The sequence below is a fragment of the Rossellomorea sp. ABR4_004 genome, assembly GCF_056159585.1.
Genome location: NZ_JBSWVM010000003.1, coordinates 288356 through 346026 on the forward strand (window position 1 = coordinate 288356; position 57671 = coordinate 346026).

Here is a 57671-nt window from a genome sequence, read left to right on the forward strand (position 1 = left end):
AAGCTTTTGATTTCATTTTCCCGGTCGATAATTAATCTTAGTGCGACGGATTGCACTCTCCCTGCACTCAGACCTTTTTTCACTTTCTTCCAAAGGAGCGGGCTGATGTTATAACCCACTAATCGATCTAAAATCCTGCGTGCCTGCTGAGCATCGACTAAATCCATGTTGATCGCGCGTGGATGCTTAAAAGACTCTTTAATCGCATCCTTCGTAATCTCATTGAATACCACACGACAGTCGGAAGTGGTGTCCATGTCAAGGCTGTGAGCCAAATGCCAGGCAATGGCTTCTCCTTCTCTGTCGGGGTCAGCCGCGAGGAAGATTTTTTTAACTTTTTTTGCTGCGGTTTTCAATTCTTTTAATACAGGTCCTTTACCCCGTATCGTTATATACTTGGGTTCAAATTCGTTTTCTACATTTACGCCCATTTGACTCTTCGGTAAGTCTCTGACGTGGCCCATTGAAGCCCTGACCTTATATTTTTTTCCTAAATAACGCTCAATTGTTTTCGCCTTTGCCGGCGACTCTACAATTACTAAATAATCTGCCATCCAATATGCCTCCTTAAAGAGGGAAATAATCACTGTTTATAGCACCTTGGAATGTTTATGATCCAAGTGAAACGGAAACGTTTACACTTTCATTCACATAGGTATAGAATTGATATCAGTGTAGATAATCACTACTTTTAACGATTTATTTCTCTTATATATAGTTTTAGATACCTGTTGCAAAATGTATAACAGTTTCACAATAAATGCAACCATTTTGTATAAATAACTTGTAATTATTCATTCAAACATGGAAAAAACCCCTACGTTATTAAAAGATTTTATATCATATTTTCATAATTTATACTCCCAGTTCTGAAAAAATATCTTCTATTGATAAGACCATCCTTGCACCTTCCTGGATTAAACTGTTGGTTCCTTCTGCTAAAGGCTCATATATGGATCCTGGTATACACAATACTTCTCTTCCTTCATTTAATGCATAATCAGCCGTGATGAATGTTCCGCTCTTTTTTCTTGCTTCTGTAACAAGAACTGCATCGGAAAGACCGCTGATGATCCTATTTCTAAAAGGAAATTGCCATTTTTTTGGTTTAATATAAGGGGGATATTCAGATAGGAGAAGCTGATGTTTCATCATATGACGGGCAAGTCCTTCATTTTGCTTAGGATAAATGTGGTTAAAACCTCCACCAAGGACACCTATCGTTTGGCCACCTGATTGAATCGATTCATTATGAGCCACCGTATCGGCACCTTGCGCCAGGCCACTTACAATGATTATCTTTTTCTTCACCAGCTGTGGAATCATATCGCGAAGAATTTCATCCGTATAAGTGGTGGCATTTCTCGAACCGATAATGGCCAATTTCTTTGGACCATGAAGGAGATTCCTGTTTCCTTTTAAGAAGAGAAGAAAGGGGGGATCATATACGTTTCTTAGTAGAGCAGGGTAGTCTTCGTCCATAAGTGTGATCCAGTCTATATCATTTTCCGAATAAAGCTTTTTGTATCGGTCTGAATTGAATGAATGAAGATCTCTATAGAAGAGTTCTGAATTGGCAGGGGTAGAAAGCGTTATCTGTTGAAGCGTGGAAGGTGATAATTCAAAGATAGAGTGTAATTTCGGGAGGGATTCTAGTATTCTTTTTGTTCCTTTCAATCCAATTCCCCGACAATGATGAAGATGAAATAGAATATGACGACGTTCTTTCATTTATTACCTCCTGAATATATTTAATAGAGAATATAAAACTGAGACTGATAGCTTGAATGCCATCAGTCTCAATACATCATTAATGAGTTTTACACTTATCTAAGATTCCTTCTTCTTTAAGGACTTTTATTAATGTTTCACCCATATCTGAAGGAGTTGGAGCAACTTGAATTCCGCAATCATTCATAACGCGAATCTTCTCATCAGCTGTTCCTTTACCACCTGAAATGATCGCACCTGCATGGCCCATACGTTTTCCTGGAGGAGCTGTACGTCCACCAATGAATCCTACTACAGGCTTAGTCATGTTGGCTTTAACCCATTCTGCAGCTTCTTCTTCAGCAGTACCGCCGATTTCACCAATCATGATGACGGCATACGTATCTTCATCTTCATTGAATGCTTTCAATACATCGATAAAGTCTGTTCCGTTCACAGGATCTCCACCGATACCGACAGCCGTTGATTGACCGATTCCCGCTTGTGAAAGCTGGTGAACTGCTTCATACGTAAGTGTACCAGAACGTGAAACAACCCCTACATGACCTTTCGTATGGATGTAACCAGGCATGATCCCGATTTTACACTCTTCAGGAGTGATGACTCCTGGACAGTTCGGTCCTACAAGGCGTGTTTTCTTGCCTTCCATATAACGCTTAACCTTCACCATATCCAATACCGGGATATGTTCAGTAATACAGATTGCCAAATCAAGCTCGGCATCTACCGCTTCCATGATTGCATCTGCTGCAAACGGAGCAGGAACATAAATGACGGATGCATTTACGCCAGTTGCCTTCTTTGCTTCTTCAACTGTATTGAAAACAGGTACGCCTTCAACCTCAGTTCCGCCTTTTCCAGGTGTTACACCTGCCACGATTTGTGTACCGTATTCAAGCATTTGCTTCGTATGGAAAAGAGCTGTTGATCCTGTAATCCCTTGTACAACAACCTTGGTATCTTTATTAATAAATACGCTCATTAGTCCCCCGCCTTTCTCAGCCTACTTGCTCAACGATTTTTTGTGCGCCGTCCGCCATAGATTCGGCTGCAATGATATTCAATCCTGATTTATTAAGGATTTCTTTTCCTAAGTCAACATTTGTACCTTCAAGACGAACCACAAGTGGAACTTGAAGACCGATTTGCTTAGCTGCTTCTACAACACCTGTTGCAATAACATCACATTTCATGATTCCACCGAAGATATTAACAAAAATACCTTTAACGTTTTCATCAGAAAGAATGATTTTAAATGCTTCTGTTACCTTTTCTGCTGTCGCACCGCCCCCAACATCAAGGAAGTTAGCGGGATCTCCGCCGTAATGCTTTACGATGTCCATCGTTGCCATGGCAAGACCGGCTCCGTTAACCATGCAACCGATATTTCCATCCAGGGAAATATAACTTAGGTCATATTTAGAAGCTTCGATTTCTTTTGCATCTTCTTCTTCAAGATCTCGTAATTCAATCACATCTTTTTGACGGTATAACGCATTTGAATCGAAGTTGAACTTCGCATCCAATGCCATTACGTCTCCATCACCTGTTACAACTAAAGGATTGATTTCAACAATAGAAGCATCCTTTTGAACGTACACGTTGTATAGACCCATCATGAACTTAGCTGCTTTTCCAACAAGTTTTTGAGGAATATTGATATTGAATGCAATACGTCTCGCTTGGAAACCTGTTAATCCAACAACTGGATCAATATACTCTTTAAAGATTTTTTCCGGTGTTTTTTCTGCTACTTCTTCGATTTCTGTTCCGCCTTCTTCAGAAGCCATCAGAACAACTTGGGAAGTTGCGCGGTCAAGTACCAGACCTACGTAATATTCTTTCTTAATATCACAGCCTTCTTCAATAAGTAAGCGCTTTACTTCCTTACCTTCAGGACCTGTTTGGTGAGTTACTAAAGTTTTACCGATTAACTCATCTGCATATGTACGCACTTCGTCCAGGCTTTTAGCGATTTTAACTCCGCCAGCTTTACCTCGACCACCTGCATGGATTTGGGCTTTCACTACATACACGCTGGAATCTAATGTCTTCGCCGCTTCTACTGCCTCTTCAGCTGTAAATGCCACTTTACCATTTGGTACGGATACCCCGTAATTTCTGAGGATTTCTTTACCTTGATATTCATGGATATTCATTTTCCATCCTCCTATCAAACTCTTCAAAAAATAGACTGCGCTTTCATTGTATAAAATGACAGTATATCTGTCTACCATTATGCTAAAAATATTATATTAATTTTAAAATTCTGAACTTAAAATAGTAGTATTACTCCATATGTTCCATTGTTCTTGAAGAAGTTATCTTTGAAAATATTATTCTTAAAAAATATAATTCCGATTGGAGACATGAGTAAATCAGATTGGCCAAAGAAATTATCCCTTCCTCGCTATATCCCTGTCTAATCGATAGATAAAAGCAAAAACCTCCGCTACAGCACCATATAATTCTTCAGGTATTGACTCTCCTACATCCAGGTTTCCAAGAAGAGAAAGTAAGCTCTTGTCTTCTTGTACCGGTATTTGATGGTCTTTTGCTTGAGCCAAGATGTTTTCAGCAATGATTCCCTTCCCCTTAGCAAGGACCTTTGGAGCTGATTCACTACTTTGATTGTAGCCTAAAGCAATCGCTTCTTTTCTCTCATGAGGGTTTTTCATATATTTAAATCAACTCCCGAAAACGTTTTTAAGCGTTCTGCAATGATCTTATCAGAAAGCTCAACCTGCTTATCCGGAGCTTTCACCTTTATCATGGATAGTTGATAGTCCAGCTTCTCAAGACCTTCTTTTAATCCAGGAACAAATGATCTGGACATTTTCTCTGCGTTTGGGTGGTCATTCCAAATAGTCAGGGAGACCACTCGGTTTTGAACCTGCATATCGATTAATGTCTCTTTCAAGATATCCAGCTCTAAATAAAATAAAACCCGGCAGTAGTCTCCATCAATCACACCTTTTTCTTTCTCTTTCCCTGTCCACTGAAGGGTGATATCGGTGCTCTGTCCAAATAGAGAAAAAGGGAATTGTTGTACGATTGTTAGAAAAGGAGAACTCTCCTGTGATTGAAGCACTTGGTGGTTCATCTTGAGAACAAGATCATCGGCTAGCATCCGAATATCTGCGAGTGGGTGATTTTGACTTAATCCAATGAGATGCTGCTTGATTGTTGGATGATGCTGAAGCTCTTGTCCGTTTTTTTGTAACTGAGCTTCAAAGTTAATCCCAAACGTTCCAATTACTTTCTTCAACACCCTTGCCAGTTCTTCTCCGCGTATCGTCTGAGTGAGTTCTTGTTCTATCTGTAGGTGAAGTTTGTGAAATAGCCGTTCCATGTTCGATGCAGGTGCACCTCTTCCATAAGATTGCAAGAGCCTCACATAGTTCATCTCAATGGACCGCCACTTTCCCTCCCCAACTACTCCCATGAGCTCTTTAGCTGCCAGGAAGGAAGGTTTGTCCGTTCTTTCATTTAGGACGGTCTCTGAATTCAATAAAATAGTAATCCATTTATCGATTTGAGTACCAGATAGTTTAGGAGGTTCCTGACCCTTGCTGATATTAGGAGATAGAAGATGACCCAGATCATTTCGAAGCTGTCCCGGTGCTGCACCTGGAATGTCCGCCAATCTGGTTCTTAGAAGCTCTATCTTTCTTTCCCATTGCCCTTGTGAAGACTGTTTCAGCTCTTCTAAAACCGTTGTCTTTAACCCTTCCCTCCATTGATACATGGGAATTTCTTTCGGAATGACGCCTAGTGATTTCAATAGATCGAAATGACCTAAACGATTTGAGAAGATTTGGGAAGAATCAACTAAACTGGATAGTGCATTTATCACAAGCTTTTCTGACCCCAGCCTATTCAACGGCTTCTGGATCCCAGTAAGTAAATGAAGCGTGGCCGTGTCCCTTCCAGTTCCCCTTAACTTTGAAGCTAGCTCAGTTAACATGGATAAAATGCTGCCTGTTGATGTTCCCGCTCTCATCGAGAGAAAGACCCTGTCAGAAAGCGGCATGTCCCTCTTAGCCATTTCAACCAGGGTTTTCACATTTTCTGATGAATCTTTTCCTTTCAAATGTTTCTCTCCGAATAATAGCAGCTCTTTATGAATGGGAATGTTTTTTTTCATGAGCTCCATAACAAAGTCGTTCATTTCTTTCCTACTTGTTGATATGGAAAAATGCTGTAATAGATCTGATGATGCATGTTTACCTATTACTACTCCAGTTTGCCCACGGTTCGGGATTAGATGTAGACTTACCCTACTTTCCGATTGTTTCACTTCTACCCAATAACGTTCTCCAGCTTCCATCGGCGCCTCAATTTTTGCAATAAACCGTTGTCCATTTGCTGACACCACTGCATTGCCCTCTCCTAACAGCTTATGGACGCTGATAGATAGAACTTTTCCACTTTGAATGGAATAGGGCTTTTGGTCAATGGGATGGTTACTGTTAATACCATGAATATGGGTCATATCCGTGTCTCCCGTTCATTGTGAATCATAATCGATTCATTTTGTTTATACAGTCCAACAGGCTGCTAATCTAAAGCAGCTCCTTCACAGGTGCAAAGCTCTTTCGATGAATCGGCGTCACTCCTAATTTCTCCAGCCCGCCTAAGTGATCCTTTGTTCCATATCCCGCATTCTTCTCAAACGCATACCCAGGATAGGTGGTTGCATACTCCTTCATCAGTCGGTCACGTGTCACCTTGGCGATGATGGATGCTGCGGCGATGGATATACTTTTCGAATCTCCTTTAATGATCGACTGACTCGGGAATGGCGATTGAATTTTCATCGCATCGATCAGTAAATACTCAGGTTGAACCGGCAAGCTGACGATCGCTTCACTCATAGCCTTTTTTGTAGCCTGATAAATATTTATGGAATCAATTTCATCCGCATGTATCATTCCTACTCCAATAGATATTGCGTGCTCCATGATGTATTCATAGAAATCTTCTCTTCTTGCTTCTGTTATCTTCTTACTATCATTTAATCCCGCCAAATAGAAGTCATGGGGCAGAATGACGGCAGCCGCTACCACAGGACCTGCTAAAGGACCTCTACCCACTTCATCGATTCCTGCAATGTGGGTAAACCCTTGCTGGTGAAGTTCACTTTCATATTGAGTAAGGAGGGCAAATTCTTCTCTTTCTTTCTTTCGTTTTATCTGCTCGCGTTCAAACTGTTTTAATAGTTTTTGAACACCCATTCTTTCGTCCTTTTTCAATTCCTCAAGAATCGGATCATGAGCAGAAGCAGACTTGATGAATTCTCTTATTTCTTTAATGGTCATATGTACTGTATTCACATTGCTCCTCCTCTATATATCGGATGTACTTCACATAAATAAAGAGGCTGCGCAAAAGAGATCCCCTCTTTTTACAGCCTCTTTTTTTATTCGCTCTCCCGCTCAGTCTCACCAATGATGTCAAACGTCATGGGTCCTAATTGTACATTTCGGATGTCACGTACGATAATTTCAGATGTCTTGTCATAGTTCACTTCTCCACCAGCCATCAGACAGCCTCTTTTAGCTCCAATTTTATCGAAGCTATCCACTACTTCTTCAGGTATTTCTTCGAGGCCGTAGCGCTCTTCTAATCGCTCTGGATAGTGCTCTTCAAGAAATCGCAAACCATAAACGGCGATATCCTGTAAATTTAGGATGGTATCTTTAATGGCACCGGTCAATGCCAGCTTATATCCAACTTGCGGATCTTCAAACTTGGGCCATAATATTCCCGGCGTGTCGAGCAGTTCAAGCTCTTTCCCTACTTTGATCCATTGCTGGGCTTTTGTCACCCCAGGAGTATTTCCAGTTTTCGCTATATTTTTCTTAGCCAGGCGATTGATTAATGTGGATTTTCCTACGTTAGGAATGCCGACAATCATGGCTCTTATGGCACGGGGTCTCATTCCTCGTGATTTCATGCGGTCGAACTTTTCTTTTAATATTTCTTTAGCGGCTTGAACTATGACTTGAAGTCCTTTGCCAGCCTGTGCATTTACAGCAAGAGCCGTTATTCCTTGCTCTTTAAAATAAGAAATCCATTGATTCGTTCTATGTGTATCTGCCATGTCTGCTTTATTTAACAAAACAAGTCGCGGCTTTTGTCCAATAATTTCTTCAATCATTGGATTTCTTGACGATAACGGTATTCTCGCATCTACTAATTCAATCACAATGTCTACAAGTTTTAACTTCTCAGTAACTTGTCTACGAGCTTTAGCCATATGCCCTGGGAACCATTGTATTGTCATATGACCACCTCCAAACAACTTTTTTCTATTATTTCACGAAACCTATATCTTTAACAGGCCAATAGATCATTTTTGTATCACCAATGACTTCTTCCATTGGAACTGTACCGATGTGACGACTATCTTTGCTGAAACGGCGATTGTCACCCATCACAAAGATTTCTCCTTCAGGAACCGTGCCTTTTTCAATGATATCATTTAAAGTGAAATCTTCTGTTAACACACCATCATTTAATTGTTCTTTATACTCTTGTAAGTATGGTTCGGTATACGCTTTTCCATTAATATATAATGTATCATTTTTGTATTCTACTTTATCCCCCGGGAGTCCGATGACGCGTTTAATATAGTCTTTTTGTTCAGGTGCATGGAAAACGACGATATCAAATCGCTCCGGCTCCCCTAATTTACTTACAATCATTCGATCTCCATTATGTAAAGTAGGCATCATTGATAATCCATCGACAACAATGGGTGCAAATAAAAAGAATCTGATAATTGCAGCTAAACCTACTGCGATCAACAGTGCCTTCATCCACTCCCACCACTCATTTTTCTCTTTAACCACATCTCCACCACCCAATGTATTTTTCTATCTTTTTCTATTCTACTAGAAATTCTTGTATTTCTCATTAAAAAAAGGTGGCTTCATTAAAATAGACAGGACGTCTACTTCGGACGTTTCATTTATTACACAACAAATCTTGTGAAATAAGGAAAAGGAGCTTGTCTCCAAGCTCCTTTTCTTACGTTCTTATCGAATTTCTTTAATACGTGCCGCTTTACCACGTAGGTTACGCAGGTAATAAAGTTTCGCACGACGGACTTTACCGCGACGAATAACTTCTAATTTAGCGATTTTTGGTGTGTGTACTGGGAAAGTACGTTCAACACCTACACCGTAAGAAATTTTACGAACAGTAAATGTTTCGCTGATACCGCCACCGCGGCGTTTGATTACTACTCCTTCGTATACCTGAATACGTTCACGAGTACCCTCAACGATGTTAACGTGTACACGTACTGTATCACCAGGACGGAAAGATGGTAGATCAGAGCGAAGTTGTTCTTTCGTAATATCTTCGATTAATTTGTGCATCTTTTTCAACTCCTTCCAACAGATGCTCTTACAAAAGCGATTGATTGCAGCGGAACATCGGGATCAATGGCAACAGGGGATAACCCCCCAAGCCACAAAGAATATAATATCACACAGACCGGCAGGATGCAATAGCCTATTCAGACTTTCTCCATTCCTCTATCCAGGCTTTTTGTCGATCTGTGAGCGTATAGCTTTCTAATAGATCCGGTCTTCTTTCAAAGGTTCTTCTGAGACTCTCTTTCTCTCTCCATTCATCTATCAGCCGGTGATTCCCTGAGATCAGCTCCTCCGGTACCTTCATCCCCCTAAAGTCGGACGGACGGGTATAATGGGGATGTTCAAGGAGTCCCGATGAGAACGAATCCTGAATGGGTGAATCCTCATTTCCAAGCACTCCAGGAAGCAGGCGAACTACACTATCGATGACAACCATGGCGCCAAGTTCCCCACCAGTCAATACATAGTCTCCAATTGATATTTCGTCCGTTACGACATGCTCCCTGATCCGCTCATCGTACCCTTCATAATGACCGCATATAAATACGAGATGCTCTTCCTTAGCAAGTTCCTCCGCCTTTTGTTGTGTATAGCGTTCCCCTTGCGGACACATCAGGATGACCCTTGGCTTTGATTGTTGCTCATTCTTTAATGCATCGACAGCATCAAAAATAGGCTGTGGCTTTAATACCATTCCGGCTCCTCCACCGTAAGGATAATCATCAACTTGATTATGTTTATTATCAGCGTATTCCCTGAAGTTAATCACATTGTAGCTTACGGCTTCTTTTTCGTAAGCTTTCTTAAGAATCGATTCACCAAAGATCCCCTCGAACATAGATGGGAATAAAGACAGGACATCAATTCTCATCATGACAACAAACCTTCCATCGGTTCAATCGTAACGAGCTGTTCCTCTATGTCGATCGTCTTCACGATATCCTCTATGTATGGGATAAGGTATTCTTTCCCTCTTGGACCCTTCACAACCCATACGTCGTTCGCTCCCGGGCTTAGAATCTCTTTAATGGTTCCAAGCTCTTCCCCGGCAGTTGTTAAGACCTTACAGCCAACGATTTCGTGGAAATAGTATTCTCCTTCTTCCAGTTCCTGTAATTGGTCTTCCTGTACCTTCAGGATACCTTCTTTAAACTTCTCAACCTCATTGATATTTTCATACCCTTCGAAGGTCAATAAATCAAAGCTCTTATGATTTCGATGAGATTTGATCACGAGACTGATCGGTTCTTGGTTTTTACCTTGAAACAAGTAAAGTGTGTTTCCTTTTTGATATCGTTCCTCAGGAAAATCTGTCGTAGAAACGATCTTTAATTCCCCTTTAACTCCATGAGTATTGACAATCTTACCAACATTAAACCACTTTTCCATCGCTTTCACCTCTTGCATCAACGAATTTCTTTCACAATACCATCTTCAATTATAATTGTCTTAGAAAGTGCTTCTTCTTCCCAATTGTCACCAACTTGTATGTCAATCATACCCTGGACTTCCTTTTCCTTTAGCTCGCTTCCAATAGGAAGGATATTTAACTGCTCGATTTGGAAATCCAAAAGCTTGATCTTTTCAGCCCGCTCATTCAATTCTCTTTCGAAGTGCTGATTTAATTTATGGGACGGATATTTCTTACCACGTTCAATCTTTTTCATTTCAAACTGTAACTGATCGCTTTCCTTAGCTAAATGAAACTTTTGATTTTCATATCGTTTCATTAACAGATCCTTACTCTTCTCAGTTAACACCTGTTTAATCGTAATCGTATGTATCACATTCAAAGGTTCTTCTTCCTCCTTCTATTCACCCCACGCTGTCGTACTAAATCCTTAGGGTGTTCTCTCGGGGGAGTGTTGGATCGTCCAGGTCATTCCTTAGATTATGCAGCATTAGCCTATGAAAAAGGGGACTGACGTCTTAAGGCTATGTAGTAACCTTTGTGGGTCAGTCCCCTGATTCAATAGAGTCGGTGTTCAAGGTCATAGGACCCTTTCGTGTAAAGAGCCAAATGTTGGCTTCCTTACTCCACTATCTCTAAGAAGATTTTCTTCTGTTGTGAAGATCCTGCTGCAGCGTATACCACAGTTCGAATCGATTTAGCTACTCTCCCTTGTTTCCCAATGACCTTACCCATGTCTTCAGGATGAACAGATAACTTATAGGTTTTGCCGTTCGTTCCCTCATCAGTTTCGATGTGGACCGAGTCCGGATGGTCAACTAAGGGTTTCACAATCGTTAGAATAAGATCTTTCATCGATCTAATCGATTACTTGCTGTTTTTAGCATTGTGGAATTTTTCCATAATGCCTTGTTTTGAGAATAGGTTACGAACTGTGTCAGATGGTTTAGCACCATTAGATAACCATTTAAGAGCCAACTCTTCATCGATTTTCACTTCAGCTGGTTTAGCAACTGGGTTGTAAGTTCCAACTGTTTCGATTTGACGTCCATCACGTGGTGAACGAGAATCTGCAACTACGATACGATAGAAAGGAGATTTTTTTGCTCCCATACGTTTTAATCTGATTTTTACTGCCATAATTAAAGCACCTCCGAATAGTTTCACACAAGTTAGTATAATATCAAATGTGTATTTTGTTTGTAAAGTGTTTTTTCTTAACAGTTCAATTTTTCTTGTGAAAAATTGAATGAATTGCTTACATAAATGGGAATTTCATCCCTTTTTTCTTACCTTTTCCTTGCATGCCGCTCATTTGTTTCATCATTTTCTTCATGTCCTCGAATTGTTTGAGAAGTCGGTTTACCTCTTGAATGGATGTTCCGCTCCCCTTTGCAATTCTTTTCCGACGCGAAGCATTGATGGTTTCAGGATGAATTTTCTCATCACCCGTCATCGATTGAATGATTGCCTCAACATGACTGATCTGCTTGTCATCGACTTGAATCTTATCCAAGCCCTTCATTTTGTTAGCTCCAGGCATCATTTTCAGTAACTCATCAAGTGGGCCCATTTGCCTCACTTGACCTAATTGCTCCAGGAAATCATCAAAAGTGAAAGACATGGTACGCATTTTTTGTTCAAGTTCTTTGGCCTTCTCTTCATCCACATTGGCCTGAGCTTTCTCAATTAGGGAAAGAACATCTCCCATACCGAGGATTCGTGATGCCATGCGCTCAGGATGGAATGCTTCTAACGCATCCATCTTTTCACCCATCCCAACAAATTTAATCGGTTTTTCAGTGACGGAACGGATTGATAGTGCGGCCCCGCCTCGAGTATCCCCATCAAGTTTTGTCAGCACAACACCCGATATGCCAAGGTCTTCATTAAAGCTTTGCGCAACATTAACCGCATCTTGACCTGTCATGGCATCCACTACGAGGAATATCTCATCTGGATTTGAGAGTTCTTTAATTTCTTTTAACTCTCCCATCAGGTTTTCATCAATGTGAAGTCGACCTGCTGTATCAATCAGAACATAATCGTGATGTTCTTCTTTTGCCTTTTCGATGGCTTTTTTCGCAATCTCAACAGGACTCACCTGATCTCCCAGTGAAAACACAGGTAGGCTTAATTGCTTCCCGATGGTTTCAAGCTGTTTGATGGCAGCGGGACGATAAATATCAGCAGCCACTAATAGTGGTTTGCGGTTATGTTTCTTTCGAAGCAGGTTCGCAAGCTTTCCAGTGGTCGTCGTTTTCCCTGCACCTTGTAAACCAACCATCATAATGACAGTTGGAGGACGTTTAGCGACGGCAATCTGACTTTGTTCGCCACCCATCAAATTTGTAAGCTCTTCCTGAACAACCTTGATGACCTGTTGTCCCGGGGTAAGACTCTTCATGACTTCTTGTCCGACAGCCCGTTCACTTACTTTCTTGACGAATTGCTTCACCACTTTAAAATTAACGTCTGCTTCCAAAAGAGCAAGACGAACTTCACGCATCATCTCTTTAACATCCGCTTCTGAAATCTTTCCTTTTCCACGGATTTTTTGTATTGTACCTTGCAGTCGGTCGGCTAATCCTTCAAATGCCATTCATGCCGCCTCCTAATCCAATATTTCAAGATCATCAATGAGTTTTAAACAATAAGCAGAATCAATTGATGGTTCTCCTATTTTTTGCCTGAGTTGATCAAGAATCTCGTTGCGTTCTTGAAATTTTTTAAATAATAAAAGCTTTTCTTCGTACTCCTCGATCATGGCCTCTGTTCGTTTAATGTTATCATACACTGCTTGTCGACTAACATTATACTCTTCAGCAATTTCTCCTAAAGAGAAATCATCCAAATAATAAAGGGACATATAGCTTCTCTGCTTTGGAGTTAACAAAGATTGATAAAAATCGTAGAGATAATTCATTCTGGTCGTTTTCTCCAGCACGGATATCCCTCCTTGTTAAGTGAAAAACCTTTACATATGAAGAATACAGTGTTTACGGGTGTTTGTCAAGGATACTTATGGATTTTTAAAGAGAATAATCCATAACTCTCCACATAAAAGAAGAGTAACCTGCAAGAAGACTTTATAAAGTCTTCCAGCAGGCTACCTATCGATTCTCGAATCTATTCTTCTTCTTTATCAACCAGGTTAGAGAATAAGCCGTATACATACTTTTCAGCATCGAACGGCTGGAGATCGTCCATTTTTTCACCCAGACCTACATATTTCACAGGGATTTCAAGCTCGTTTCTGATCGCAAGGACAATACCACCTTTTGCTGTACCATCCAGCTTCGTCAAGACGATTCCTGAAACATTCGTTGCTTCTTTAAAGGTTTTCGCTTGGACCATGGCATTCTGACCTGTGGTTGCGTCCAGAACGAGTAGAACTTCATGAGGAGCACCTGGAATCTCTCTTTCAATCACCCTCTTCACTTTTTCAAGCTCTTTCATCAGATTCACTTTATTTTGTAATCTTCCTGCTGTATCACAAATGAGAATATCCGCTTTTTTTGCTTTTGCTGATTGAACCGCATCGAACATAACCGCTGCCGGGTCGCTTCCTGCCGCTTGTTTAATGACTGGAACTCCTACACGCTCCCCCCATACTTCAAGCTGTTCGATTGCGCCTGCACGGAATGTATCACCTGCAGCAAGTACCACGTTCTTACCTTGTTCCTTGAACATATGAGCCATCTTCCCAATGGTCGTCGTCTTCCCTACACCATTAACTCCCACAAACAGCAAAACCGTCAGCTGATCATCTTGAATGTTCAGACTGCTGTCTTCATGACGATCTCCTTGGTAGATTTCAACAAGCTTCTCTGAAATGACTGATTGCACACCTTCAGTGTCTTGAATATTCTTTCGCTTCACTTCAAGTTTTAGTTCGTCTATCAGTTCCATGACCGTGTCAAAGCCAACATCCGCTCCGATCAGGATTTCTTCCAGCTCTTCAAAGAAGTCTTCATCCACTTTGCGGTATCTCGCAACCAGGTCATTGACCTTTGTTGTAAAGTTATTTCTCGTTTTACTTAATCCATCTTTAAATTTCTCTGATACATTATCACTCGACTGTGTAAATTTATCTTTAAGCTTCTTAAAAAAACTCAACCTTCACACCCCACTCATTAAGTTTCTACTAATTCCTTTGTTTCTTGCAGTCTGACTGATACTAATTTGGACACCCCGGATTCCTGCATCGTTACACCGTACAGAACGTGGGCTTCCTCCATTGTTCCTTTACGATGAGTAATGACGATGAATTGTGTTTCGTCACTGAATTTCTTTAAATATTGACTGAACCTCTGTACATTTGCTTCATCAAGAGCTGCCTCTACCTCATCCAGAATACAGAATGGGACCGGTCTGATCTTGAGGATTGAAAAAAGCAGGGCAATGGCCGTTAAAGCTCGTTCTCCCCCGGACATCAGTCCAAGGTTCTGCAGCTTTTTCCCTGGGGGTTGGGCTACTATATCAACCCCCGTATGAAGGAGATCAGATGGATCTGTCAGCTTCAACTGCGCTCTTCCCCCTCCAAATAATGCCTTAAATACCCCTTCAAATTCCACTTGAATAGCCGTAAAGGTTTGATCAAAGCGTTTGATCATTTCTGTGTCCATTTCATTAATGACGAGGTAAAGTGTGTCCTTCGCTTCCGTCAGATCATTCTTCTGCTCCACTAAAAATTCGTATCTTTCCTTCACTCGTTCATACTCATCAATGGCACCGAGATTTACGGTTCCCAGTTCTTCCAATGCCAATTTCACAAGTTTCACTTTCTTTCTCGCTTCTTCGACCTCAATTGTTAGGGGGTAGTCTGACTTAGCCGCTTCAAACGAAAGCATATACTCATCGCGTAAATGATCAAGTCGATTTTCCAGTTCAACATCCAGGCGATTGATTTTCACTTCCTCGTCCCTTAAAGCTCCTACCAACCCTTTATGCTGACGCTTTAATTCTTTCAACTCGAGCTCCTCGTCTTCAACCGTATGTTGAAGATTTAAACGCTCTTCCCGTCGTATAGTAATCAGATTTGAAGTTTCTGATTTTTGAATGGAACACTCTTCAGCCTTCTTCCCAAGCTGCTCTTCTCCTGAAAAATTATCCTTCATTTCAGTCTGCAGCCACTCCAAATCATCTTGTAAAGTTGCTTTCCGCTTGTTTGTCTCGACGATCGTTTCCTGCACACGGATTAATTGATTACGACCGTTAACCAATTGCTGGTTTCGTGCGGCGAGATTTGCTTTTATATCACTGATTTCATTCAATAAAGCATCCTTGGACGTTCGTTCACTATTTTTTTGGAGAGTAAGCTCGCTAATCTTTTGATCGAGCCTTTTAATATCTTCTCCTATTTCATCCAGAGACGCTCTTAATTCCTTCGTTCTGGAATCATGCTTCTCTTTAACCGATGTAAAGTCTTTTTTCTCCAAGTCATATAGTGAAAGCCTTTCATCCAAATTCTGCTGGGATAATTCATTTTCACGCAGTTGGGAAAGAAGTTCTTGCTCCTTGAGTCGCAAACGCTCTCCTTTCACTCTCATTTCTTCCAGCTTCTTCTCTCTAAAGCTGCTTTCTTCTTTCAGTGATTTCACTTGAGATTGAAGCTGTTCAGTCTGGCTTTCCATCGTTGAAAGCTTTTCTTTCATATCTTCAAGCTCACCTTTTCTGGAGAGAAGCGAATTTTTCTTCTGCTTCACGGTACCACCGGACATGGACCCACCGGGATTCACCACGTCTCCGTCCAGAGTTACTAGACGGTAGCGATATTGTATAAGCTTTGCGATTTCATTTGCACCCTTTAAATCCTTCGTGATAATCACATTGCCAACCAGGTTAGAAATCACCATTTGAAAGCGCTCATCATAATTAAGAAGATCAGTTCCAACTCCTATAAAAGCAGAATGACCCTTCAGCATATTTTTTTGACTATCGGGTATCGATTTCCCTTTGATCACGTTCATCGGCAAGAAAGTAGCACGGCCGTATTGATTCTTCTTTAAGAAAGCAATGGCTTTTCGGCCATCTTCTTCAGTATCGACCACGATATGCTGCATGGAGGCTGCCAAAGCTGTCTCCATTGCCGTTTCATATGTTTTAGGTACGGTTATCAGTTCCGCAACCGCTCCTTGAACCCCGGTTAACTGACCGTCACGTTCCTTAAGGACTTCTTTGACACCCTGGAAGAAACCTGTATAGTCATCTTCCATTTCCTCAAGCATTTCTTTCCGGGATTTCGCCTGTTGCAGGAATTGGAAAGCTTGATATAGGGTTTTTTCCTGCTTTTCATATTTAGCCTTCACAGACTCAAGCTTTTGCTGTTCCTCACGATAGAAGAATATGTGTTCATCGATTACCTCTTTTTGTTGCTGCAGCTCTTTCGAAAGTTCTTTGTGACTCTGATGCAATTCATCACGCTGAATCACATACTTTTCATTTTCTGCTTCTAATCGGCCACTTCGATTGGATTGCTGCTCCAGCTGCTGCTCAAGGTACTGAATTTCATTTTTGGCTGACGCCTGCTGATTCAGTTTTTCAATGTAATCACTTTTGAAAGATTCTATTACATCTTCAATATTTTCATTGTAATGCTTGAATTGATTCTGTTTCGTAATGAGCAGCTCTTTAAGTTCCTTAACGTCTGCATCGATAGACTTGAATTCCATTTCTGCTTTTTCTTTTTCAGAAGTCATTTGTTGAATTTGTTCCTCTGCTTCATCTATCGATTGCTTTAATTGAGTTTCGTTAGTAGACGAATTTTTCTTCCGTTCCACTAATACTTGTTTTCTACCTTCAAGTTTTTCCAATTCTTCACTTGTAGCCAGGAGAACTTCCTGAAGATTTGAAATTGACTCATCCAGAGCCGCAATTTTATCACGGGTTTGGCTCAGAACGGCTTCTTTCTTCTGTATACGTGTAGAAAGTGCCAGTTCTTCTTTCCCATGTTGTTCAAATTCTTCACTAAGCTTTTCCCACTGCTTATGTAAATCCTCAATATCATAGACCGTCAATGCAACCTCGAACTTCTCCAGCTCTTCTTTTTTTTCCAAATAATCACGTGCCATCGAAGCTTGAATTTTAAGGGGTTCTACCTGCCCTTCCAATTCATGAAGAATGTCATTCACACGATTAAGATTTTCCTGTGTTTCGAATAACTTATTCTCCGCCTTTTTCTTTCGGGTTTTATACTTTAATACTCCGGCTGCCTCTTCAAAAATGGTTCTTCGTTCTTCAGGCTTACTATTTAGGATTTCCTCCACTTTCCCTTGACTGATAATAGAGAAAGCTTCTTTCCCCAAACCTGAATCCATAAATAATTCAATGATGTCTTTCAATCGACAAGGTTGTTTATTAAGTAAATACTCACTATCTCCAGAGCGATACACTCGTCTTGTTACGCTGATTTCACTGTAATCGATGGGAAGGGCACCGTCTTCATTATCCAAGACAAGGGTTACCTCTGCTATATTAAGGGCTTTTCTTGAATCACTCCCTGCAAATATAACATCTTCCATTTTTGATCCGCGAAGACTTTTCGCTGATTGCTCACCCAGTACCCAGCGAATCGCATCTATAATATTGCTCTTCCCACTGCCGTTTGGTCCCACAACGGCTGTAACGCCCGGGACAAACTCCACGGATATTCTTTCTGCAAAAGATTTAAACCCCATTACTTCTAGTTGTTTGAGGAACATCTTCTTTCCCCCTATTTAGCGTCTAGCTTTTGTTTTAGCTTTTCAAGAGCCTTCTGTGCGGCTTGTTGTTCAGCTTCCTTTTTAGATCGGCCTTTTCCTATGCCTAATTCTTTGTCATTTAAACTGACACGGGATATAAACTGCCTGTTATGGGCAGGCCCGCTCTCTTCAAGGATGCTGTATTCAATCATCCCTGCACTTCCTCTTTGGACCAGCTCTTGTAACTGACTCTTATAATCCATCACATGAGAAAAAGCACCGACGTTAATTTTTGGATAGACAACTTTTTCAAGGATTGAAATCACTGTTTCTAGCCCTTGATCCAAATATACCGCTCCGATAAACGCCTCGAAGACATCCGCGAGTAATGCTGGTCTTTCCCGACCGCCTGTCATTTCTTCACCTTTACCAAGTAAGATGAGTTCACCGAAATTCATTTCAATCGAGAACTTAACCAGGGAAGGCTCACATACTATGGCTGCCCTTAGTTTTGTAAGTTCACCCTCGCTCATCATTGGATACTTCTTGAATAAGAATTGAGAAACCGTTAATTCCAAAACGGCATCTCCAAGAAATTCTAAGCGTTCGTTGTCTTCATAAGGCTTACGACGATGCTCATTCACATAGGATGAATGAGTAAAAGCTTGTTTAAGTAGTTTTTCATCATTAAATTGAATTCCGATTTCATCTTGAAACGTTCTAAACTTACTATCATTTTTATGTCTGGATATTCCTTTGTTTCTACTTTGCTTCCGCATAAGGCACTCCACCTTGCTCTATATGTTCTCTTTTTTCTACTTATCAAGTTTATGCTAAAAAAAGCAATTACGCAAAAGTTTCTTGCACATGTTAGAACACAAATAAACTTGGTAGAAGTGAGACCTCTACCAAGTTTTAAATGGTTTTGAATGAAAGATCAGCATGAGCTTATCTTTTAATTCAATCTAACGATTAAGCTTTTGCTTTTATGTAGTTCACAGCATCACCTACTGTGCCGATTTTTTCAGCATCATCGTCAGAGATTTCCATGTCAAATTCATCTTCAAGTTCCATAACCAGCTCAACTACATCAAGGGAGTCAGCTCCTAGATCTTCTTTGAAAGAAGCTTCAAGAGTTACTTGAGATTCATCTACACCTAGACGATCAACGATAATTTTTGTTACACGATCTAATACTTCTGCCATTTTTGTCACCTCCCCTCAAGTATTATAGAGCATTTTGACCTCTAATGAAAAGAGTATCCACGAAAACAATTTATAAATTATTATTTTTTGCCGTTACATGACCATCCCGCCATCGATATGAAGAGTTTGCCCTGTCATATAAGAAGCAGACTCAGATGCAACGAACGTTACCACCTTCGCAATATCCTGAGGATCACCAAAGCGGCTTAAAGGGATTTGCTTTAACATTTCATTACGTACATCTTCCGGTAGCTGATCCGTCATATCCGTGGAAATGAAACCAGGAGCGATCGCATTCACCGTGATGCCACGGGGTGCCAACTCTTTCGCTGTTGTTTTGGTTAATCCGATTACACCCGATTTAGCAGCCACATAGTTTGCCTGACCAGGGTTTCCACTCACACCGACAATTGAAGAAATATTGATGATTCGTCCGCTTCTTTGCTTCATCATTTGGCGTGTAACTGCCTTGGTGCAAAGGAAAACGCCTTTCAGATTGATGTTGATGACATCATCCCATTCTGCTTCTTTCATTCTCATTAATAAATTATCCCTCGTGATTCCAGCATTATTAACAAGAATATCCACTGAACCGAATTGGCCAATCGTTTCCTTCACCATTGCTTGAACAGCATCACTATCTGATACATTACATTGTACGGCAATGGCTTCCCGACCTAAACCTTTAATCTCATCGATGACTTCATTAGCCTTCGCTTCACTACCAGAATAGTTGACAGCTACATTACAGCCTTCACGTGCAAGCTCAAGAGCAATCTCCCTTCCGATTCCACGGGATGCTCCCGTTACAAGGGCAACTTTTCCTTCTAAATTCATTTAGACTTCCTCCTTTAACGCTTGGATGGTCTGTTCCAACGATGCTTCGTCTTGAACAGCATACGTTTTCACCCGTCTATTCACTTTCTTCACTAAGCCTGAAAGTACTTTCCCAGGTCCAACTTCAATGAACGTATCCACGTCTAATTCAAGCAGTTTCTCGACAGTATCTTCCCATTGAACAGGTGAGTATAATTGTTCGATTAATAAACGCTTGATTTCCTCACGATTGACCACAGGTTCTGCCGTCACATTCGCAATGACCGGTACATCTGCATCTTCAATCGTAATAGAATCCAAAATTGAAACAAACTGATCTGCAGCAGGTTTCATTAATTGAGAGTGGAATGGACCACTCACTTGAAGTGGAATGACCCTTTTCGCTCCAGCTTCTTTCGCTTTCTCTGAAGCAAGTTCCACTCCTTTCACCGTACCTGAAATCACAATTTGACCAGGACAATTTAAGTTTGCGAGCCCTACCGGATGTCCGTCTTCCGTTACAAGATCGGTAATCTCCTTTAATGGCTCTCTTGCCATACCCAGAACAGCAGCCATCGTGCCTTCTCCACTTGGAACCGCTTCTTCCATGAATTCCCCTCTTTTACGAACAGCATACACCGCATCTTCAAAGCGGATGGCACCAGCAGCTACCAGGGCGGAATATTCACCTAAGCTATGTCCGGCCGTATAATCTGCTGTTATACCTTCTGTTCTTAAACGATCAAGAATCGCTATGCTCGTTGTTAATAAAGCTGGCTGAGCATTTGTCGTTTGAGTAAGCTCTTCCTGCGGTCCATCAAATATAACACTTGTTAATTTCGATTCCAATCTTTCATCCGCTTTAGTGAAATACGCTTGTACTTCAGGGTATTTGTCAGCTAATTCTTTTCCCATCCCAACAGTTTGAGAACCTTGTCCGGGAAAAATGAATGCAATTTTACTCATGTTATTCTTCACTTCCTTTTATAGCATCTTTAATCGTATTGGAGACATTGTGTTTCACCATTTCCCTGGCTTGCCTCATGGCATTATATAGGGCAACCTCATTTGACGAGCCATGGGCTTTAATCACCGGTGCCTTCAGACCAAATAAGCCTGCGCCTCCATACTCTGTATAATCAAGCATATTTTTCATTTGCTTTAAATCATTTTTCACTAATCCTGCAGCCAATTTATTCTTTGTTGAAGCTGTGAACGTCTTTTTAAGCATAGAGAAAACAGAAAGAGCCGTTCCTTCAATCGTCTTCAACACCATATTCCCGGTGAACCCATCGGTTACGACGACATCCGCAGGACCTTCAAGTAAGTCCCTGGACTCTACATTTCCAATAAAATGAATAGGAGCGTCCTTTAATAACTGGAATGTCTTCTTTGTTAGTTCATTCCCTTTTTTATCTTCCGTCCCTATGTTTAATAAACCTACGCGAGGATTGTTGATCCCCCTTCCTTTCTCGGCATATATGCTCCCCATGATGGCATATTGAAGCAGATGTTCAGGCTTGGCATCGACATTTGCACCTAAATCGAGCATAAGAAACCCCTTACCATCCAATGTTGGGAGTGTAGGTGCCAGGGCAGGACGTTCAATTCCATCAATTCTGCCTACAATGAACAATCCAGCGGTCATAAGGGCACCTGTATTCCCTGCTGAAATACACGCATCCGCTTCTCCATTTTTAACCGCTTGTGCCATCAGAACCATCGATGCATTCTTCTTGCGTTTGACGGCTCTTACAGGTTCGTCTGTTGCTTCGATCACTTCATCCGTATGAACGATTGTCAATCGTTCATCTGGTGTGATGTACTGTTTTATTTGATTTTCATCTCCATATACTATCACTTCTATATCACTGAATTCACTTAATGCCCGTTTCACACCAAGAACTATTTCTTTAGGAGCATGATCTCCGCCCATTGCATCTACGGCTAACTTCATCTACGCTTCATCCTTTGCAGATTTTTTAGAGCGATACATCTCAAATTCACCTGTGAAAACGAGTTCGCCACCGACTACACTTTGAACTTCTACAGTTGTACGATCCTTTTGATCTTTATGTAATACTTTCGCTTTCGCGACAACACGCTCACCTTCCTTTACAGGCCGGGTAAATCGGATCGTCGACTTGGCTGTTAACGCTAGATCATCATTAATAACGGCAACAGCAAGAGAGTTCGCTTGAGCAAATAAGTGATGCCCTCTCGCTATCCCATTCCGTACAAAAACATGCTCTTGTTTGACATCAAAAATGGAAATCGCACTCTGATCTAACTCTATATCAATAATTTCTCCAATAATCTCTTCAATAGGTAATGATTTCACTTCATCTTCAAAAGATTTCTCTGCGACATATTTAATCCGTTCACGAAGTTCCGGGATCGATAATTCCATACGATCCAACCTGATTGTCTGCACACTCACTCGAAAACGTTCTGCTAATTCTTCATCTGTTATGAAAGGATTTTCCTTTATCGTGTCTGTTAGGTTCCCCTGTCTTTCCTTCTTTGAAAGTCTCAATATCAACACCGTCCAGTATTAGTACTAGGTACTAATAGTAGTATATAATCAAAAAAAGCAGATTGCAAGAAATAATCTCACAATCTGCCTGTCTAGTCTAGCTTTTCACCCGCTAATATCCCCGAACCGGACAAATACTCCCTGAGCGGTTCATATTCAGGACCCTTCCAAAAATGATCGGATTTTATTAAGCCTGCAGCATCATCCCTGGCAACCTCCAACGCACGATAATCATGCACCATATCCGCAACTTTAAACTCAGGAAGACCACTCTGCTTTCTTCCAAAGAAATCCCCCGGACCCCTAAGTTCAAGGTCTTTTTCACTCAGAACAAATCCATCATTGGTTTCCGTCATGATCTTCATTCGTTCTTTGCCTACCTCGGTTTTCGGTTCCGCAAGAAGTATGCAATAAGATTGATGTTCGCCGCGTCCAACCCTTCCCCTTAACTGGTGAAGCTGAGATAAACCAAAGCGCTCAGCATCATATATAAGCATGAAAGTAGCGTTAGGAACATTCACACCCACTTCGACCACTGTGGTGGATACAAGCACTTGAAGGTTATTTGCACTAAATTCCCTCATCACTTCATCCTTTTCATCCGGGTGAAGCCTCCCATGCATCAATCCGACGTTGTAACGCCCTTCAAAGTAGCGAAGCAATTGATTGTATACGTCTATCGCGTTTTGAACATCCAGTTTGTCCGACTCTTCAATCAGCGGACATATCACATAGGCCTGCCTGCCCTGATCTAACTCCTTGTCCATAAACGAAAGCACCCTTGATAGCATATCCGCTTTAGCCCAATAAGTTTCAATCGCCTTTCTTCCTGCAGGCATTTGGTCGATTATACTTACATCCATTTCACCAAACACCGTAATGGCCAGAGTCCGTGGAATCGGAGTCGCTGTCATAAACAATACATCAGGACTTTCCCCTTTTTCCCTGAGTACACGCCTTTGATTTACCCCAAAGCGATGCTGTTCATCCGTAACAACGAGTCCCAGATGCTTAAATTGGACATCCTCCTGAATAAGTGCATGGGTTCCAATAAGAATATCGATTTCACCGTCTTCTAATTTTTCTAATAAAAGCCGTCTTCTTTTTCCTTTTACCGAACTTGTTAACAGGGCAACTGAAAGACCCACTGGTTCCAACAATTCACTCAGAGAGTTTGCGTGCTGTTCTGCCAGAATTTCTGTAGGAACCATTAAAGCCCCTTGATATCCTGCAGTCACACTGGAGTATAATGCAATTGCCGATACGACGGTCTTCCCGGAACCAACGTCACCCTGTAAAAGGCGGTTCATTCGATAGGGGGACTTCATATCCGCTGAAATTTCATTTACTACGCGCTTTTGTGCATCAGTTAAAGGAAACGGCAAAGAGTCAATAAACGCTTTGACCTTATCTAAATCATAATGCTGCTGCACGCCAGACGAATGTTCTCTTTCAAATTTTCTAAGAGCCTGCATTTTCAGTTGAAACAACAAGAACTCTTCATACACAAATCGTCTTCTTGCCTGCTTCATTTCTTCAGTCGAATCTGGAAAATGAAGATGATAAAGAGCATCCTTGCGACTTGCCAGCTTATACTTCTCCATTAGATGATGAGGCAGGTTCTCCGTCAACAAATAATTGTAGTCCTGAAAAGCCTTTTTAATGAATTTTCTAAGTGTGTTGTTTTTAATAGAGCCTTTTAATGAATAAACAGGTTCAAAGTCCCCCTGTTTCCCATGGGGTCCCGACTGAAAATACTGAACCGTTATGATTTGTCTATTCTTATCCCATTTCCCTGTCACCGTCACCGTATCGTGTAGGTTTATTTTCTTCTTTAAATACGGCTGATTAAAAAATACGGCCTGAACTAAATTTCTTCCAACCAATATTCGCAGAGTTAAACGGGATTTTTTTCTCCCATAATACATTAATGCAGGTTCTGAATGGACCTTCCCTTCCACAGTGACACGCTCATCATGAGCGACTTCCTCCAAGTCTCGAAGCCTGTAATCCTCGTACCTGTATGGCAGGTATTCTAACAAATCCAGAACAGAATAAATCCCCATTGCATTCAGCTGTACAGCTGTTTCTTCACCAATCCCCTTGATGTCCTGGATTGTTAGTCCTTCATTATGAGTCTTCACGTTTATTCAGGGAAACCCCAAAGATTTTCGCTTCAAGCTCTCTGCCTGTAGGGGTGGCAGCCAACCCTCCTTGTGCCGTTTCACGGAGAGCCACCGGCATTGTTTGACCGATTTTGTACATGGCGTCAATCACTTCATCACACGGAATACGACTCGTTATGCCTGCAAGTGCCATATCTGCTGCAACCATCGCATTGGCAGCCCCCATTGCATTCCGCTTCACACAGGGTACCTCAACGAGTCCCGCAACTGGATCACACACAAGACCTAACATATTCTTCAAGGTAATCGCCATGGCCTCAGCGGATTGGCTTGGTGTTCCCCCGGCCATTTCAACTATAGCTGCTGCAGCCATTCCACTGGCAGATCCAACTTCAGCCTGACATCCACCCGCTGCACCCGAGATGGAAGCGTTATTCGCTACAACAAACCCAAACGCTCCTGATGCAAACAAGAAGCGGATCATTTCATCTTTTGTAGGATTCAGTTTATTTTTAACAGCGAACAATGTTCCAGGAACAACACCTGCAGACCCTGCAGTTGGAGTCGCACAAATCGTCCCCATTGCAGCATTCACTTCATTGGTTGCTACCGCTTTACTTACTGCATCCAGGATGGTGTCCCCACAAAGTGAGTTGCCTTTTTCAATATACTTTTGTAAAAGCACAGCATCCCCGCCTGTTAAACCTGAATGTGATTTCACGCCTTCCAGCCCTCTGGCTACAGCCTGTTCCATCACTTCAAGGTTTCTCTCCATTTGACTGTATACTTCATCAAAGGATTTGCCTGTAAATTCTATTTCCTGTTCAATCATAATATCAGAAATTTTCTTATTTTGACTTTCAGCAAGTTCTACTAACTCTGCTACATTTCTAAACATTTAAAATGACCTCCTCGCCTGAATGTAAACGCTATCATTATAGTAGTTGTTTAATCGGAAATCCGTGTAACTTGAGTAATATTGGGCAGTGATGTTAATTCATTGATGACAGCTTCATCAATCGGCTGATCCACTTCTATTGTCATCAATGCCATCTGCCCCTTTTCTTTACGCGAAACATCCATATGCCCGATGTTCAATTGATGTTTGGCAATGACATTGGATACAGATGCAATCGCCCCAAATCGGTCGTCATGAACGACCAGAATAGCAGGGTGGTGTCCTGACAGTTTGAGTTCAAATCCGTTAAGTTCGATAATTTCAACTTTCCCTCCACCGATGGAGATACCCACTAATTCGATTTCTCCCTTGTCATCTCCCATGCGGATTCGTGCCGTATTCGGATGATCCGTGATGGCATCTTCCTCTTGAAACTTGATCTTGATTCCTTTTTGCTTTGCTACATTGATTGATTCGATAATTCGTTCATCATATGTATCATAATCGAGGATTCCACCTACAATGGCTACGTCTGTTCCATGACCCTTGTACGTTTTTGCAAATGATCCATAAAAGGATATCGTCGCCCATTTCGGTTCCCTGCGAAACAGATTTCTCGCCACTCTTCCTATTCTGGCAGCACCAGCCGTATGTGAGCTTGATGGACCAATCATAACAGGACCGATAATATCAAATACACTTTTGTATTTCATGACTTTTCCCCCTCACTTAACATCCAAACTATACATCCATTCTAACATAATTGAAGGGGACAAACTCCATTTAGAGCTGCCCCCCCTTCCTTTATTCCTTATTCAACTGAGAATATATAGGAGTAAAGTGGTTGTTTACCATTATGAACTTCCACTTCTACATCTTCATAATGCTCTTCTACATACTCTTTTAATGAATGCACGTCCTCTTCTGTTACATCTTCACCATATAGGATGGTTAAAATTTCGGAATCTTCATCCAGCATTTTCCCTAATAAGCTTTGCGCTGACTTTTGACGGTCATGATCAGAAATAACAATCTTGCCTTCTGCGATTCCCATAAAGTCATCTTTCGCAATCGCAACACCATCAATATTCGTATCTCTTACAGCAAACGTGATTTGACCCGTTTTGACCTGCTTTGAAGCTTCAGTCATTAACTGCTTGTTATCTTCAACAGAGGCTGATGGATTAAAGGCAAGTAATGCAGCCATTCCTTGAGGTACAGTCTTCGTTGGAACAACAGCTACTTCCATTTCAAGGACTTCTGCCGCTTGATCTGCTGCCATAATAATGTTTTTATTATTCGGCATGATAATGACTTTCTTCGCATTCACTTCTTCAACAGCTTTCACGATATCCTCCGTACTTGGATTCATCGTTTGACCACCTTCGATCACAGCCGTAGCGCCGATGCTTTTGAATAAGTCGGAAATCCCTTCACCCATTGCAACCGTAACAATGGCAAAGTCAACTTCTTTTGGTGCAGCCGTAGCTTTCGCTTTTACTGGCTTTGTTTCACCAACGATGCTGCTGTGCTGCTGTCTCATGTTTTCAATCTTGATATTGATGAGACTTCCGTATTTATGACCATACGTCAATACATCACCCGGTTGTTCAGAATGGATATGTACTTTTGCTAATTCATCGTCACTTATGACAAGCAGGGAATCACCGAATCCGCTTAAATCCTGACGGAAATCTTCTTCATCAAATGATTGTTTGTCCTGTTCAAATCTAACCATGAATTCAGTGCAATAGCCAAATTCAATATCCTCCGTACTCATGAAATCTTGAGCTGTTTTATGATGCTCAGCACTCACGAGATCATTCATGGACGGTAACGAAGCTTGACTTGAAACCTTTTCTCCCTTTAGCTCGGCTAAAAATCCTTCATAGACGAATAGTAGCCCTTGACCACCACTATCAACCACTCCCACTTCCTTTAGAACAGGAAGTAAATCAGGTGTACGATTTAATGAAGCCTGAGCCTCATCGACGATTGCCTGCATTAGCTTTACGAAATCATTTTCTGTTTCAGCTACAGAAACACCTTTTCTGGCAGCATCTTTCGCAACCGTTAGAATCGTTCCTTCAACAGGTTTCATAACCGCTTTATATGCTGTTTCTACTCCTGTTTGAAGTGCATTGGCAAATTCTGCACTTGATAAGGATTCTTTCCCTTCAATCGCTTTACCAAAGCCTCTGAACAATTGGGATAAGATAACACCTGAGTTACCTCTTGCTCCCATCAATAACCCTTTTGAAAGAGCAGCAGCCACATTTCCAATATGACCTTGAATATGGTTTTGAACTTCCTTCGCACCAGAAGTCATGGATAAGTTCATATTTGTTCCAGTATCACCATCAGGAACAGGAAAAACGTTCAGCGCGTCAACCAGCTGCGCATGGGCAGATAATTGGGTGGCACCTTGTATCACCATTTCAGCAAAACGTTTTCCTTCCAAAGATGTAATCGACACGAATCTTCCTCCTCACTACGGGTTCGTGACACGAACCCCCTGCACAAAAATATTTACTGAATCTACCGCCAAGCCGACGGTCTTATCAAGAGTATATTTAACCTTGGATTGTACATTATGAGCAATCTCAGAAATTTTTGTACCATAACTCACAATAATATACATATCAATATGTACTTCCTCTTCATCTTGACGAACAATCACTCCGCGAGTGAAATTTTCTTTACGTAAGATATCTGTGAAACCGTCTTTAATTTGGTTCTTTGAAGCCATTCCAACAATTCCGTAGCAATCCACCGCTGCACCTCCAGCAATCATTGCAATGACATCATTCGTAATATCAATTTGTCCGTACTGCGTTTTTAATTCGATGGACATGGAATGTTTTCCCCCTTTAATTACATGCTTGGCTAAAAACATTTTACTATAAGTATACTGTTTTTGAAAGCTAAACTATTATCTCTACGTGATTTGTTGGGTCTTACCTTCTATTTTTTCCTTAAAATGCAAAGATTAATCATTTATACTTTAGGTGAAGTGAGTGATGATAACCATGTTTACCAGAAGGGATTGGTCATATTCCAGATACTTAATCAGGATATTTCCTGATTTGCAGTATGACTGGTAGATCACCTTGCCCCGCTCCCGAAAGAAGATAGAAAAAAGACGCCTAGCAACTAGGCGTCTTCTCGTTTTAAGTATTATACGCGTTCAACTTTACCAGATTTCAACGCTCTTGCAGAAACCCATACTTTCTTAGGCTTTCCGTCTACAAGAATTCGAACTTTTTGCAGGTTTGCACCCCAAGTACGCTTGTTCGCATTCATTGCGTGAGAGCGAGCGTTACCTGAGCTAGCTTTACGGCCTGTTACTACGCATTGTTTTGCCATAATATATTCCCTCCTCACTAACAAGAAGCTGAAGTTAATTTCAGTTCCACATTTCGCTTATTATCATAAAGATACTTTAATAATTTATCACACAACTTTCTATAATGCAATACTACAATTAAAACCTTTCAAGAAAAAATACTTTACACCAAGAAAAGCGTAGGCGGCTTGGTCAGGCCCGACAAGCATAAGATGAATTGACCGGAAAGGCGCTCTTTGCCTTTTTGGTCAATTTAGCTTATGACCTCGAGGGACTAGCCGCCGGAGCTGGACATCGCAGAAAAGCGGAGGCGGCTTGCCCAGAGGCGACAAGCATAAGACGAGTAACCCCGAAAGGCGCTTTTTGCTTTTTTGGGTTACTTGGCTTATGACCTCGAGCCTCTAGCCGCCGGAGCTGGACATATCGAAAAGCGGAGGCGGCTTGGTCAGAGGCGACAAGCATAAGATGAATTGACCGGAAAGGCGCCCTTTGCCTTTTTGGGTTACTCGGCTTATGACCTCGAGCCTCTAGCCGCCGGAGCTGGACATATCGAAAAGCGGAGGCGGCTTGGTCAGGCCCGACAAGCATAAAATGAATTGACCGGAAAGGCGCCCTTTGCCTTTTTGGTCAATTTATCTTATGACCTCGAGCCTCTAGCTTAAATAGGTGGAAAAATTCCGCTTAATTCGAAATTACTGTTTAAAACTGCATAAATAGAAGTAAAGATTCCGCCTATTAATTTCAAAACACAAATAAATGGGTGATATTTCTTGCATAAGCGGAATATCTCCCCTTATTCACCCCAAAATAAGTTTTATTCTGAGTGTAACGGGAATATTTCCCCTTATTTTTTGCCCGTCTCAAAAAAGACAATAGTCCGTCTTTCATCTGTAGATCATCCGCTAAAAAAAAAAAGAAGATGGCATCAACGCCATCTTCAACAAACCATTTATTCTTTTTTAAACGTTCCTAACATCGCCCTCACAAGTCCACCCAAGAATTTTGGTAATTTAATTGTATAAAAGCGCATTTTTAGTCCCTCCCCACAATCTAAAGAACGTAATGTTTCGCTTGACAACAGTTTAGTCTATTCAAGCAGTCTCAGTTAAGTACGTCTTCTTTTCTACCTGGTTTTAGAAGCTTTTATCACTGCTTCTTATCACCATTAATATGCCATTTGAAAAGGAAAAAGTACCAGATGATTGTATAAGTTCATTACTAATACATAGTGTGGAACCTCTTGAAATATTCCGATTATTTAATGGATATTTAAAGCCGGTGAGGGTGATTCCTTCGACATTTTCGGTTACCGGGACGAAGGAAATATACTGTAAATCAGGGCTTTTATCTACGGAATGCTTTCCGGATTTGGTAAGGTATAACCGATTTTGAACGTCGATGATTTCCACTTTAATGTCCGTATCTAAAAGCCTCGGAATCATTAATAATTGAAGGTTGCCCATGAAATGATCAAGCCGTCCACCGGTCGCACCAAAAATGTTGATTTTGTCAGGATTCTGATCAATCGCCCAGTTCAGGGCAAGCTCCAGATCCGTCTCGTCCTTTTCAGGCTTAAATCGATTGACTTCCTTCACTTTTTCTTTTATCAGCTTCCACTCTTTCTCGTTCACTGAATCAAAATCTCCAAAAGCGACATGCGGTTCTATATTTTGTTCAAGTAACGTGTAAACCCCACGGTCCACACCAATCCAGTTTGACGCATGACCCGAATATGTGTTCAATTCAGGGATATATCTTTCTGGTCCGCCGGCAACGATATTGATTTCCATATTCTCCACTCCCATTTATAAAAATAGACTGACCCTATGGGATCAGCCTGTCAGCTCTTATACAAGAGATCTCTTTAATTCTTCTATTGCTGCCCCTCTATCACTGCGGTTATAGATGGCAGATCCTGCTACAAACACATCTGCTCCTGCTTCAGCACAAATGGCTGCCGTTTCAGGGTTAATGCCTCCGTCCACCTCTATTTCAAGGGTAGGATTGATTTCATTTGCCCATTCACGAATCTGTTTGATTTTCGGAACGACCGACGGGATGAATGATTGACCACCGAATCCAGGGTTCACAGTCATAAGCAGAATCATATCGACATCTTTCAAAATTGGCTTGATCATCTCTGCCGGTGTAGCAGGATTTAGGACGACTCCCGCTTTTACACCTTTACTTTTGATCATTTGAATCGTTCTGTGCAAATGGGGATCTGCTTCTACATGGATGGTAATATAGTCAGCACCCGCATCTGCAAAAGCTTCAATATATTGACTTGGATTTTCGATCATAAGGTGTACGTCCAGTGGCAACGATGTTAACGGGCGAATCGCTGTCACGATCATTGGCCCCAGCGTGATATTCGGGACGAAGTGACCATCCATCACATCAACATGGATGTAGTCGGCTCCCCCTTTTTCAACATCTATAATTTCATTGCCTAACTCTGCAAAATTTGCAGACAGAATGGAAGGTGCGATTTTCATAATTAGTACCTCGGCTTTCTTTCTTTTATTTCTTTGTGGAACGTTAAATAGTGATCATAACGGTAATTAGGGATTTCGCCTGCTTCCACGGCAGCTTTAACGGCACATTTCGGCTCATTGATATGAAGGCAGCCCCTGAATTTACAATCGTCAGATACTTCAACCATTTCAGGGAAGCATTGTGGGAGCTCCTCTATCTCAAGCTCTGAAAACTCCAATGAACTAAACCCGGGTGTATCCGCTACTAACCCCTCTTCAATATCAATCAGTTCCACATGGCGAGTCGTATGTTTCCCACGGCCTAAGTGGGATGAAATCATAGCCGTCTTTAATTCAAGTTCAGGTTTCAAGGCATTCAGCAAGGACGATTTCCCTACTCCGGATTGGCCTGCAAAGACAGAAATTTTATCACGTAAATACGGAGTTAACTCCTCTACACCATGCTCGGTTTTCGAAGACGTCATCAGGACTTCATAACCGAATGAGCGGTAATCCTTCACATATCGTTCAATCTTGTTTGTTTGATCAGATGTAAGTAAGTCCATCTTGGTTACACAAATAAGCGGTTCTATTTCTTTACTCTCAACCAACACAAGAAAGCGGTCAAGTAAAGCCGGACTGAAATCCGGTTCGATTGCCGAGAATACCAGTATCGCCTGGTCGACATTTGCAATCGGGGGACGCACTAGCTCATTCTTACGGTCATTGACCTTCAGAATGTATCCATCCGTTTTGTTCTCCGCTTGAAATTCAACATAATCACCCACCAGTGGTGTTATTTTATTTATACGGAAATTACCTCTGCCCCTACATTGTGTAACGCTTCCTTCTGAAAGCACATAGTAAAATCCACTTAATGCTTTAACGATTTTTCCTTCAGGCATTCGAAACCTCCTATTCAAAAACGTTTATTAAAATAGATTAGTCATCTATATTATGTATCATGATTCTCTATCATTATAAATGAAAACAAGAGGACTGTCCCGTTAGGTTTATTAAAAACCCGGGTACAGCCCTTTGTCAATTGTCATTTATTCTTCATTAGGATACTCGACAGTACCAGTTTTATACTCTTTTTCATCAACGAGAATTCGATATTTCCCTACAGTTCCTTCTTCTAATATGAACTTCATTGTAACGGTCGTATCCTCATAAATACTGATTAATTCGTCACTTTCTTCAATCTTTCTATTCTTGTCCTCAATAAAAATATCCACTACTTGAGGATCTCCATTGTCCTTGGTATAACGAATAGTTACTTCCTCAGTAGTCTCCCTAGTTTGTACTTCCTTCGGCGGCTCAGGACCCTTGGACATAATAACGTAAACATCCTCACCCTTACTTATCGGAGTACTTGCAACGGGCTTATGAGAAATTACCCTACCTTCTTCAACCTCATCTGAAAATTCTTCACTCTGTACAATGATATTTATCTCATTCGAAGCTTCATATTTATCGAGTGCAGTTTGATCAAAATTTTCCAAGTTTTCCAAATCAAATTTTTCTGTTCCCTTACTCACTGTAAAGGTAATCGTCGTTTCTTCTGCGACGACCTCTACTCCAGGTGAAGGATCTTGCTTGAGAATAGTTCCTGCAGGTTCCCCTTCATCGAACTCTCCTTCTTTCTCTACCATGAATCCTTTTTCTTCAAGTTCAGAGGATACTTCTTCAAAATTCTTACCTACATAGTCCTCTACTCCAACTTTTTCTTTACCTGTACTAACATAGATATCTATAGCCGATCCTTCATTCGCCATCCGTCCTGCCTTAGGGTTTGTCTTGATTACAAAACCTTCAGGAATCGATTCATGGGATTGTTTTTTTGTTTCTCCGACGACAAACCCCTCTGAAACGATGGTGGAAATGGCTTCAGTTTGATCTTTTTCAACCACATCCGGCACCTGAATTTCCTTTGGTCCAAGCAGCTCAGGAACGAAAGTAACAGCAGCTATTCCTAAAAGAATGAGCAAAAAGAACAAACTAATAATAAAGATAGGCCACTTCTTTTTCCCTTTTTTCTTAGGATCACCCTTCTTGTTTTTCTTCTTTCCCTTCTTCTTATCCTCTTGGACAGGAGGAGTCGGCTTCGTTTGAAGTTTGTCTGTGTCCGCCTGATGGTGAACAATCGTATCATCAAGGTTCGAATACGCCTTCTGATCAGTAATGACAGGTATTGCTTTTGTTGCTTCGTCATCAAGGGGCACGGCAAATTTAGGCTCATTCACCCGATCAGGGTCAAGTGCTGAAAACAGGTCTTCATCCATTTCCTCCAGGCTCTCGTACCGTCTGAATGGATCCTTGGCCGTTGCTTTTAATACGATATTTTCAACGCTCTGGGGAATATCGGGGTTCCACCTTTTTAAAGATGGTGTTTCCGATTGCAAATGCTTTAAGGCAATCGAGACCGCTGATTCTCCAGAAAAGGGCAGCCTGCCGGTTAACAATTCAAACATGACGATCCCCAGTGAATAAATATCAGATTTTTTCGTAGCCATTCCGCCCCTTGCCTGTTCAGGAGAAAGGTAGTGGACCGACCCCAGGACTGAATTGGTCTGGGTGATCGAAGTGGCACTAAGAGCCATCGCGATCCCGAAATCCGTTATCTTCACATTTCCTTCTTCATCAAGAAGGATATTATGGGGTTTAATATCCCTATGTACAATATGATTCTGATGAGCATGAGACATTGCTAGGGTTAACTGTTTCATAATATCGATCGCTTTGTCTACATGTACTGGTGAATGTTGCTGTATGTATTGCTTTAAAGTCATACCATGGACATATTCCATGACAATATAGTATAAGTCGTCTTCTTCTCCTACATCGTATATACTCACAATGTTCGGATGAGTCAAGCTGGTAGCAGATTGAGCTTCCCGTTGGAATCGTTTAATGAATTCCTCTTCATTGGCAAAATCGATCCGGAGCATTTTAATAGCCACTTCACGATCCAAAATCACATCGTGAGCTAAATAAACATTGGCCATTCCTCCGCCGCCGATTAGTTTAATGATTCTGTAACGCCCACTGATGCGCTTTCCTTCCATCATGTTATCACCCGCTTTCCGTTTCAGCGGCAAACTCTACAATTACTACGGTAATATTATCTTCACCGCCATATTGATTGGCTAAATGAACAAGCGACTCTCCTTTATTCTCCAGGGAGTGGTCCTGAACCAATATCTCTTTCATTTCTTTTTGGGAGACTTTATTGGAAAGACCGTCTGAACACAATAAAATAACGTCTTCTTCTTCAAACATTATCGTTTTAATATCCATCGTAATTGAAGCTTCCGTACCTATCGCTCTAAGTATCACATTTTTTCTTGGATGATGCTCTGCATCTTCTTTTGAAATTTCACCGCTTCTGACTAATTCATTCACAAGTGTATGGTCTTCTGTTAACTGATGAAAACCATTTTCGTTCAGAATATATCCTCTGCTGTCACCAATATTGACAATGGTTGCAAACAAGGATGTGCAAATGGCTCCGACGAGAGTCGTCCCCATTCCTTCACACTCCGAATTGGATTGAGAATAAGTATATACTTCTTTGTTTACTTCGTTAATAGTTGATTTTAACCAATTTTCGGCTTCATCAGCGGTGTGAAATTTCTCTGTTTTCTCCCATAAGTCCTTTAACATGGAGATGGTAAGCTCGCTTGCAACATCTCCAGCTCTGTGGCCGCCCATTCCATCTGCTACAACGGCTAAATGATCCCCATGATGATTCACGAATACGCCGGCACTATCTTCATTTAGTTGACGCACTTTCCCTTTGTCCGTAAAATATACAGTTTTCACTTATGTCACCTCGTCTCTTCTTCTGCACCTGTTTCAAGTAGCTCCTTATACTCATAGTAGGGTGCAACTTTAGTTCAAAAAAATGAATCCACTTTGATTATCTTCGTTAAATGCGTTCAGCTTGCCATAAGTTCTGATGGGGGCTGAACAGGTTGATAATGAAAAGAGAGAATATTTTCAGCTTTTATAACTTTTGATGAATTAAACATATGATTAAAAAGTAATGGATAACCAAAGATTCATTAAGAGCTATTGTACTTTTACGACTTTTCTGGTGAATTTTCCTGCTTTACTTTCGACATTTGAGCATTTTCGACTTATTTTTTTCTAAAGCACGAAATAAAGAATCCATCCCCTCCAAAATCCTGGGGAAATACTTGTAATTGATTTTCTTTAATAAACGGTGTGATGGAATCCGGAAACTCATCTAATGGTTGAGGATCAAATTCTGGATGATTACTTAAGAAAGCCGACACAGTACCTTCATTCTCATTTTGATCCACAGTACACGTGCTATAAACCAATAGTCCATCTTTTTTTAACAATGGTGCAACGGCTGAAAGGATGTCCAGTTGAATCTTTTGCAGTGATAGAAGATCCGATTCTTTTTTAGCATATTTTATATCCGGTTTTCTTCTTAATACACCTAATCCAGAACAAGGGGCATCCACCAGGATACGATCGAAGCTCTCTTTTTCAAACTTTTCTCCGGCATTTCGACTATCAAGAGTTGCAGTCTTTATGTTATTTAATCCGAGACGGGTTGCATTTTCATCAATTAATTTGACCTTGTGCTTGTGTAAGTCCAATGCATGAACTTCTCCGGTACCTGATAGTTTTTCGGCTATGTGAGTCGTTTTCCCCCCTGGTGCTGCGCATGCATCCAGTACTTTCATCCCGTGTTCAAGCTTTAAAGCATAGGAGACAAGCATGGAACTTTCATCCTGGATGGTGAATTGTCCGTTACGATATTCATCTGTTTTTGCAAGATTCCCTCGAAGTGACTGGATCGCTTCCGGCACAATCGGGCTTTCTTTCACTTCATTACCATTGTCCGTCAAGAGTTGGATAAGCTCTATTCGAGTGATTTTCGTTGTATTCACCCGTGCCGTTTGATTTGGTGCGATTAAATTGGTTTCACACATTTCTTTCGTTTTCTCCAGGCCAAATTGCTCTTCCCATCTCTTCACAAGCCAATAAGGATGACTCGTTTCGATGGCCACCCGCTCGATGGGATCTTTAATCGTGTCAAGGGAAGGAAGCCCTTTCCTTTGGACAGAACGCAAGACGCCATTGACCAAACCTGAAATGCCTTTATGTCCTCTCTTCTTTGCTATTTCTACAGCTTCATAGAAAACAGCACGGTCAGGAATTCGATCTAAGTACACAAGCTGATAGAGGGATAAACGCAATAGATGACGAACCCACTCATCCAGCTTCCCTTTAAGGAATGGAGCTAAATAGAAATCCAACGTCATTTTCCTTTGAATGGTTCCATATGTCAGCTCCGTTAATAGCCCAATATCCTTACTTGGCAGCTGATTTTTTTCAATCACAGAATTGAGTAATAAATTACTATACGATTGATTTTTCTCTACTGCTTCAATGACATCAAGTGCTGCTTCACGGACCGTCTTATTTCGTTTACTCATTATTTTCTCCTAACTTCATTCCTGTTTTCAGGTGAGACCCTGCTCCGCGCAGATAATCCTTTGCACTCATTCTCTTTTTCCCAGAAGGCTGTAAATCAGTTATTTTTATTGCTACTGAATTGCCTGTAGAAACAACGAAACCATCTTCTTCAATTTTCATGATTTCTCCAGGAGCAGCAGAAGTTCCGCTGACTTTTTCTCCCCACCATACTTTGATCACGGAATTCTCTAATGTGGTGTACGCAACGGGCCAAGGGTGAAGTCCTCTAATATGGTTGTAGATTTCTTCTCCATCTTTTGTCCAGTCAATTTTCTCTTGTTCGCGTTTGATGTTTCGTGCAAACGTCGCTTTTGTATCATCCTGCTTGACCGGGGCTATGTCCCCTGCCAATAATTTGGGCACCGTTTCAATAAGTAGGGTTGCACCTGCAACGCTTAATTTATCATGAAGGGTTCCGACATGGTCACGTTCTTCAATATCCACTTCCACTTGACTAATAATGTCCCCTGCATCAAGCTTTTCGACCATATACATGATGGTGATGCCCGTTTTCTCTTTTCCTTGGAGAATGGAATAATGAATGGGTGCTCCCCCTCTAAGTTCAGGAAGTATAGAGGCGTGAACATTGATGCATCCATACTGAGGGGCTTCCAATAATGCGTTCGGAAGAATTTGTCCGAAAGCGGCCGTTACGATAAGGTCTGGTTCTAATGCAAGGACTTTATTTAACTCATCTTCATCCTTGATTTTCTCTGGCTGATAGACTGGTATGCCGTTCTTTTCAGCTGCCACCTTTACAGGTGGAGGCGTTAGGATCCTTTTTCTCCCCACTGGCCGATCGGGCTGTGTCACGACCGCAATCACATCATAGTTTTCGTCTAATAAAGATTGAAGAACAGGAACGGAGAAGTCAGGTGTTCCCATAAAAATTACTTTCGTCATTACGCTTCATACCCTTCTAATTCTTCTTCTGTCACATACTTTTCTACCTTTGTGGTAAATAGAACACCTTGAAGATGATCAATTTCGTGTTGAATCGCTCGGGCTAAAAAGTCCTGGGCTTGAAATTCGATCATTCTTCCTTTTCGGTCAAACGTTCGGACCTTGATGGAATAAGGGCGGGTCACTTCCCCATATAATCCCGGGAAGCTCAGGCATCCTTCAAGGTCAGTTTGAGATCCGTCCGCCTTGATGATTTCCGGGTTGATAAGCTCGATCGTACCCGTATCATCCCCGATATCCACCACTGCCACCTGAAGGTCGACTCCTACTTGGGGAGCTGCAAGGCCTACACCATCGGCTTCAAGCATTGTGTCATACATATTTTCCAATAATTTCTTTAATTTCTTATCAAATGCCGTTACCTTTTCACATTCTTTTTCTAAGATTGGATCAGGGTGCATTACAATTGGAAGTATTGCCATAAGTCTCCTCCATTTTTCCGTAAAAAATATAGTTACATCATCATATAAGGGTTCACATCTATGGAGATTGTTAATCCTTGAGACGCATATTGTTGTTGGTATTGATCTAAAACTGTTTTCAACGTAGTACCAAGATTTGGTTCCCGCTTGTATTTTATCAAACATTGATACCGATATCTATTCTTTATCCTGGGGATCGGTGACGCCACGGGTCCAAGAATGATCGTTGTTTCGGATAGCTTTGAACGAATATATTTCGTCATCTTTTCTGCAATATCCACAACTTTCATTAAATCTTCATGACTTAGTGTGACGAGAGAAATGTAGTAAAAGGGAGGATAGGAGCCCATTTTCCTCATCATCATTTCCTGTTGATAAAACCGGTTGTAATCATGATTAGACGCTAACTCGATTGAATAGTGCTCCGGTGTATACGTTTGAATCACGACTTCTCCCGGCAGAGTGTGCCTGCCTGCACGTCCGCTTACTTGAGTGAGCAATTGAAAGGTCTTCTCTGCAGCCCTGAAGTCCGGCAGATGAAGCATCGTATCCGCACTGAGGACCCCGACGAGAGTGATATTCGGAAAATCCAGGCCCTTGGCAATCATTTGTGTACCAAGGAGTATATCTGCTTTCCCTTCTTCAAAGGCTGTCAATAGCTTTTCGTGTGACCCTTTTCGGGAGGTTGTGTCCACATCCATGCGAATGATACGAGCCTCGGGGATCAGTTTCGTCAATTCTTCCTCTACTTTTTGAGTTCCTGTCCCGAAATAACGGATATGCTCACTCGTACACTCAGGACAAGTAGTGGGAACTCCTTCTTCGTAGCCGCAGTAATGACATTTCATGCCGTTTGAAAAGCGATGATAGGTTAAAGAGATATCACAGTTAGGACATTGAAGGACAAAACCACAATCTCTACACATGATGAATGATGAATGTCCTCTTCTATTAAGAAAAAGAACGGTTTGTTCCCCTTTCTCCATTCTGTCCTGAAGCTTTTCGAAAAGTTCAGTTGAGAACATGGAACGGTTCCCCTTCCTCAGTTCCTCTCTCATATCAACAATATCAACGGAAGGAAGTGGTCCATCATTCATCCGTTTATCCAGCGTGAGGAGCCCATACACACCTTTTGATGCTCGAGCAAAGGATTCTAAAGAGGGGGTTGCGCTTCCCAAAATGACTGGGCATCGATGGTATTCCCCTCTATAAATGGCCACGTCCCTGGCATGATAACGTGGATTTTCTTCTTGCTTGTAACTTGTCTCATGCTCTTCATCAATAATGATGATCCCGATATTTTCAAAGGGAGCAAAAACAGCAGAACGGGCACCAACCACCACTTTTACTTCCTTCCGCTGAATCTTTCTCCATTCATCATACTTTTCACCAACTGACAAACCGCTATGGAGAACAGCTACATCATTTCCGAACCGGCCCTTGAACCTGTGAACCATTTGGGGGGTAAGGGAGATTTCAGGGACTAATACAATCGCTTCCTTACCTTCTTGCAAGACCCGTTGAATGGATTGAAGATAAATTTCCGTTTTACCACTGCCTGTTACTCCATAAAGAAGTAATGTGTGATGTTTTTCTTCTTCAATGGTGTTCAGTATTGGACTGATCGCCCGGTCCTGTTGAACCGTTAACGAAAGCGGCGAGGTCTTCTCGAACGTCCTGTTTTCAAAGGGATCACGATACATTTCAACATTCTTCTCTATCAAAACCCCTTTATTGACTAACGATTTAACCGTAGAGGAAGTAGTCGCCATCTCTTCAAGGAGGGTTGAGGCAAGGATCCCGTCCCCACCAGGAGCAGAGTCACTCATGTATTCTATGATTTGTTTCTGCTTACTTGCTTGAGGAGGCAGACTATTCTTCACTTCCTCTAAATCACCTTCAGTTACATTAAGATACAGTTTTCGGACCGTTTTCTTATTGCCCTTCGCTTTCACTCTGTAAATCACTTCTACCGAACCTTGTTTTACCTCCTTATGAACGAGAGGAAGCAGACCGTTTTCCTCGATTGCTTTCCAGGACACTTCCCTTGCATTCTGAAAGAAGGGTTGGAGCAAAAGGTGAAGTTCACCCGGACTCTTCCCTCCCTCGAGTTGGAAGAATTTTTCATATTTTGCTTTCATGGCTGCCGGAAGCATCGCTTGAAATGCTGAGATTTTAAAGCAGAGGGTCTTCTCAGTAAGCCAGTTCCCCAATGTTAATAGTTCTTTATTCAGGACCGGTACAAGGTCCATCGGCTCAACTATCGATTTCAGTTTAGAGACTTCTCCTTTTTCCTTTAATTCAATGACAAAGCCTTGAATTTTCCTTGGTCCAAAAGGAACGATGACTCTCATGCCGGGAACGATGCTGCCTCTCCATTCAGCCGGAATACTATAGTCGTAGGTTCGATCCGTCTGCATGGCAGGCACATCTACAATGACACTAGCTACGTTCATGTGTGGAACCCTTCTTCATCTGCCGGATCGCTTCTTTATAGATTTCTTTCGCTACCTCTACCTTTGATAATAATGGCAGCTCTAGAATGTTACCTTCGCTTGTTACAATCGATACTTTGTTCGTGTCCGTCCCAAACCCTGAACCCGACTCTTTTACATTATTTGCCACAATCATATTTGCCCGCTTTTTCTCAAGCTTTGCTTTCGCATACTCGTAAACGTTCGATGTTTCGGCCGCAAATCCGATTAGATATTGATGTTTCTTGCGCTCACCAAGACTCATTAATATATCCTTTGTACGTTCAAATTCAATCACTAGATTACCCTCTTTTTTCTTCAACTTATCCTCGAAGGTTTCTTTCGGACGATAATCAGCGACTGCAGCGCTCTTCACGACGATATCAGCTGTTGGAAACGCTTCATGCACAGCATTGTACATCTCTTCAGCACTTGTTACGGAGACAAATTCAATGCCACTTGGAACGGGTAATTGAGACGGTCCGGAAATCAAGACAACCTCTGCCCCAAAAGACACAGCCGCCTCTGCAAGGGCGTAGCCCATCTTCCCTGTTGAGCGATTGGAAAAGAAACGAACGGGATCGACCATTTCTCTTGTCGGTCCGGCAGTTATGACGACTTTTTTCCCCTGTAAAATCTTCCTTTCACTATCACGATTGGAAAAATAGCGATCAACCAGTTCCACTACTTTCTCAGGTTCTTCTAATCTTCCTTTTCCAACGTATCCACAAGCTAGATATCCTTCACTTGGTTCTACAAATCGGTATCCAAACTCATAAAGGGTCTCAATATTCCGCTTCACCGCCGGGTGATCATACATATGTACATTCATTGCTGGGGCAATCCATACTTTCGCTGTCGTTGCCAAAATGGTTGTTGAAATCATGTCATCTGCAATTCCGTTCGCAAGCTTCCCAATGATATTGGCAGTGGCTGGTGCAACCAGTACAAGATCTGCCCAGTCAGCTAAGTCGATATGAGCAATCTTCGACGAATCCTTTTCATCAAAGGTATCCCAGTATACATCTTGACGGGATAATGCCTGAAAAGTAAGTGGAGCCACAAATTTTCGTGCTGATTCTGTCATGATGACCTTCACTTCGGCACCGCTTTGGACCAGTTTGCTCGTTAAAGCAGCCGCTTTATATACAGCGATTCCACCAGATACACATAACAGTATTTTTTTCCCCTTGATCATTCTACTTTCCCCCATTACACTTTATCCTTCCTTTATTATGAAGGATATTGATAGAAAAAGAAAATAGGGTTGTCCCGAAAGATCATGTAATCTTTCGAGTCAACCCCCCTAGAGTTTTTCATTAAGCATGATGACGCTTATTCATCAGAATAAACCGCTTTGGCATCTCTTTCTTTCATAGATAATTGACCCGCCTGAATTTCTTCAAGGGCCTTTCCTACATACTTATGAGACTCATATTGGTTCAAACGGTAATCACCGGTATCTTGCAGGTTTCTTGCTCTCTTAGCAGCAATACTGACCAACGAATATTTAGAATCGATCTTCTTCATTAATGAATCAATGGATGGGTTTAACATTTATTCAACCTCCAGCATATTTAAGTATCGTTGTTGCACTCTTTCCCGTTTGCAGTGTTCTGCTTGAACGATGGATTTAATCTTGCCAACCGCATGTTCAATTTGATCATTTTCAACAATGTAATCATACAGATTCATCATTTCAATTTCTTTTCTTGCAGTATTCATTCTACCCTGAATCAAATCATCCGTTTCGGTTCCTCTGGTTACGAGGCGATTCTGAAGTTCAGAAAGACTAGGGGGTGCCAGGAAGATAAATAAACCTTCAGGGAATTTATCCCTGACCTGCTGAGCACCTTGTACTTCAATTTCAAGGAAAACATCTCTTCCTGCATCAAGTGTTTCTCGAACGTAATCAACAGGAGTGCCATAATAATTTCCAACGAACTCTGCATACTCCAACAGTTTCCCTTGCTCTATAAGCACTTCAAACTCTTCTCTTGATTTAAAGAAATAATCTACACCATCCACTTCTCCTTCACGGGGATTACGAGTGGTCATGGAGATGGAATATTCAAACTTTGTATCTTCTTGGGAAAAAATCGCTTTACGAACGGTTCCTTTTCCTACACCTGAAGGTCCGGAAAGAACGATCAGCAATCCTTTTTCTTTCATTTATTTACCCTGCCCTTCTTCTACTAGATCCTCTTTATCAGTTAAACGATGAGCAACGGTTTCGGGTTGAACAGCTGAAAGAATAACGTGATCGCTATCCGTAATAATAACCGCCCTTGTTCTTCTTCCGTATGTAGCATCAACGAGTGTTCCCCGGTCTCTTGCATCTTGAATCAGGCGTTTGATCGGTGCTGATTCGGGACTTACAATTGAGATGATCCGGTTAGCTGAAACAATATTTCCAAATCCTATATTGATGAGCTTAATCGACATAACGCTCCTCCTAATCAATAGTTTAGTTTCGCCGGAATGACAGGAAACTAAACTTCTTATTCTACATTTTGCACTTGTTCCCTTAGCTTCTCCAGTGTTGATTTCAGTTCCACAACAATCGTGGCAATGAAGGAATCGTTTGCTTTCGAACCAATCGTGTTCACTTCCCGGTTCATTTCCTGAATCATGAAATCCAGCTTCCTTCCTACAGTTCCTTCACCGGTCAATGAGGAATCAAAGTACTGAATATGACTTTCTAATCTCGTCAATTCCTCGGTAATATCCGATTTATCAGCAAAAATGGCAACCTCAGTAAGCAAACGACTCTCATCGAAGGAAGTTTCATTGTATTCAAGAATCCTTTTTCTTAACCGTTCTCTATACTGATCGACAACTTTAGGAGCATGATCGGCAAGCTCACCAATTTTGGTCTCAAAATGATTGAGATGAGTGAGAAAATCTTTCTTGAGGAGCTCTCCTTCTTTTTCACGCATTTGTCTAAGGTCATTCGCCGCTTGTTCTACAGCTTTTAACACCAACTGCTCAAGCTCTTCGTTTTCCTCTTCCATTTCTTCGATCATCACAAATTCTTCCCTGTTTAAGAGGTGGGATAATTGCAGTTCATCTTTTAGGGAGAAGGTTTCTTTCACTTTATTTACTAACTGATAATAATCTTGAATGAGCTTCCAGTCAATATGTAGATTTTTATGTACTAAGCCATCGCCCGTAATGGTGATGAAAATATCAACTTTCCCTCTCTTAACGGACTGGGATACTTGTTTTTTAATTTTATCCTCAAGTCTCATTAATTGTCGGGGCATCCTTATGAAACATTCACTAAACCTGTGATTAACGGATTTCATTTCAACTGTTACAGTATGTTGTTCAGAGTCTACCTTGCTTCTTCCAAAGCCTGTCATACTGACAACCATTACGATCACATCCAATCTTTTGACGATATTCGTATGTAGATCAACTGATTTCATGCTTGCACTCTCACTATATAAAAAAGGTAATAGAGGTTATTCTCTATTACCTTTTGGATTATACCACATTTCACTGTTTTTTTCTTGCAAAAAATGACCCTGCCAGTAAAAACGTTGGAACCGAGCTTAAACCAATGATCAAGAACCAGTCCTTTAACACGATTGGTACTGTATGGAAGATCGGCTGCAAGGATGGGATGTAAATCACGAGAAGCATCAATACGAGTGAAGATAACACGGCCCACACAAGATACATGTTTCCGAAGGGATTTCTTGAAAATACAGAAACTTCACTTCGACAGTCAAACACATGAATAAGCTGTGCCATCACCAATGTAGCAAAGGCAACGGTTTGAGCATATGCCAAGTGATCGGGGTGAGTCTTATACGACAATATGAAGGCAAGTAGAGTGACACCTCCGATTAAGAAGCCCCTTGAAACTACCTTCCAGCCTAATCCTCTGGCAAACACGCCTTCTTTTGGATGCCTTGGTTTCCTCTTCATTACATCATCTTCCGGCTTATCAAGACCAAGTGCCATGGCAGGAAGTCCATCTGTCACAAGGTTCACCCAAAGAATCTGGATCGGCACCAATGGAAGTGGAAGGGCCAGGATCATGGCAAATAGCATGACGAGAATTTCCCCTACATTTGATGCCAGCAGGTACCGAATAAACTTCCTGATATTTTCATAGATGTTTCTGCCTTCCTGGATGGCTGATTTAATCGTTGCAAAGTTATCATCCAAAAGGACAAGGGCGGAAGATTCCTTGGATACATCTGTCCCGGTAATTCCCATGGCTACACCAATATCCGAAGATTTTATTGCCGGAGCATCATTTACACCATCTCCGGTCATCGCCACCACATGCCCCCTGTTTTGAAGGGCTTTGACGATTTTTAATTTATGCTCAGGAGAAACACGTGCAAAAACCGAAACCTCTTCCACGATTTCTTCCAGTTCATGTACTTCCATTTGATTCAATGCTTTTCCATCCAGAACGCGATCCTTGTTTTTTAAAATTCCTAGTTGTTTGGCAATCGCTTTAGCTGTTAGAATATGATCCCCTGTAATCATCACCGTCTTAATGCCGGCTGCGCGACACTCTTTCACTGCCTGCTTCACTTCAGGTCTCGGAGGATCAATCATACCTTGTAAGCCAATGAAGGTCACCCCTTCTTCAATGTCACTTTCTTTGATCCCTTCAATGGATCTTTCATTGAGGGGTTTATAAGCAATCGCAATGTTTCGAAGAGCATTGGACGACATTTCACTGATTGCATCTTCTACTTTTTGGAATATTTCAGCTGATTTATATTGAAGTCTTCCTTCCCACAAGATGGTTTCGCTTTTGCCTGCTAAAACGTCGGGAGCACCTTTCGTTACAGAGAAATGTTTCCCGTTTTGGTCGACAACGATGATACTCATCATCTTTCTTGTAGAGTCAAAGGGGAATTCTTTTACAATCGTAAACTTCTTCTGCAAAGATTCCCGACTCAATCCAGCTTTTAACCCCGCCACAAGAAGAGCCCCTTCTGTAGGATCCCCGTCGACTACAAAGTTTTCTTCTCGTGTTACAAGTTCCGCATGATTGCATAGCATACCAAAAGTTAATAATTGTTGAAGGGCATTTTCACTGTGAGGTGTTACCCTTTGGTCTCCGCTGTAAAATTGGCCATCCGGTTCATACCCGGTCCCTGTTACCGTCCACGTTCTGCCTCCACTCCAAAGATGTGTCACCGTCATCTTGTTTTGAGTCAGAGTTCCTGTTTTATCTGAGCAAATTACTGATGCACAACCTAATGTTTCAACAGCCGGCAGCTTTCGTACAATCGCTTTCTTCTTGATCATTCGCTGAACGCCGAGGGAAAGGGCAACGGTTACAATGGCAGGTAGACCTTCTGGAATGGCCGCAACTGCCAAAGAAACCCCCGCTAAGAACATTGTGTACATATCGTGACCCTGAATAACACCGATTCCCACGACCAAAGCTGTTAACACGAGGGCAACGGAAATCAGTATTTTCCCTAACTCTTCAAGTTTTCTTTGAAGTGGGGTTATCATCGTTTCAGCCTTTTGAATCATATCAGCGATTTGTCCCATGGCTGTCTTCATTCCGATCGATGTCACAACGCCTATACCATTACCCCTTGTTACCATCGTCCCCATAAAAGCCATATTCTCTAAGTCTCCGAGACTCATGTTTTCACCATTGACGGGGTTCGTCGATTTTGTTACAGGTAAAGATTCCCCTGTTAAAGCAGATTCTTCTATTTCAAGATTGTTCGTTTCAATGAGGCGCACATCTGCCCCGATCCGATCCCCGCTTCCAAAGCGGATGATATCACCGATAATGACCTCTTTAGAAACAACTTTTACCCACTTACCATCCCTCAACACCGATACCTGAGGTGCTGAAAGTTCCTTTAAAGCCTGCAGGGACCTCTCTGCTTTACGTTCTTGAAAAAAACCTAAAAAACCGTTTATTAACACAATGGCTATGATGGCAATCGCATCGATGTATTCTCCCAGTAAACCTGAAATGAGTGTGGCTGCCAATAACACAAGAACCATAAAGTCCTTAAATTGACTGAAAAATAATAACAAAGCTGACTGCTTCTCAGCTTCCTCCAATTGATTGTACCCAAATTGTTTCCGTCTCTTTGCTACATCATCTGTTGAAAGCCCCTCTTGATAATTGGTATTTAATGACTGCTCTATGTCCTCTTGTCTCATCTCATGAAATTTCATGCAACCATGTCACTCTCCTCCTACGATACGAAAAGTTGTCCTTCTCATAGCATTCTTATTCAGACTCGTCCTAAAAAATGATATGATTTACGTATGTTTTGCATTTTACCTATGAGCGGGGTAAAATCGGTTACATTTGATACAGAAATACCAAGATCAAGCCTGGCAGATTTAAAATACACCGAAATCGTATAAAGCAAAGGATGTTATATATGTCATTTGATGGATTATTTACTAGAAGCATGACGAAAGAATTGAATGAGAACTTATTGCACGGACGGATCAATAAAATACACCAACCCTACAAAAATGAAATCATCATGATCATCCGGGCGAATGGAAAAAATCACAAAGTTTTATTATCCGCCCACCCCAGTTATTCAAGGGTACAAATAACAAAAGAAAACTATGAAAATCCTTCTGTCCCTCCCATGTTCTGTATGCTCTTACGAAAGCACCTGGAAGGGTATATTGTAGAGGGGATCAAACAGGTTGAATTGGATCGGATGATCATAATTGAAGTGAAGGGCAGAAATGAAATCGGAGATATTTCGTACAAACAATTAATCATCGAAGTAATGGGACGCCATAGTAACATCATCTTAGTTGATAAAGAACGAAATATGATTCTGGATAGTATCAAGCATATATCACCTAGTATGAATACACACCGTACTGTCTTGCCTGGTCATACATATGTTTTACCACCACAACAAGATAAAAAAAATCCACTTCATGCTACCAGTGAAGATGTCTTGAGAGCACTGGACTTTAACTCCGGCAAACTGGATAAGCAGATTGTCCAAGCTTTTGCAGGCATTTCTCCTCTTTACGCAAAAGAGGTTGTTCACCGTGCAGGAATCGGTAACCAGTCTACGATTTCTGAATCATTCTTAGAATTGATTCAGTATGCTAAATCGAATGACACTACACCTACCCTCATTAGCGGCGGGAAAGAAACGTTTTACTGGATGGATCTTGAACATCTGCAAGGAGAGAAACAAACCTTTCCTTCGTTAAGTGAATTATTGGACCGTTTCTTCTATCAGAAGGCTGCACGGGACCGGGTGAAGCAACAAGGAAATGACTTGGAACGTTTCATCCGAAACGAACGGGATAAAAATGTAAATAAAATTGAAAAATTAAAGAAAACGTTGGAGGATGCAAAGCAGGCAGATCGGTATCAATTGCTTGGTGAACTCCTTACGTCTAATTTATATGCGGTTGAACGTGGAATGACTGAGGTTAGCGTGGTAAATTATTATGATGAAAACGGGGAAAGTATCATGATCCCCCTCAACCCGCAAAAGTCTCCATCAGAAAATGCCCAAAACTATTTTTCACGCTATCAAAAAGCAAAGAATGCAGTAAAAATCGTACATGAGCAAATTGAAAAAGCCGACGAAGAGATTGTCTACTTAGAACAATTACTTCAACAATTAGAATCGGCATCCACAAAAGACGTTGAAGAAATAAGAGAAGAGCTGGAGGAAGAAGGCTACCTGAGGGTCCGTAAACAAACGAAAAAGAAAAAGGCCAATGTGAAACCTGTTCTAGAAAACTACACTTCCAGCGACGGCACACAAATCTTGGTGGGAAAAAACAATAAACAAAATGATTATTTAACCAACAGAGTCGCAGGAAAAGAGGATATATGGCTTCATACGAAAGATATTCCAGGCTCACACGTTGTAATCAAGAGTCCGGATCCTTCCCAGGAGACGATTAAGGAAGCAGCTAAAATTGCTGCCTACTTTAGTAAAGCAAGGGAATCAAGCTCGGTGCCTGTTGATTTCACTGAAGTCAAACAGGTAAAGAAACCAAAAGGAGCCAAGCCCGGCTTTGTCATTTACGAAGGACAGCAAACGGTATATGTGACACCTGATTTGGATTTGGTCCGTTCGCTGAAGAATTGATATGTATGAATGAAGCATTTTCACTCAGTCTGAAAAAGGGTGGGAGTGCTTTTGTTTTTCCCTCATAAAAAACTAAAAGCAACTCACAAAAGAGTTGCTTTCCACCTTAACTGCCCCATTTCTCCGGGTTTTCACTCCAAAGCTTCAATTGTTCAAGCTCTTCTTCCCGAATGATCGAGTTTTGAAGCGCTACATCCAATAAGCTTGAGTAATCGGAGAGAGCATATGCCTTTATATCATGATCTTCAAGCATGCTTTTCCCTTTTTCTAACTCGTAGGTAAAAATGGCAGCCACCCCTAATACGTCGCAGCCCGCTTCTCTTAAGGCGTTTACAGCTGTGATACAGCTACCGCCTGTCGAGATGAGGTCTTCAACCACGACCACTTTTTGACCAGGAGTTGCTTTCCCTTCAATTTGCTTTCCTTTTCCGTGAGCTTTCGCTTTCGAGCGAACATAACACATCGGCAGGTTTAGTTTTTCACTTACCCATGCAGCATGTGGAATTCCAGCTGTTGCAGTCCCTGCAATGACTTCCACATCCGGGAACTGCTTCTTAATAATCTCAACAAGGCCCGTAGATATTTCATCCCGCACAGCAGGATAAGATAAGGTCAGTCGATTATCACAATAAATCGGGGACTTGATTCCTGATGACCATGTAAAAGGCTCCGACGGGTTTAAGAATACGGCTTCGATGTCTAATAATTTTTTGGCGATTTCTTGTTTCATTTAGAGGCCCTCCCATTCATGTACAATTCGTTCATATGCTTCCACAGGATTACTTGCTCCAGTAATACTTCTTCCTACGACAATGAAAGAAGATCCCATTTCTTTTGCCATACGTGGTGTGGTGACTCTTTTTTGGTCTCCTTTTTGATCATCTGGTAGCCTGATCCCAGGAGTGACCCGAATAAAATCTTCACCACAATGTTCTTTTATAAGAGAAGATTCGTGAGGAGAACATACCACTCCATCAAGACCAGCCACTTTGGACAGGTGGGCATAATGTAAGACAGATTCATTGATCGTTTTAGGTATTAGTTGCTCTTCCTGCATTTGTTCTTCCGTTGTTGACGTTAACTGGGTGACGGCAATCAGTTTTGTGCGTGAATGATTGGCTGGTGTGCCGGCGTGTAAACCTTCCAATGCCTTTTCCATCATTAAACTTCCCCCTGCAGCATGCACATTGATCAGATCAAGGTCGAACCCGGCAAGTCCCTTCATGGCGCCGTATACTGTATTGGGAATGTCATGTAGCTTTAGGTCAAGGAAAATACGATGATTTTTATTTAAGATCTTTTCAATGATAACCGGTCCATTTTGAAGGTACAGCTCCATACCGACTTTTACATTTAAACTCTCTGAAAATTGATCTAAAAAGATTGATGTCTTCTCCCACGTTGGGAAATCAAGAGCTATAAACGGCTTTTGATTCATGCTTCCCCCAGCTCCTTCCGGTCAGTTGAGATATATGGGCCACTCCCAATTCATCAAGTAATGGAGGTAAATCTTTTATGATGCGTTGACACACGAATGGATCCACAAAGTTTGCTGTTCCGACGGCCACGGCACTTGCTCCTGCGTAAAAATATTCAATCACATCTTCAGCAGTTTGTATGCCCCCCATTCCGATAATCGGAAGATCCACCTGTTGACTTACTTCATAAATCATACGGATCGCAACCGGTTTAATGGCTGGGCCGGATAATCCCCCTGTTTTATTTGCCAGGATCGGCTTTCCAGTCTTCATATCCAGTCTCATCCCGAGGAGTGTATTGATCATCGTAAGGCCGTCTGCTCCCCCTGCTTCGACAGCCTTGGCCATTTCGACAATATTGGAGACATTCGGTGATAGCTTTACATAAAGTGGGACATGGGTGACTTCTTTTACTCTCTCGGTCAATTCTTTTGCCACTTCGGGGATGGTACCGAAGGCTATTCCCCCTGTTTTTACATTTGGGCAAGAGATATTCAATTCAAGGGCCTTAACGTTTTCAGCGGTTGAGATGACTCTTGCCACCTCCACGTAATCCTCCATTTGGGAACCAGCCACATTTGCAATGATCGGTACATCGTACTTGGAAAGCCATGGAAGCTCGTTTTCCATCACCCCTGTGAGTCCGGGATTTTGTAACCCAATTGCGTTGAGCATCCCTGCATTCGTTTCTGCAACACGTGGAGTCGGATTTCCAAAACGAGCTTCTTCCGTCGTCGCTTTGATCATGATAGCCCCGAGCTCGCTTAAATCATAGAATTGACTGTATTCACGTCCAAATCCAAAGCAGCCTGATGCCGGCATGACCGGGTTTTTTAATGATAATCCCGGTAATTCGATTTTTAATGATTTCATAAAAGCACCACCCCTACAGGAAATACAGGTCCGTCACTGCAAACCTTAACATAGCTTGACCCTTGTGGATCGTCCTGTTTGTGACAAACACAAGCGAAGCATGCACCAATTCCGCATCCCATTCGCTCTTCTAAAGAAATGAATCCGCGTCTGTCACCCAATTGGGATTGAAGTGCTTTCAGCATCGGAGTCGGACCACATGAGTAGAACACATCAAATTCCGGAGATTCTTTATGAAAGACATCTGTTACAAAGCCGGAAGTTCCGAGTGTTCCATCCACTGTAGCGACAAAGGTTTCCCCCAATTCTCTGAACTTGTTCACATAGAAGCTTACGGATTCAGTTTGAAAACCGAGGATGTGCTTCACAACCCAACCATTTTCAACCAGCTGTTTAGAAAGACCATAGAGGGGAGGAACTCCAATTCCCCCACCTACTAATAGAGCGGTCCTTCTGTCACTTTCCACTGAGAACCCATTTCCAAGAGGTCCTAAAACATCTATCATTTCACCATTTTTCGTTTGTGAAAGAATTGTCGTCCCTTTTCCTTCAGCTCGGTAGATCAATGTCATGGTGAGTTCTTCATGGCTATGGGAGGCGATGGAAATCGGCCTCCTCAATAAAGGATCGATTCCCGTACCCACTTTCATATGGACAAATTGTCCGGGAGCTTTGATCTCTCTCACCAATTCTCCTTGTAGAACTAATTCAAAGATGTTTTCAGCTATTCTTTCATGAGAAAGCACCACCATCTTTTCATTTACGATCATTGAAAAACCGCCTCTCTCATTTTCGGTTGTGATGGAAGAGCCTCAGCAGAGAATGTCATGGATTCAATCACTCGCAGGATGGCTTCTGCTGTGTCCAGTGATGTAAGACATGGGATGCCGTTTTCCACTGATTCTCTACGGATTCTAAATCCGTCCCGGGCAGGTTGTTTTCCTTTTGTCAAAGTATTGATGACCAGCTGTGTTTCTCCACTTTGGATGATATCCAACAGTGTTGGTCCGCTGGAACCGATTTTATCCACTTCACGTACGGCAATATTTGCTTTTGTCAGGTGCTCGGCCGTACCTTTTGTTGCAAGGATTTGATACCCGATATCGATAAATCGTTGCGCCAGGAGAACCGCTTCGTCTTTGTCTTTATCGGCTACGGTCATAAGTACAGATCCATATTCTTTCATTTGCATTCCTGCTGCAACCATTCCTTTGTAGAGGGCTTTTTCCAGTGTAAGGTCTTTGCCCATAACTTCACCTGTTGATTTCATTTCAGGCCCTAAAGTGATGTCGACCCGTCTTAGCTTGGCAAAGGAGAAAACAGGAACCTTCACATAGACACCATGTTTTTCAGGTATTAGTCCTGATTTATATCCTTGATCCTTCAGGGAGATTCCAAGGATGGACTTGGTTGCAATATTCGCCATAGGTACATTGGTGATTTTACTGATGAATGGCACTGTACGGCTGGAGCGTGGATTCACTTCCAGAACAAATACTTCGCCTTTCGAGATGACATATTGGATATTCAGTAACCCAACAATGTTTAGCCCTTTTGCGAGTCGTGTCGTGTAATCGACTATGGTTTGCTTCTGTTCCTCTGTCAACTGCTGTGGAGGATACACCGCGATGGAATCTCCGGAGTGAACCCCAGCCCGTTCGATATGCTCCATGATTCCAGGTACGACTACGTCTACTCCGTCAGAAATCGCATCCACTTCAATTTCTTTCCCAATCAGGTATCGGTCGATTAAAACCGGATGCTGCGGGTTGACCTTTACTGCATTCTTCATGTATTGAAGCAGCTCTTCTTCTCGGTAAACAATCTCCATGGCTCTTCCACCAAGGACGTAAGATGGTCTGACCAGCACCGGGTATCCGATGTGTTCAGCAATGGAAAGGGCTCCTTCAACTGATACCGCTGTCTTTCCTTCAGGTTGAGGAATGCCAAGTTCGTTCAGAGTGTGTTCGAATTTATCCCGGTTTTCTGCACGATCTAAATCTTCAAGGGATGTACCGAGAATCGTGACTCCTCTTCTCACCAGCTCATCAGCAAGATTGATGGCGGTTTGCCCACCAAACTGCACGACAACTCCCTTAGGCTTTTCAAGATCAATGATGTGCATGACATCTTCTACCGTAAGAGGTTCAAAGTATAATTTATCCGAGATACTGAAGTCAGTCGAAACCGTTTCTGGATTGTTATTTACGATGATCGCTTCATACCCCGCTTCTTTAATGGCCCAGACAGAATGAACGGTTGCGTAATCAAATTCAACTCCCTGACCGATCCTGATCGGTCCTGACCCAAGAACGATGACACTATCCCTTGATGTGACCTTGGATTCATTCTCATCTTCATAAGTTCCATAGAAGTAAGGAGTTTCTGATTCAAACTCAGCCGCACATGTATCTACCATTTTATAGACAGGTGTTAAATCATTTTCTTTTCTCCAGCTATACAATTCTGCTTCTGTACTATTCCATAGCTTGGCAATGGTGATGTCTGAGAAGCCCATTCTCTTTGCTTTTTGAGCCAAGTCAAAGTCGAAGGGATGCAAGGTCAATTCCTTTTCAAAATCTACAATTCGATTCATTTTATACAGGAAGAAAAGATCGATTTTGCTCCAATCGTGAATGGTTTCAATCGTCACTCCTCTTCTAAGTGCTTCCCCGATATAGAAGAGTCGTTCATCTCCTGCTTTGCGGATTCTCTTCTCGATCCACTCGTCTGTAAATTGCTCAGCATCACTTAACTCCATATGGTACGTATTGCTTTCGAGGGAACGGATCGCTTTAAGAAGTGACTCTTCGAACGTTCGTCCAATCGCCATTACTTCACCGGTTGCTTTCATTTGCGTACCCAGGTTACGCTTGGCAGCTTCAAATTTATCAAACGGCCATCTTGGGATTTTCGTCACTATATAGTCCAGAGCAGGTTCGAATGATGCATATGTTTTACCTGTTACAGGATTCATCATTTCATCCAGGGTCAGTCCTACTGCAATTTTTGCTGCAAGCTTGGCAATTGGGTATCCCGTTGCTTTTGATGCAAGCGCAGATGATCTGCTCACCCTAGGGTTCACCTCTATGATGTAATACTGGAAGCTGTCAGGGTCCAGGGCAAGCTGTACGTTACAGCCTCCTTCTATCCCTAACTCACGGATAATATTTAAACTTGTATTCCGCAGCATTTGATACTCACGGTCACTTAACGTTTGACTTGGTGCTACAACAATCGAATCTCCCGTATGGATCCCAACCGGGTCGATGTTTTCCATATTACACACCACGATGGCGTTATCGGATGCGTCTCTCATAACCTCATATTCTATTTCTTTAAAGCCTGCAATACTTTTCTCCAGTAGACATTGAGTTACAGGACTATATTTCAATCCTGAGCTTACAATCTCTACCAATTCTTCTTCGTTGTGGCAGATTCCACCACCAGTTCCACCCAATGTATAAGCAGGACGGACGATGACCGGATAGCCTATTTCATTCACAAATTGATAAGCTTCATCTAAGGAATGAATGATTTCACTTTCCGGAACGGGCTCTCCCATTTCATTCATCAAGTTTCTGAACAAGTCACGGTCTTCCGCTTTCTCGATCGCAGAAAGCTTCGTTCCGAGAATTTCAACTCCGCATTCTTCTAAAACTCCCGATTTAGCAAGTTCAACAGCCAGGTTCAATCCTGTTTGACCACCTAATGTAGGAAGTAGGGCATCCGGTCGTTCTTTACGGATGATCCTGGTGACAAACTCCAGTGTCAGTGGTTCGATATACACTTTGTCTGCCATTTCAGCGTCGGTCATGATTGTAGCCGGGTTTGAGTTTACTAGAATAACCCGGTAGCCTTCCTCTTTTAAGGCAATACACGCTTGAGTTCCTGCATAGTCGAATTCTGCCGCCTGTCCTATGATGATTGGTCCACTTCCGATAACTAAGATGCTTTTGATGTCTGTACGTTTAGGCATGTTGAAGCTCCTTTCTTTTCTCGTCTTTCATAAGTTGTAAAAAATCATCGAATAAGTAATTTGAATCCTCAGGTCCAGGAGATGCTTCCGGGTGATACTGAACCGTGAAGGCAGGGAAGTCTAAATGCTTTAAACCTTCTACTGTTCCATCATTGATGGCCATGTGAGTGACTTGAAGCCTTGTTCCTGCCAATGACTTTTCATCTACAGCATAGCCATGGTTCTGGGACGTCAGTGCTACTTTTCCAGTTGTCAGATCTTTTACCGGATGGTTGCCTCCGCGGTGACCAAATTTCATTTTGAAGGAGTCTCCCCCACATGCCAGAGCAAACAACTGATGCCCTAAACAAATTCCGAACAGTGGAATTTCCCCCAGTAGCTCTTTAATGGTCTCAATCGCTTCCGGTACATCTTTCGGATCCCCCGGTCCATTTGAGAGCATGATCCCGTCAGGCTGCAAGCGACGGATCTCTTCCGCTGATGTATGATAAGGAACCACAATCACGTCACAATCACGCTTGTTTAATTCTCTCAGGATTCCATGCTTCATCCCAAAATCCATTAACACGACACGATATCCTCTTCCCGGACTGGCATATGCTGTTTTCGTTGAAACCTGCATGACTTGATCGGTTCTTAGTGCAGTATCATGCAATTTCTCAAGCATTTCTTTTGGATCCAACTCTGCTGAACAAATGATGCCTTTCATTGCCCCATGCTGTCTGATGATCCTGGTTAACTTTCTTGTATCGATATCAGAAATGCCTGGAATTCCTTTTACTTTTAATAATTCATCCAATGTTGATTCATTTCTCCAGTTAGAAGGAAAATCTGCAACTTCTCTTACAATGAATGCTTTGATAGCCGGAGTGATGGACTCAAAATCGTCGCGATTAATTCCATAGTTCCCTACGAGGGGATACGTTAAAGTGACTAGCTGTCCACAGTATGATGGGTCTGATAGAATTTCCTGATATCCTGTCATACTTGTGTTGAATACCACTTCTCCAATCGTCTCTTTGTTCGCTCCAAAGCCTTCTCCTACGAATACTGTTCCATCATCTAAAATGAGTTGTCTTTTCATTGTTTGTTTCCTCCTTCATTCCATACAAGAGATCCCTGATAAAAAGTAGCTTTCGGAAAGCCTTTACACTCCCACCCTTTAAATGGAGTGTTTTTTCCTTTTGATAAAAATCCATCTGGGTCAATCACTTTTTGTTCATGTATATCTATAAGCGTAAAATCAGCTTCTCCTCCTACTTCTAGTAGTCCGAACGGAAGGTTAAAGGCTTTGCTTGGTTTAATCGTCATCCAATCAATTAACTGCTTTAACGTAAAGATCCCCTTCTCTACAAAGTGTGTGTAGAGTAACGGAAAGGCTGTTTCTAATCCAACAATTCCGAAAGGAGCGAGCTGCATCCCTTCTGATTTCTCAGCTTCAGTATGAGGTGCATGATCCGTTGCAATAAAGTCTATGGTTCCATCAAGCAACCCTTCTATTAACGCTCGCTGATCTTCTTTGCTTCTAAGCGGCGGGTTCATCTTGAAATTCGGATCAAGACCCGGAATATCCTCTTCACATAAGAGAAGATGGTGTGGTGTTACTTCAGCTGTCACATTGATCCCGGCTTTTTTAGCATCGCGGACCACTCTTACTGACTCTTTCGTTGAGATATGACATACGTGATAATGCACCCCTGCGGCTTCTGCCAGCAGCACATCCCGGGATATATGTACGGCCTCACAGATGGAAGGTATTCCTTTCAGGTCATGCTCTTTGGAGAATGTTCCATCATGGACCGCTCCTCCATAAATCAAGGTATTCTCTTCACAGTGGGCCACTATGGATGCATTGATGCCGGCTGCCTTCTTCATGGCTTCAAACATCATGCCTGCCGATTGCACCCCTACCCCGTCATCTGTGAAGGCAAATGCTCCATTTTCCTTTAAGGAAGGTAAGTCATTAAGCGTTTTCCCAATTTGTCTCTCTGTTATGGCGGCATAAGGTAACACGCGAACACTGGCTGTTTCAGAGATTTTCTTGTTAAGGGCTTGCAGATTTTCTACAGAGTCAGGTACGGGTCTTGTATTGGGCATTGCAGCGATGGTCGTGAAACCACCCTTGGCAGCAGATTTTGTTCCCGTTTCGATCGTTTCTTTATGTTCGCCCCCCGGTTCTCTTAAATGGACATGAAGATCAACAAATCCTGGGGAAATCAATAACCCATCTGCTTGAAATTCCTGGTGAT

At 41.8% G+C, this 57671-nt stretch carries 55 protein-coding genes (2 of these 55 running past the window's edge); 1 reads left to right on the forward strand and 54 read right to left on the reverse strand.

Going from position 1 to position 57671, the window contains the following annotated elements; translation table 11 throughout:
• The 47 genes from topA to ACXAF2_RS18685 form a co-directional block, all read right to left on the reverse strand.
• On the reverse strand, positions 1-554 hold the beginning of the coding sequence (topA, locus tag ACXAF2_RS18455) for a type I DNA topoisomerase (protein ID WP_475140859.1). The gene continues 1522 nt to the left of window position 1, outside the view; only the first 554 of its 2076 coding nucleotides appear in the window; the start codon lies at positions 552-554; its stop codon lies off the left edge, out of view.
• Between the two features lie 301 nt (positions 555-855).
• Positions 856-1731 carry a DNA-processing protein DprA gene (gene dprA / locus ACXAF2_RS18460; RefSeq protein WP_475140861.1) on the reverse strand — a complete coding sequence of 292 codons (876 nt, stop codon included), beginning with the start codon at positions 1729-1731 and terminating at the stop codon, positions 856-858.
• A 79-nt stretch (positions 1732-1810) separates the two neighbouring features.
• On the reverse strand, positions 1811-2713 hold the full coding sequence (gene sucD / locus ACXAF2_RS18465) for a succinate--CoA ligase subunit alpha (protein WP_475140863.1): 903 nt from the start codon (positions 2711-2713) through the stop codon (positions 1811-1813).
• Between the two features lie 16 nt (positions 2714-2729).
• Positions 2730-3890 (reverse strand): ADP-forming succinate--CoA ligase subunit beta, encoded by a 1161-nt coding sequence (gene sucC, locus ACXAF2_RS18470; protein WP_426891310.1) that lies wholly within the window; start codon positions 3888-3890, stop codon positions 2730-2732.
• Positions 3891-4127: 237 nt separating this feature from the next.
• Complete coding sequence (locus ACXAF2_RS18475) at positions 4128-4409, reverse strand: EscU/YscU/HrcU family type III secretion system export apparatus switch protein (RefSeq protein WP_475140866.1); 282 nt, start codon at positions 4407-4409, stop codon at positions 4128-4130.
• Positions 4406-6226 carry a hypothetical protein gene (locus ACXAF2_RS18480; protein WP_475140868.1) on the reverse strand — a complete coding sequence of 607 codons (1821 nt, stop codon included), beginning with the start codon at positions 6224-6226 and terminating at the stop codon, positions 4406-4408. The genes ACXAF2_RS18475 and ACXAF2_RS18480 overlap by 4 nt, the downstream gene beginning before the upstream one ends.
• 70 nt (positions 6227-6296) lie before the next feature.
• On the reverse strand, positions 6297-7052 hold the full coding sequence (locus tag ACXAF2_RS18485) for a ribonuclease HII (protein WP_475141287.1): 756 nt from the start codon (positions 7050-7052) through the stop codon (positions 6297-6299).
• Between the two features lie 101 nt (positions 7053-7153).
• Positions 7154-8020, reverse strand: a complete 867-nt coding sequence (ylqF, locus tag ACXAF2_RS18490; protein WP_475140870.1) for a ribosome biogenesis GTPase YlqF — start codon at positions 8018-8020, stop codon at positions 7154-7156.
• A 28-nt stretch (positions 8021-8048) separates the two neighbouring features.
• Positions 8049-8588: a signal peptidase I gene (gene lepB, locus ACXAF2_RS18495; protein ID WP_475140872.1), complete on the reverse strand. Its 540-nt coding sequence runs from the start codon at positions 8586-8588 to the stop codon at positions 8049-8051.
• Positions 8589-8774: 186 nt separating this feature from the next.
• Complete coding sequence (rplS, locus tag ACXAF2_RS18500) at positions 8775-9119, reverse strand: 50S ribosomal protein L19 (protein WP_032088854.1); 345 nt, start codon at positions 9117-9119, stop codon at positions 8775-8777.
• 136 nt (positions 9120-9255) lie between these two features.
• Positions 9256-9990 (reverse strand): tRNA (guanosine(37)-N1)-methyltransferase TrmD, encoded by a 735-nt coding sequence (gene trmD, locus ACXAF2_RS18505; protein WP_475141289.1) that lies wholly within the window; start codon positions 9988-9990, stop codon positions 9256-9258.
• On the reverse strand, positions 9990-10508 hold the full coding sequence (rimM, locus tag ACXAF2_RS18510) for a ribosome maturation factor RimM (RefSeq protein WP_475140875.1): 519 nt from the start codon (positions 10506-10508) through the stop codon (positions 9990-9992). Before rimM ends, trmD begins: the two co-directional genes overlap by 1 nt.
• 17 nt (positions 10509-10525) lie before the next feature.
• Positions 10526-10912 (reverse strand): YlqD family protein, encoded by a 387-nt coding sequence (locus ACXAF2_RS18515; RefSeq protein WP_148968717.1) that lies wholly within the window; start codon positions 10910-10912, stop codon positions 10526-10528.
• A 239-nt stretch (positions 10913-11151) separates the two neighbouring features.
• Positions 11152-11385, reverse strand: coding sequence for a KH domain-containing protein (locus tag ACXAF2_RS18520; protein ID WP_475140876.1), 234 nt, complete (start codon positions 11383-11385; stop codon positions 11152-11154).
• A 12-nt stretch (positions 11386-11397) separates the two neighbouring features.
• Positions 11398-11670, reverse strand: coding sequence for a 30S ribosomal protein S16 (rpsP, locus tag ACXAF2_RS18525; protein ID WP_032088859.1), 273 nt, complete (start codon positions 11668-11670; stop codon positions 11398-11400).
• A 118-nt stretch (positions 11671-11788) separates the two neighbouring features.
• Entirely contained in the window at positions 11789-13132 is a 1344-nt protein-coding gene (gene ffh, locus ACXAF2_RS18530; RefSeq protein ID WP_475140877.1) for a signal recognition particle protein, read from the reverse strand.
• 12 nt (positions 13133-13144) lie between these two features.
• Complete coding sequence (locus tag ACXAF2_RS18535; RefSeq protein ID WP_475140879.1) at positions 13145-13477, reverse strand: putative DNA-binding protein; 333 nt, start codon at positions 13475-13477, stop codon at positions 13145-13147.
• Between the two features lie 182 nt (positions 13478-13659).
• A complete protein-coding gene (ftsY, locus tag ACXAF2_RS18540) occupies positions 13660-14649 on the reverse strand; it encodes a signal recognition particle-docking protein FtsY (RefSeq protein ID WP_475140880.1) in 990 nt (329 codons plus the stop codon).
• Positions 14650-14666: 17 nt separating this feature from the next.
• Entirely contained in the window at positions 14667-18233 is a 3567-nt protein-coding gene (smc, locus tag ACXAF2_RS18545; RefSeq protein WP_475140881.1) for a chromosome segregation protein SMC, read from the reverse strand.
• Positions 18234-18244: 11 nt separating this feature from the next.
• A complete protein-coding gene (gene rnc, locus ACXAF2_RS18550; protein WP_475140883.1) occupies positions 18245-18991 on the reverse strand; it encodes a ribonuclease III in 747 nt (248 codons plus the stop codon).
• Between the two features lie 193 nt (positions 18992-19184).
• Positions 19185-19418 (reverse strand): acyl carrier protein, encoded by a 234-nt coding sequence (gene acpP / locus ACXAF2_RS18555; protein WP_113968250.1) that lies wholly within the window; start codon positions 19416-19418, stop codon positions 19185-19187.
• Positions 19419-19511: 93 nt separating this feature from the next.
• Entirely contained in the window at positions 19512-20255 is a 744-nt protein-coding gene (fabG, locus tag ACXAF2_RS18560) for a 3-oxoacyl-[acyl-carrier-protein] reductase (RefSeq protein WP_475140885.1), read from the reverse strand.
• Positions 20256-21200 carry an ACP S-malonyltransferase gene (fabD, locus tag ACXAF2_RS18565; protein ID WP_475140886.1) on the reverse strand — a complete coding sequence of 315 codons (945 nt, stop codon included), beginning with the start codon at positions 21198-21200 and terminating at the stop codon, positions 20256-20258.
• Position 21201: 1 nt separating this feature from the next.
• On the reverse strand, positions 21202-22191 hold the full coding sequence (gene plsX, locus ACXAF2_RS18570; protein ID WP_475140887.1) for a phosphate acyltransferase PlsX: 990 nt from the start codon (positions 22189-22191) through the stop codon (positions 21202-21204).
• On the reverse strand, positions 22192-22770 hold the full coding sequence (gene fapR / locus ACXAF2_RS18575) for a transcription factor FapR (RefSeq protein ID WP_475140888.1): 579 nt from the start codon (positions 22768-22770) through the stop codon (positions 22192-22194).
• Between the two features lie 92 nt (positions 22771-22862).
• A complete protein-coding gene (recG, locus tag ACXAF2_RS18580; RefSeq protein ID WP_475140890.1) occupies positions 22863-24914 on the reverse strand; it encodes an ATP-dependent DNA helicase RecG in 2052 nt (683 codons plus the stop codon).
• Entirely contained in the window at positions 24901-25794 is an 894-nt protein-coding gene (sdaAA, locus tag ACXAF2_RS18585) for an L-serine ammonia-lyase, iron-sulfur-dependent, subunit alpha (protein ID WP_148968706.1), read from the reverse strand. The genes recG and sdaAA overlap by 14 nt, the downstream gene beginning before the upstream one ends.
• A 50-nt stretch (positions 25795-25844) precedes the next feature.
• Entirely contained in the window at positions 25845-26507 is a 663-nt protein-coding gene (sdaAB, locus tag ACXAF2_RS18590) for an L-serine ammonia-lyase, iron-sulfur-dependent subunit beta (RefSeq protein ID WP_475140892.1), read from the reverse strand.
• 98 nt (positions 26508-26605) lie between these two features.
• Positions 26606-28270 carry a DAK2 domain-containing protein gene (locus tag ACXAF2_RS18595; protein WP_475140893.1) on the reverse strand — a complete coding sequence of 555 codons (1665 nt, stop codon included), beginning with the start codon at positions 28268-28270 and terminating at the stop codon, positions 26606-26608.
• Between the two features lie 15 nt (positions 28271-28285).
• Positions 28286-28648, reverse strand: coding sequence for an Asp23/Gls24 family envelope stress response protein (locus tag ACXAF2_RS18600; RefSeq protein ID WP_034755738.1), 363 nt, complete (start codon positions 28646-28648; stop codon positions 28286-28288).
• Positions 28649-28971: 323 nt separating this feature from the next.
• Positions 28972-29160 (reverse strand): 50S ribosomal protein L28, encoded by a 189-nt coding sequence (gene rpmB, locus ACXAF2_RS18605; RefSeq protein ID WP_034755741.1) that lies wholly within the window; start codon positions 29158-29160, stop codon positions 28972-28974.
• Positions 29161-30089: 929 nt separating this feature from the next.
• Positions 30090-30170: a stage V sporulation protein SpoVM gene (spoVM, locus tag ACXAF2_RS18610; protein WP_032088878.1), complete on the reverse strand. Its 81-nt coding sequence runs from the start codon at positions 30168-30170 to the stop codon at positions 30090-30092.
• A gap of 103 nt (positions 30171-30273) precedes the next feature.
• Positions 30274-30930: a thiamine diphosphokinase gene (locus ACXAF2_RS18615; protein WP_475140895.1), complete on the reverse strand. Its 657-nt coding sequence runs from the start codon at positions 30928-30930 to the stop codon at positions 30274-30276.
• 57 nt (positions 30931-30987) lie between these two features.
• Positions 30988-31641 (reverse strand): ribulose-phosphate 3-epimerase, encoded by a 654-nt coding sequence (gene rpe / locus ACXAF2_RS18620; RefSeq protein ID WP_475141291.1) that lies wholly within the window; start codon positions 31639-31641, stop codon positions 30988-30990.
• Positions 31641-32522, reverse strand: a complete 882-nt coding sequence (gene rsgA / locus ACXAF2_RS18625; RefSeq protein ID WP_475140897.1) for a ribosome small subunit-dependent GTPase A — start codon at positions 32520-32522, stop codon at positions 31641-31643. Before rsgA ends, rpe begins: the two co-directional genes overlap by 1 nt.
• A gap of 147 nt (positions 32523-32669) precedes the next feature.
• Positions 32670-34688, reverse strand: a complete 2019-nt coding sequence (pknB, locus tag ACXAF2_RS18630; protein ID WP_475140898.1) for a Stk1 family PASTA domain-containing Ser/Thr kinase — start codon at positions 34686-34688, stop codon at positions 32670-32672.
• A gap of 4 nt (positions 34689-34692) precedes the next feature.
• Entirely contained in the window at positions 34693-35442 is a 750-nt protein-coding gene (locus tag ACXAF2_RS18635; RefSeq protein WP_475140900.1) for a Stp1/IreP family PP2C-type Ser/Thr phosphatase, read from the reverse strand.
• A 317-nt stretch (positions 35443-35759) separates the two neighbouring features.
• On the reverse strand, positions 35760-37094 hold the full coding sequence (gene rsmB / locus ACXAF2_RS18640) for a 16S rRNA (cytosine(967)-C(5))-methyltransferase RsmB (RefSeq protein WP_475140901.1): 1335 nt from the start codon (positions 37092-37094) through the stop codon (positions 35760-35762).
• Positions 37087-38037: a methionyl-tRNA formyltransferase gene (fmt, locus tag ACXAF2_RS18645; RefSeq protein ID WP_475140903.1), complete on the reverse strand. Its 951-nt coding sequence runs from the start codon at positions 38035-38037 to the stop codon at positions 37087-37089. The genes rsmB and fmt overlap by 8 nt, the downstream gene beginning before the upstream one ends.
• Positions 38037-38519 carry a peptide deformylase gene (gene def, locus ACXAF2_RS18650; RefSeq protein ID WP_475140905.1) on the reverse strand — a complete coding sequence of 161 codons (483 nt, stop codon included), beginning with the start codon at positions 38517-38519 and terminating at the stop codon, positions 38037-38039. Before def ends, fmt begins: the two co-directional genes overlap by 1 nt.
• Before the next feature lie 32 nt (positions 38520-38551).
• Entirely contained in the window at positions 38552-40975 is a 2424-nt protein-coding gene (gene priA / locus ACXAF2_RS18655; protein ID WP_475140907.1) for a primosomal protein N', read from the reverse strand.
• Positions 40962-42191, reverse strand: coding sequence for a bifunctional phosphopantothenoylcysteine decarboxylase/phosphopantothenate--cysteine ligase CoaBC (gene coaBC / locus ACXAF2_RS18660; protein ID WP_475140909.1), 1230 nt, complete (start codon positions 42189-42191; stop codon positions 40962-40964). The genes priA and coaBC overlap by 14 nt, the downstream gene beginning before the upstream one ends.
• A gap of 137 nt (positions 42192-42328) precedes the next feature.
• On the reverse strand, positions 42329-42550 hold the full coding sequence (rpoZ, locus tag ACXAF2_RS18665) for a DNA-directed RNA polymerase subunit omega (RefSeq protein ID WP_148968693.1): 222 nt from the start codon (positions 42548-42550) through the stop codon (positions 42329-42331).
• Positions 42551-43165, reverse strand: coding sequence for a guanylate kinase (gmk, locus tag ACXAF2_RS18670; protein WP_148968692.1), 615 nt, complete (start codon positions 43163-43165; stop codon positions 42551-42553).
• Complete coding sequence (gene remA, locus ACXAF2_RS18675; protein WP_034755776.1) at positions 43166-43438, reverse strand: extracellular matrix/biofilm regulator RemA; 273 nt, start codon at positions 43436-43438, stop codon at positions 43166-43168.
• A gap of 56 nt (positions 43439-43494) precedes the next feature.
• The gene (locus ACXAF2_RS18680; RefSeq protein ID WP_475141293.1) at positions 43495-44370 is read right to left on the reverse strand and encodes a YicC/YloC family endoribonuclease; all 876 of its coding nucleotides are present in this window, start codon (positions 44368-44370) and stop codon (positions 43495-43497) included.
• 124 nt (positions 44371-44494) lie between these two features.
• Positions 44495-47176 (reverse strand): cation-translocating P-type ATPase, encoded by a 2682-nt coding sequence (locus ACXAF2_RS18685; protein ID WP_475140912.1) that lies wholly within the window; start codon positions 47174-47176, stop codon positions 44495-44497.
• 212 nt (positions 47177-47388) lie between these two features.
• Here ACXAF2_RS18685 and ACXAF2_RS18690 point away from each other — a divergent pair, with 212 nt between their 5' ends.
• Entirely contained in the window at positions 47389-49092 is a 1704-nt protein-coding gene (locus tag ACXAF2_RS18690) for an Rqc2 family fibronectin-binding protein (RefSeq protein ID WP_475140914.1), read from the forward strand.
• Between the two features lie 106 nt (positions 49093-49198).
• Here the strand turns inward: ACXAF2_RS18690 and pyrE are convergent, their stop codons facing one another.
• The 7 genes in view from pyrE to ACXAF2_RS18725 are tightly spaced (each overlapping or abutting the next) and all read right to left on the reverse strand, a layout consistent with a single transcriptional unit that may run on beyond the window.
• A complete protein-coding gene (gene pyrE, locus ACXAF2_RS18695; RefSeq protein ID WP_475140916.1) occupies positions 49199-49822 on the reverse strand; it encodes an orotate phosphoribosyltransferase in 624 nt (207 codons plus the stop codon).
• Positions 49823-50530, reverse strand: coding sequence for an orotidine-5'-phosphate decarboxylase (gene pyrF / locus ACXAF2_RS18700; protein WP_475140918.1), 708 nt, complete (start codon positions 50528-50530; stop codon positions 49823-49825).
• A complete protein-coding gene (locus tag ACXAF2_RS18705) occupies positions 50502-51443 on the reverse strand; it encodes a dihydroorotate dehydrogenase (RefSeq protein ID WP_475140919.1) in 942 nt (313 codons plus the stop codon). The genes pyrF and ACXAF2_RS18705 overlap by 29 nt, the downstream gene beginning before the upstream one ends.
• Complete coding sequence (locus ACXAF2_RS18710; protein ID WP_475140921.1) at positions 51440-52213, reverse strand: dihydroorotate dehydrogenase electron transfer subunit; 774 nt, start codon at positions 52211-52213, stop codon at positions 51440-51442. Before ACXAF2_RS18710 ends, ACXAF2_RS18705 begins: the two co-directional genes overlap by 4 nt.
• Positions 52210-55422 carry a carbamoyl-phosphate synthase large subunit gene (gene carB / locus ACXAF2_RS18715; RefSeq protein ID WP_475140923.1) on the reverse strand — a complete coding sequence of 1071 codons (3213 nt, stop codon included), beginning with the start codon at positions 55420-55422 and terminating at the stop codon, positions 52210-52212. The genes ACXAF2_RS18710 and carB overlap by 4 nt, the downstream gene beginning before the upstream one ends.
• On the reverse strand, positions 55415-56506 hold the full coding sequence (locus ACXAF2_RS18720; protein ID WP_475140924.1) for a carbamoyl phosphate synthase small subunit: 1092 nt from the start codon (positions 56504-56506) through the stop codon (positions 55415-55417). The genes carB and ACXAF2_RS18720 overlap by 8 nt, the downstream gene beginning before the upstream one ends.
• Positions 56503-57671, reverse strand: the 3' portion of a protein-coding gene (locus ACXAF2_RS18725; protein ID WP_475140926.1) for a dihydroorotase. Its footprint extends 118 nt past the window's final position; only the last 1169 of its 1287 coding nucleotides appear in the window; the start codon falls outside the window, past its right edge — the gene reads right to left on this strand; its stop codon occupies positions 56503-56505. Before ACXAF2_RS18725 ends, ACXAF2_RS18720 begins: the two co-directional genes overlap by 4 nt.

What these genes read in the sequence shown, in the direction of transcription:
- dprA (WP_475140861.1), bottom strand. Translation starts at nt 1,731, where the DNA reads ATGAAAGAACGTCGTCATATTCTATTTCATCTTCATCATTGTCGGGGA.
- sucD (WP_475140863.1), bottom strand. Translation starts at nt 2,713, where the DNA reads ATGAGCGTATTTATTAATAAAGATACCAAGGTTGTTGTACAAGGGATT.
- sucC (WP_426891310.1), bottom strand. Translation starts at nt 3,890, where the DNA reads ATGAATATCCATGAATATCAAGGTAAAGAAATCCTCAGAAATTACGGG.
- ACXAF2_RS18475 (WP_475140866.1), bottom strand. Translation starts at nt 4,409, where the DNA reads ATGAAAAACCCTCATGAGAGAAAAGAAGCGATTGCTTTAGGCTACAAT.
- ACXAF2_RS18480 (WP_475140868.1), bottom strand. Translation starts at nt 6,226, where the DNA reads ATGACCCATATTCATGGTATTAACAGTAACCATCCCATTGACCAAAAG.
- ACXAF2_RS18485 (WP_475141287.1), bottom strand. Translation starts at nt 7,052, where the DNA reads ATGACCATTAAAGAAATAAGAGAATTCATCAAGTCTGCTTCTGCTCAT.
- ylqF (WP_475140870.1), bottom strand. Translation starts at nt 8,020, where the DNA reads ATGACAATACAATGGTTCCCAGGGCATATGGCTAAAGCTCGTAGACAA.
- rplS (WP_032088854.1), bottom strand. Translation starts at nt 9,119, where the DNA reads ATGCACAAATTAATCGAAGATATTACGAAAGAACAACTTCGCTCTGAT.
- trmD (WP_475141289.1), bottom strand. Translation starts at nt 9,990, where the DNA reads ATGAGAATTGATGTCCTGTCTTTATTCCCATCTATGTTCGAGGGGATC.
- rimM (WP_475140875.1), bottom strand. Translation starts at nt 10,508, where the DNA reads ATGGAAAAGTGGTTTAATGTTGGTAAGATTGTCAATACTCATGGAGTT.
- ACXAF2_RS18520 (WP_475140876.1), bottom strand. Translation starts at nt 11,385, where the DNA reads ATGAAAGATCTTATTCTAACGATTGTGAAACCCTTAGTTGACCATCCG.
- rpsP (WP_032088859.1), bottom strand. Translation starts at nt 11,670, where the DNA reads ATGGCAGTAAAAATCAGATTAAAACGTATGGGAGCAAAAAAATCTCCT.
- ffh (WP_475140877.1), bottom strand. Translation starts at nt 13,132, where the DNA reads ATGGCATTTGAAGGATTAGCCGACCGACTGCAAGGTACAATACAAAAA.
- smc (WP_475140881.1), bottom strand. Translation starts at nt 18,233, where the DNA reads ATGTTCCTCAAACAACTAGAAGTAATGGGGTTTAAATCTTTTGCAGAA.
- rnc (WP_475140883.1), bottom strand. Translation starts at nt 18,991, where the DNA reads ATGCGGAAGCAAAGTAGAAACAAAGGAATATCCAGACATAAAAATGAT.
- acpP (WP_113968250.1), bottom strand. Translation starts at nt 19,418, where the DNA reads ATGGCAGAAGTATTAGATCGTGTAACAAAAATTATCGTTGATCGTCTA.
- fabG (WP_475140885.1), bottom strand. Translation starts at nt 20,255, where the DNA reads ATGAATTTAGAAGGAAAAGTTGCCCTTGTAACGGGAGCATCCCGTGGA.
- fabD (WP_475140886.1), bottom strand. Translation starts at nt 21,200, where the DNA reads ATGAGTAAAATTGCATTCATTTTTCCCGGACAAGGTTCTCAAACTGTT.
- plsX (WP_475140887.1), bottom strand. Translation starts at nt 22,191, where the DNA reads ATGAAGTTAGCCGTAGATGCAATGGGCGGAGATCATGCTCCTAAAGAA.
- sdaAA (WP_148968706.1), bottom strand. Translation starts at nt 25,794, where the DNA reads ATGTTTAGAAATGTAGCAGAGTTAGTAGAACTTGCTGAAAGTCAAAAT.
- sdaAB (WP_475140892.1), bottom strand. Translation starts at nt 26,507, where the DNA reads ATGAAATACAAAAGTGTATTTGATATTATCGGTCCTGTTATGATTGGT.
- ACXAF2_RS18600 (WP_034755738.1), bottom strand. Translation starts at nt 28,648, where the DNA reads ATGTCCATCGAATTAAAAACGCAGTACGGACAAATTGATATTACGAAT.
- rpmB (WP_034755741.1), bottom strand. Translation starts at nt 29,160, where the DNA reads ATGGCAAAACAATGCGTAGTAACAGGCCGTAAAGCTAGCTCAGGTAAC.
- spoVM (WP_032088878.1), bottom strand. Translation starts at nt 30,170, where the DNA reads ATGCGCTTTTATACAATTAAATTACCAAAATTCTTGGGTGGACTTGTG.
- ACXAF2_RS18615 (WP_475140895.1), bottom strand. Translation starts at nt 30,930, where the DNA reads ATGGAAATCAATATCGTTGCCGGCGGACCAGAAAGATATATCCCTGAA.
- rsgA (WP_475140897.1), bottom strand. Translation starts at nt 32,522, where the DNA reads ATGCCTGAAGGAAAAATCGTTAAAGCATTAAGTGGATTTTACTATGTG.
- pknB (WP_475140898.1), bottom strand. Translation starts at nt 34,688, where the DNA reads ATGATGGAAGGAAAGCGCATCAGTGGGCGTTACAGAATCATTAAACTA.
- rsmB (WP_475140901.1), bottom strand. Translation starts at nt 37,094, where the DNA reads ATGAGTAAACGAAATAAGACGGTCCGTGAAGCAGCACTTGATGTCATT.
- fmt (WP_475140903.1), bottom strand. Translation starts at nt 38,037, where the DNA reads ATGACGAAAGTAATTTTTATGGGAACACCTGACTTCTCCGTTCCTGTT.
- def (WP_475140905.1), bottom strand. Translation starts at nt 38,519, where the DNA reads ATGGCAATACTTCCAATTGTAATGCACCCTGATCCAATCTTAGAAAAA.
- priA (WP_475140907.1), bottom strand. Translation starts at nt 40,975, where the DNA reads ATGAACGTAGCTAGTGTCATTGTAGATGTGCCTGCCATGCAGACGGAT.
- coaBC (WP_475140909.1), bottom strand. Translation starts at nt 42,191, where the DNA reads ATGATCAAGGGGAAAAAAATACTGTTATGTGTATCTGGTGGAATCGCT.
- rpoZ (WP_148968693.1), bottom strand. Translation starts at nt 42,550, where the DNA reads ATGTTAAACCCATCCATTGATTCATTAATGAAGAAGATCGATTCTAAA.
- gmk (WP_148968692.1), bottom strand. Translation starts at nt 43,165, where the DNA reads ATGAAAGAAAAAGGATTGCTGATCGTTCTTTCCGGACCTTCAGGTGTA.
- remA (WP_034755776.1), bottom strand. Translation starts at nt 43,438, where the DNA reads ATGTCGATTAAGCTCATCAATATAGGATTTGGAAATATTGTTTCAGCT.
- ACXAF2_RS18680 (WP_475141293.1), bottom strand. Translation starts at nt 44,370, where the DNA reads ATGGTTGTCAGTATGACAGGCTTTGGAAGAAGCAAGGTAGACTCTGAA.
- ACXAF2_RS18685 (WP_475140912.1), bottom strand. Translation starts at nt 47,176, where the DNA reads ATGAAATTTCATGAGATGAGACAAGAGGACATAGAGCAGTCATTAAAT.
- ACXAF2_RS18690 (WP_475140914.1), top strand. Translation starts at nt 47,389, where the DNA reads ATGTCATTTGATGGATTATTTACTAGAAGCATGACGAAAGAATTGAAT.
- pyrE (WP_475140916.1), bottom strand. Translation starts at nt 49,822, where the DNA reads ATGAAACAAGAAATCGCCAAAAAATTATTAGACATCGAAGCCGTATTC.
- pyrF (WP_475140918.1), bottom strand. Translation starts at nt 50,530, where the DNA reads ATGAATCAAAAGCCGTTTATAGCTCTTGATTTCCCAACGTGGGAGAAG.
- ACXAF2_RS18705 (WP_475140919.1), bottom strand. Translation starts at nt 51,443, where the DNA reads ATGAAATCATTAAAAATCGAATTACCGGGATTATCATTAAAAAACCCG.
- ACXAF2_RS18710 (WP_475140921.1), bottom strand. Translation starts at nt 52,213, where the DNA reads ATGATCGTAAATGAAAAGATGGTGGTGCTTTCTCATGAAAGAATAGCT.
- carB (WP_475140923.1), bottom strand. Translation starts at nt 55,422, where the DNA reads ATGCCTAAACGTACAGACATCAAAAGCATCTTAGTTATCGGAAGTGGA.
- ACXAF2_RS18720 (WP_475140924.1), bottom strand. Translation starts at nt 56,506, where the DNA reads ATGAAAAGACAACTCATTTTAGATGATGGAACAGTATTCGTAGGAGAA.